This is a genomic window from Aquirufa sp. OSTEICH-129A (assembly GCF_054558355.1).
Window position 1 is genome coordinate 57,672 of record NZ_JBPXKC010000003.1, and the last position, 57,671, is coordinate 115,342.

The following is a 57,671-nucleotide window of genomic DNA, read 5'->3' on the forward strand; positions in this document are numbered from 1 at the left end:
ATTACAAGCTTATTTGGCCACATCTCCTAATGCCAATTCGCTGGCATTCCAAGATGTCATATGGAGGTCAAGAACTGAAATAGCTTTATCCTATATTTTTAATGAATTAAAAAGCAATCAGGATTTATCTCAAAAACTTCGCTATTTCAGAGCACTCGATTTTATTCCAAGCGATAAAAAATCAGGCATGCTGATTGATTTAATTGCTAAAAACTTTCAGGGACAAACAGAGGCTCAGCTAGTTGGCTTAAGGCATATCAACCCGTCTTTCATAGCTTCCAACGCTGATGCCAAAAAGGTATTACGTGATTTACTTCCTAAGACCTCAGAAAATGAGTACTTGGAATTAGTAGAAAAATATGAGCTGCAGGAAGAGAAAGGAAAAGTCCTTCAAATGATTTTGGCTGGCAAACAAAGCAGAAAAGCGGGCTCCATCATGTATAAATTAGCAGGTGGTGCTGAGCTAATTACCCAAACATTCCAAAAAGGTAATGAAGACCAACAAAAAGCCATCATTGAATCCATTCGTTGGATTGGACAACCAAGTACTTTATCGCTATTATTTGATGCCATGAATCAGAAAAACCTGCCTATGAGCATTAGAAAAGAAGCCGCAAGGAGTTTAGGCAATTCTGCCAATGGGGAGAATTTTGTGCTGGATATCTTAAAAAATAAAAAAGTAAGTGCTGAATTCATTCCATCCGTGGTGGAAAGCGTAAGTAGAACCTGGAAAAAAGCGGTTCGGATGGAAGCTAATTCTTACCTAGGTGGAAGTAGTACAAATACCAAAACCAAACATCCTGATTTAAATACCTTATTGAGTCAAAAAGGAAATGCGCAAGCAGGAATTAAGGTCTTTGTAAACCAATGCTCGATGTGTCACCAAGTATACCAAGAAGGTATTGATTTTGGCCCTAAACTGACTGAGATTGGTTCAAAATTATCTCGCGATGGCATGTATGTTTCGATTTTACATCCAAATGCAGGAATAAACTTTGGCTATGAAACCTATGAAATTTTAACCAAATCAGGAGAAAGCCATCAAGGAATAATCAGTTCAAAAAATGAAACAGATATCATTTTAAAATTACCAGGAGGTACCATTCAGAATTTCAAAACCTCCGCTTTGAAATCAGTCAAACAATTACCTAATTCCATGATGCCAGAAGGATTAGCTGATGCTATGAGCACCACAGATTTAGTCAACCTTGTCGAATATTTAACTACCTTAAAAAAGAAATAAACATGGATCGTCGTTCCTTTGCCCAAATGATGGGCGGAAGCTTATTAGGAGCAGGTATTACAAGTAGCCAGCCTACTTTAGCTGCTTCATCGAGTCAATTACACAGCCTAGCTGCAGAACCTCCTTTTAGTTTAAAGTATGCCCCCCATTTTGGCATGTTTAAAAATCATGCTGGAAATGATGAAATAGACCAATTAAAATTCATGCATGAAATGGGATTTCGTGCCTTGGAAGACAATGATATGATGGCTAAAAGCCCTGAGCTTCAAGCGAAAATCGGTGATACATTGACTAAACTAGGTATGACCATGGGTGTTTTTGTGGTTAAATTTGATGGCTTTTTTGATACCCAACACATGACCACTGGCAAAAAAGAAGCTACGGAAATGTTTTTGAAAGCATGTAAAACGGCGGTTGAAACAGCCAAACGCTGTAATGCCAAATGGATGACTGTTGTCCCAGGAAATTTCAGCCGTAAACTACCACTAGGTATTCAAACTGGCCATGTGATTGATAACCTAAAACGTGGAGCCGAAATTTTTGAACCCCATAATTTAACAATGGTTTTAGAGCCATTAAGTGATAATCCCGATTTATTCTTACGCTATTCAGATCAAACGTATATGATTTGCAGAGCTGTAGGCAGTCCTGCTTGTAAGATTTTATTTGACATGTATCACATGCAGCGCAATGAAGGAAACATGATTGCAAATATGGATTTATGCTGGGAAGAAATCGCCTACATGCAGATTGGGGATAATCCAGGCAGAAAAGAACCTACCACAGGTGAGGTAAACCATGCCAACATTTTTAAGCACCTAAGAAAGAAAGGTTATACTGGTGTATTGGGAATGGAACACGGAAATTTCTATCCTGGTAAGGACGGTGAGGTAAAATTAATTGAGGCTTATCGAAAGGAAGACAAAGGATAATTCCATCGAAAATTTGGAATACTACCTTTATATTTAAATATTTGTTTAATTATTTAAAATATTATGGATATTGTATTCAAGGCAATCAATGATCCAACTCGAAGAGAAATACTTCGCTTTTTGACCCATGGCCCTCAAAATGCAGGGACAATTGCGCAGCAATTCAACATGACGAAGCCTAGTATTTCTCATCATTTGGATTTATTGAAACAAGCTCAGCTTATCGATTTCAGTAAGAATGGACAATTCCTTGTCTATACTCTTAATAAATCTGGCTTTGAAACCATACATGCTTGGTTTCAGCCATTTACTATGTTTTTCGAATTACCTAAGCCGAAAATCCGACTTTAATTTAGGTTTGACAAAAGCCAATCTTTCTTTAATTTCGTTTTCAAATTGCCATACCTATGAACCATTCTCTTCCTACATCTTTATCTTTTCTTCGTTCAGAACTTCCTTCCCATTGGGTTGGTATAGGAGTGATTCAATTACCTAAGCGTAATATTTTTCAATCCATTGGTGATTACTTTGCCGAGAAATCAGGAAAACAGCGTATTTCATTTGTCGTGGTGAATGAGGGGTCACTCAAAACATTACATTACCAAGGAGCTCAATTAATTTCAACCGAATTGATTGATATACATAATTTAGATCATTTTTATTTCTCGGAAGGAAACACATCTGACGGCCTAGTTTCTCTCTTCAATTGCGAAGCGAGTTTGATAGTTTCCAAAAGCAAAAAAGGTGATTTAAAATTAAAGGACTATTTTCTCAAAATCATGCCTGCTTTATTGGGCGAAAATGCGGAACCCATTCGTAAAATTGAAGACATTCAATGGGCACAGAACAGCAAAAAACAAATTGCAGAAGTATTAAAGCATTGGCCAGAGCAAATCAAAGCTAGAAAAGATAAAGAGGAAGCTGAAGAAAAAGCTAGATTAGCCCAAGAAGCCCATATAAGCTAATCCTCAGATTCTATCTTTTTAGCCACTTTCAATTTCAGTAAGTCTTTGGAATTGATGGCCACCAAGCTGACTATTACTAGCGTAGCTGTAGCACCAAGCAAGACAGAAGGAACTGTACCCAATAATTTAGCCATCAAACCGGATTCAAAAGCACCCAATTCATTGGAAGAGCTTACAAATATTCCGTTAACCGAGGAAACTCTTCCCCGCATTTCATCAGGAGTATAAAAACGTAGCACGGTTTGTCGGATGACGACACTCACCGAATCAAATGCGCCGGTAAAAAACAAAGCCAAAACAGATAACCAAAAATTGGTGGAAATGCCAAACACAAGGGTGGCCACCCCAAATCCGGCAATAGCTATCAGTAAATTACGCCAAGCTTTTTCCAGCGGAGGATAATAAATCATAAAAGCCATGGATAATAAGGCACCTATGGAGGGGGCGGCTCTCAAAATACCTAATCCCTCCGCTCCCACTTTCAAAATATCCTCTGCAAAAATGGGTAATATGGCAATCACTCCTCCAAATAGAACGGAGAACAAATCTAAGGAAATGGCATACAGGATAATCTTTGTTTTAAATACATAAACGATACCCTCTTTTAAACTTTGCCAAATAGATTCATGCGTTTTTGCCTTGGGAGGAACGGGCCTTTTCTTGATAAAAAACAAACAAGTCATTACCCCCAATAAAAATACAATCACTGTTTCCAAAGAACCGGCTAAACCTAAATAAGCATAAAGAAAACCAGCCATACCAGGCCCTAAAATTGCCCCCAATTGCCAAAAAGAACTATTCCAAGTTGCCGCGTTAGCAAATACTTCTTTGGGAACCAAAAAGGGATTTAAGGAAGAAGCCGCTGGACTAAAAAATCCTTTTGAAAGTCCAATCAGAAAAATCACAAAATAAATAGTATAGATATGAACATCAGGACTTTGAGAGTCTAATTGAAGGCTAGAATACAACAAAAGAAATGAGCCTAAGATGATGACCGATAAGGAAATTTGCATAATCTTTCGCTTATCTCGGTTATCCGCATAATGGCCCCCAAAAAGTGCTAAAGAAATGTAAGGTATCACTTCTGCTAGACCTATTAAACCCAGGGCCAAAGGGTTGTGGGTAATCTTGTATATTTCATACGATACAATAACCTCCTGCATTAACAGGGCCATCGTAAATAAGGTATTGCCCACAATAAAGGCACGAAACTCAGGAAACTTTAATGCGCTGTAAGCGTCCTTATTTTGAAAAAAACTCATAGGCGAAATACAAAATGGGGCTACAATAAGCTAGTTCTCCCCACATACGGGAACCTTGCTTGTCTTTTGAAAAATAATGAATCCAAGTTTGTATGGCAAATGTAATGGCAAATGGCAAAAAAGCGATTTTTTTATCTCCATAAAATAACACAACTAGTAATAGTACTAAAAAAAGCACCTCCACTCCTATTAAAGTTCTTTTCCATGAAAATACGCTGGCCAAAGCTTGATTATTTTGACTAAGTTCCCACATCGTAAACATCGCTAAATTTTGAAATACGAGCAGAAATAAGCCCAGCCCAAGGAAAAGTGCCCACATAGTGCCTGGTATCCTATAAAACGTACTTGCACCCACTCCCAAGGTATAGAGGAAAGCTGTAGCCAGCTCTTTACTGCCCAAAATCCTATTCCATACCCCATAATACCACAAAAGCCAATAAATCAACATGGCTAAGCACAAACATATTCCAAAATAAATCAACCCAACAGGTAATTCTCGAAGGCTAAAAACACCCAACAGTCCTAAAAACAACAATATAATTTTAATCATGGGAATATGTTGAGTTTGAAAAACATGCCTTTCATCAGATGAAGCTTCTTTTTTACGATCGATCATTCGATCAATGAGGTAAATTCCCCAAACAGAACAAGCCAAAGAAATTTGTTCTGCCCAGGTAGGCATTTCTCCCAATAAAATTTGATGCAAAAGTGCTTGAAAAGCAAGACTGCCCAAAACAACATCTAAACTTAAAAAGTGAACAAGTTTAATAAGCCGCATCTTGATAGGTAAGGACTTGAATATGTTCTCCCACTGCGATTTTCCCTAAACTTTCAGGAACAAATTGCTGACCAAAATATACCTTATTGCCTATTTTTCGAATTTGAGAAAGTGCCCCCATGACCTCTTTTTGAATTGTGCCCTTTTTCGGATCTACTGTGATCAATTGACATCTTGCACAGGGCTTAGCTCCGAATAATTGAATATCTTGAATGCGTATTTGTCTCCAAGTATCTTCCTCAAATGCAGCAGCTCCTTTTACAATGATATTCGCTCGAAAACGCAATCGGTCTACAGATTGCCCCATTTTCTTCTCTAATGCCTCAAATGAGGCTTCGGAGCAAAGTAAAATGGGTAAAGCATCAGCAAATGAACTATCCTTCGCTAAGCTTGTTTGGTATTTCTCCTTCATCAGGCGAGGAGAGTCATGGCTTAAATGAACTAAATAGACTTTCTCTTGCAGTAGTTGACTAAACCATTCTGACCAATCTTCCAAAACAATTCTTGCCTCCAATTGATCCTCCCAAATTTCCACCAACATTGAATTTCCAAGTTCAACGCTTGGATGTAATAATTTACTTATACCCGTCAGCTTGTCCTCAACTAAAAAACCTTCATCCCGAAGTCTCAACTGAAAGCGAGTTAAATCTGGACGTGTGCGTTGGGTGATAAACTTTCCATCGGCAGAAACCAACATAAATCGGCGATCTCCTACTAAGCCTTGAATTTCTACCTGGGCCTCCCTTAGGGATATGGCTCCCAAGGATTTAATGGGATAAATATAGATTTGAGATATTTCGAGTGTAGGCATAAAACAAAAATAGGGAAAAACAGAGCAAAATAGCTATGGGTACTTGTGTGGTATAAGTATCGGAAAATGCGTCAAAATCACTATGTTTGTTAATTATATATGCCAAATAGATTACCTATGAAGATATCAGGCCTAAGCTTTAGCCTCCTTTTTGTACTTTCCGTGAGTATTTTTCCAACCCAAGCTCAAAAAAACTTGAGTTTGGAAGATGCCATTCAACAAGGATTACAGAACCACTTTTCGATACAAGTTGCCAAGAAAAGAGAAAAACAAGCTCTTAACGACAATACCCTCGGTAATGCTGGATTTTTACCAACCATAACCGGTAACTTCAATAAAAACTATACGGTTTCGGGCCTAAATCAGGAATTTTTTGGTGGAATTCGACCTCCTTTGGTTCAATCAGGTGTTAATTCAAATTCATCCAATACAGGTCTTGCAATGGTTTGGACCTTATATGATGGAAAAGGCATGTTCATCCTGAGAGATCGATTCAAGGAATTACAAAACTTGGGTGCCAAACAAACTGAAGCCACTATTGAAAATTTAATCGCCTTAATAAGCTCTTCATATTATGACATCATTCGTCAAGATTTACGAGTAAACAATTTCAAAAAAGGATTAGAAATATCGAATGACCGACTTAAACTTGCAAAGGATCGTTTTGAGGTTGGTCAAGGTTCAAAAGTAGATTTTTACTCAGCTCAGGTAGATTTCAATGAAGATAAAGCTCTTTTATTAGCTCAGGAGCAATCATTCCTAAGTACTAAAATTAATTTCAATACGCTTTTAGTGAGGGATCACCTAGCTGATTTCAATGTTATTCCGGCGATAGATTTACTACCTAAATTGAAATTAGAAGAATTGAAAAATCAAGCTCTTCAACAAAACCCTAGTTTGATTTCTGCTTTGCTCAACAAAAAAGTAGCGGAATTAGACATCAAAAGCCTACAAAGCCAACAACAACCCGTGGTAGATTTATTAGCAGGCTACAACTACAATACGGTTAATAACGGAGCTGGATTTGGGGTTGCGAAAGGAAGTAGTGATGTCATGAATTACGGTATTCGTGCCACCATCAACATATTTGATGGTAGTAACCAAAAGCGTCGAATTCAAAATGCCAAAATCAATGCCGAAATCGCAGATTTGCAAATTGCTGATTTAAAAAACAACTTGATTTCGAATATTGAGAGAGCCTATGGGAATTATGAAAATGCTTTGAATTTAATTAACCTAGAAACAGAAAATTACAGCATTGCTAAGCAAAACATCGATATTGCCTTTGACCGTTTTAAAGTAGGTATAGCTACTTCCTATGAATTAAGAGAAGTGCAAAGAAATGCAGTTGCGGCTGAAACCCGATTAATTGAAGCTAAATTTGCTGCAAAAACTGCTGAAATTGAATTAATTCGATTGAGTGGTAACTTGCTCTAATTCCTGCTTTTTCTGATTTAATTGTTGCTGGTATAATTCGTAATAACTACCCTTCTTCTTCATTAAAGTTGTGTGGGTTCCTTGTTCTACGATTTGTCCATCATGCAAAACAAAAACCCTTTTCGCTAATTTGGCAGAAGACACCCGGTGTGAAATAATCACGCACGTTTTACCTTCCATGATGTGTTTCAGGTGATTTAATATTTTATGCTCTGTTTGCGTGTCTACGGCCGATAAGCAATCATCTAGCACCAGCATTCCTGGATTTTTGGCCAAAGCCCTAGCCAAAGATACCCGTTGTTTTTGTCCACCCGATAAAGTCACTCCCCTTTCTCCCAAAACCGTTTCAAAACGATCAGGAAATTCCATGATGTTTTCATAGACATCAGCATATTTGGCGGCTTGCTCCAATTGATCTTGACTTAAATCCGACTTCCCAAAACGAATATTCTCGGCAATGCTTGTGGAGAACAAAAAGACATCTTGAGGCACAAAACCTAAGTCAGTTCGAACCCATTCCATATCCCAATCTTTCAAATCGATACCATCCAACAAGATTCGACCCGCCGAAGGATCATAAAACCGAGCCATTAATGCGGCTATCGTACTTTTTCCTGATCCAGTGGTACCCAATAAAGCTACCGACTCCCCTGGTTCAATTTCAAGATGAATGTCTTTCAAAACAAGTCGATCTGTACCGGGATACATAAAATCTACATGCTCAAAGGTCCAACGACCTTGAATTTTTTGGCGAATTTGTTTACCTGTTACCAATTCTGATTTAACCTGTAAAAATTCATTGATCCGAGCCTGTGAAGCAGCAGCTCGCTGAATTTGAGAACTAGTCCAGCCCAAGGCTGTCACGGGCCAAGTCAGCATAAATACGTACATGATAAACTCGGTAATATTCCCCACTGAAATTCTGCCTGCCATCACTTCTTGTGAGCCCACATAAACCACTAACAGCGTGGAAAAACCCACCAATAAAGAGATTAATGGGGTAAATAATGAATCAACTTGAACTAGGTCCAAAGACTTCTTGCGGTAATTGGCTGATGCCTCAGCAAATGCTTGAACCGACTCCTTTTCTCGAACAAATGACTTCAAAACCCGAATCCCTGAAAAGGCCTCCTGGGCAAAGGTTGATATCGTGGACAAGCCTGCTTGAATTTCTTCTGATTTTCTTAAGACCAAGGAATTGACATAATATATACTCAAAGAAAGTATCGGTAGAGGTAATAACACGTACCACATCAAGGTTTGATTGACATGCCACATATAATAAATTACCAAAACAAACACACAAATAAGGTTCAAACCATACATCACACTGGGACCTACGTACATACGTACTTTACTGACATCCTCAGAGATACGGGCCATTAAATCTCCTGTGTTCTGCTTTCTATAAAAGGACAAAGGTAAGGTTTGATAATGGGCGTAAATTTCATTCTTCATATCGTATTCGATATGTCGAGACATCACAATGAGTGTTTGGCGGACCATGAACAAAAAGACCCCTTTGATAAAGGCCATTAAGATAATAAGTCCACCATAAAAGAATAAAGTAGCTGCAAAAACCTCATAAAAGGCGCCTTGAAGGGAGAATTGTTTAAATAGAAAATAAACGTCTATGGTCTCTGTCACTAAATCCAATGCATAGCGAACCAATTGTGCTGGAACTACCCCGAAAAAATTGGAACAAAAAGTAAACAGGATACCAAGGAATAGCAGCCATTTATACTTCCAAAAATATTGATTGAGGTGACTTAGTGCGCCCATGCTTAATATACTTCTAACAAAGATAGAATCTTTATCAATTAAAATCCTTAATTTTGTGTTTCAAACAACAAGAACGCTCTTTATTTTCGGATGGTAAACAGGAGATTACTTCGGGTGAAAGCATTTCAGCAACTGTATGCTTACAACACGCAAGAACGTGCCCAATATCAATTGGCTTTTGACGAATTAGCTGTAATTTTTCAGCCAGATTTATCACTTATGGTCGCAAAGGAAGAACAAGCTCCCCGACTAGAAGGCCTAAAAAAATTGGCTGAGATCCAATTAAACGAGTTTTTCCAAGAAATCCCCAGCGAAGAAAGCATCCCACCTGAATCCATGGCCGCGGCGAAGTCGGTTTATAAGACCTACCTCAACAATACTAAGAAAATTGCTGAGAAGTTAAAAAAGGACATGGTAAAGGAGGTCGAGTCCATCTACAAACAATACTTAAAAATCCTTTTTTATCTCCAACATTTGTCTGACATAGCCGTTTGGGATGAAAACCGACGTTTATTAGAGAATCCAATCAAGACCTCACAGTTAAGTAAAAATAAGGTTTTAGCCATCATGCCAAAATGGAAAGCTCTACAACAAGCTTTTGAAGACCAACATATTGGATGGTCCGAAGATGAAGAAAATAGAATCAAGAAATTATTTTTGGATGTCATTTTATTGGATCAAACATTTGTTGACTACCTACCCAATGCCGGTAAAAGCTTTGATGATGACATCGAAATGATTCGCTATATTTTAAAAACATTTATTCTAAAACACTCGAGTATGACCGAGTATTTTGAAGAAAAAGATTTAAATTGGCATCTTAATAAGGATGTAGTTAAAAGCTTATCGACTAAAACTTTCAAAGTGGATGCTTTAGAAGATTTAAGTTTACAGCCCTTAGCTCTTCAGTGGGAAGATGATAAAATTTTCTTCGAAGAGTTGTTTGAAAGTACAATCCAAAACGACAAAGATTTGGTTCATTGGATTGGGGATCAAACAAAAAATTGGGAGTCTGATCGTCTTGCCATGGCTGATTTCATTTTATTGAAAATGGCCTTAACTGAGATGATTAAATTTTCCAGCATACCCGTTAAAGTAAGTATTAACGAGTACATTGAATTAGCTAAAAATTACTCAACCCCTAAATCAGGTCAATTCATCAATGGTATATTAGATGTAATTTCACTGAGGTTGATCAACGAGAAAATAATTACTAAATCAGGTCGAGGATTAATCGACATAGCTAGCAAATAATATGAGTAGATCATCAAAATCCTTTTGGGCATTTGTCGTAGGAGCTGCCACAGGTGCTATTATCGGAATTTTATATGCCCCTGATAAAGGTGAGAATACAAGAAACAAATTATATTTTCAGCTTAACAAATACAGAGAGCAATTGAGACAATTGATCAATGATATTGTGGAAGGGAAAGAAGTTCCTGAAACATTAGCTAAATCTGAAGGCAAAAAGGTTGTTAATGACACCAAAGTAAAAGCCGAAAAATTGTTGGAGGATGTGGAGAAAATGATGAGTCAGATTAAAGCAAAGCCTTAAGATGAAGTATTTCATTGCCCTGTGCTTATGTAGCCTCCTAGCTTGTACTAATAAGCAAAAAGAGGCTAGAAATTCAACGGAGGAATCTATTCCAATGGAATTAAGACCATCCATTGAAAAGCACCCTGTTATGAAATTTGACCAGCCTATGGTTTACTTAGGAAAAATAACCGAAGGCGATAGTATATCTTATACCTTTCATTTTAAAAATGAGGGAAATATGCCCTTGAAAATTTTGACAGTTAATGCTTCTTGTGGCTGTACAACCCCCAAGTGGAGCAAAGAATTAGTCATGCCGGGCAAAAAAGGATTTATCAAAGTAAGTTTTGATTCCAAAGGGAAGGAAGGTAAAGTTCAAAAAACGGTGACTGCCTATTGCAACACCATGCCATCAGATAATATGGTGGCATTTAAAGTAGAAATTCAGAGAAAAAAATAATTAATAAACTAATAACTATGGCTAACAATCCTCAAATCATGCAAATCTTCCTTTTTGGTGGAATCTTTGTCGTGTTTTATTTTTTCATGATTCGCCCACAACAAAAAAAGGCGAAAGAAGCAAAAAAATTCATTGATGAATTAAAAACAGGTGATAAAGTAGTAACCATTGGTGGAGTACATGGAACCGTCGTTTCCATCCGCGAAAAAACTTTGGTAGTAGAAATTGACTCAAGCAAAGGAGTACGCGTGGTTTTTGAAAAATCAGCTATTTCAAAAGATGCTTCTTCTCGCTTAACAGAAGAATAAACTCATGAATAAAAGCCTACGACCTTTATTAGGGATCACAGGCGGAATGGGATCCGGCAAATCAATCATTTGTCGGATTTTTTCATGTCTAGGCATTCCCATATTCGAAGCCGACAAAGTTGCTCATCACTTAATAGAAACAAATCCGGCCATTCAACAAAAAATCATCGGTATTTTTGGCCCAAAAAGTTTTGATCCTCAAGGAAACTATAACCGAGACCATATTCGTAGCCAAGTAAAATCAAATAATGATTTATTGGCGGCTTTAAACCATATTATTCACCCCGCCGTTCGTGAAGCATTACAAGTTTGGGCTCAAGAACCCAGTGCGGCTCCTTTTAAATTATACGAGGCTGCTTTGTTGACGAATAAAAATAAACCTTCCTATATTTCAAAAATAATAGCTGTTGATTGCCCTTTAGAAGAGCGCATGGAACGACTACAAAAACGAAACCAATTAACTTTTGAAGACAATATGAAATTAGTAAAAAACCAACCTAGTCAAGAACAATACCTTGAAGGAGCCGATTTAATAATCAAAAATGGGAAAAACGACCGTGTATGGCCTCAAGTAGCGTCTATTTTCAAAAAGCTTTCTATTGTGTTAATTACTTTGGCACTTTTTAGTCAGAGTAGTTTAGGACAAATCAAAGCCATGACCTTTAATATACGGATGGATACCAAGTCAGATGGTGTCAATCAATGGGCTAATCGCAAAGATCATTGTGCGGAACTTGTTAGCTATCACCAAGCCGATATTATTGGCATGCAAGAAGCTTTTATTCATCAAATCAAGGATTTTGCCGAAAGGTTACCTGGTTTTGCTTGGTTTGGCCGTGGGCGTGATGATGGCAAGGAAGAAGGTGAATTTTCTCCTTTATTCTATAATACCAAGAAATTTAAAGTATTAGAACAAAAGACTTTTTGGTTATCTGATTCCTGCGATAAAGTAGGTTTTGGTTGGGATGCAGCATGTCGACGGGTGGTTACTTGGGGACATTTTCAGGACTTAAAAACAAAAAAGAAATTCTACGTTTTTAATACGCATTTTGACCATTTAGGAAAAGTAGCACGCCGAGAAAGTGCCAAATTGGTCTTAGCCAAAATCAAAGAAATAGCACAGAATAGCCCCGTTATTTTATTGGGAGACTTCATTGCCAAACCCGATGATGAACCTATCCAAATTCTTCTGGATGCGAAGAACCCAGATAGATTAACGAATTCGGAAAGTATCAGTAAGCTAGGTCATTATGGGCCCAAGAATACCTTCAATGCTTTCAAAGAGGAAAGAGAGAATAGCCAAATTGATTATATTTTTGTAAAGAATGGCGTGACATGCGAGCAACATGCAACGCATTCAGAGACCTGGGCTAACCGTTTTCCAACTGACCATTTCCCGGTAAGTGCTACCCTCCGAATCCCTTAAATCGATTTGGGTTTTATGACCTCAAATTGTAACTTGCAGTATGGAAAATTTTATTGTTTCTGCGCGAAAATACCGTCCCACCCTGTTTGATTCAGTGGTTGGTCAGAACCATATTACCACTACATTAAAGAATGCGATAAAGTCTAATCACTTAGCCCAAGCTTTCTTATTTTGTGGCCCAAGGGGCGTTGGTAAAACTACCTGTGCTCGTATTTTAGCCAAAACAATCAATTGCGAAAATCAAACTCCTGAGGGTGAAGCTTGCGGAACCTGTTCTTCTTGCCAATCATTTCAGGAAAATACTTCGTTGACCATTCATGAATTAGATGCGGCTTCCAATAACTCGGTAGATGACATACGCAGCTTGATTGATCAAGTACGCTATCCTCCTCAAAGTGGCCGGTATAAGGTCTATATCATAGATGAGGTACATATGCTTTCTGCTCAAGCATTTAATGCCTTTCTAAAAACCTTAGAAGAACCTCCCTCCTATGCTATTTTCATCTTGGCTACGACGGAAAAGCATAAAATCTTGCCAACTATTTTATCGCGTTGTCAAATCTTTGATTTCAACCGCATCAAATGGCAAGATATGGCTTTGCACTTAGCATCTATTGCCGAAAAAGAGCAAATCACGGCGGAACCAGCCGCCTTGGAATTGATTTCCATCAAGGCAGATGGAGGTTTGCGTGACGCCTTGTCCATGTTTGATCTCAATGTCACCTTTTCAACGGACAATACCTTACGTCATAAAGCTGTTTTAGAAAATTTACATATTCTCGATAGCGACTATTATTTCAGCCTAACAGATCATTTATTAGAGCAAAATCATACTGCCGTGCTTCTTCTGATAGAAGAGATTATGCGCAAAGGATTTGATGGATTACAATTCATTTCAGGACTGATGGAACACTTGCGTTTACTACTTTACGCTAAGGACCCGAAGACTTTGACTTTGATGGAAATGAGTGAGGAAAGTAAGGCAAAGTTCAAAAAACAAGCCGAATTGACAAGCACCTCATTTTTACTTTCAGCCATGAATATCTGTGCACAATGTGAAGTAAATTACAAAGGGGCCAAGAATCCAAGATTGCATTTGGATTTAAGTTTGTTGAAAATCAACTACTTAAATTCCGTATTCAAGCCTAAGCAAACACCTGTGGTGGAGGACAGTGCTGGAAAAAAGCTTGAGGCTTCGGCCAATCCCCCCATTGAGAATGCCACTAAATTAACCGAGGAGCCCATTTCACAGGAGGAAAATATGGTTCCTGTCAAAGAGGAGCTTATTCAACAAGAAATACCCCAAAAAACCGCAGAAGTAAGCGAGAGCAGCCATGCAGGACCTTCTACAAATCCATCCCGACTAAGCATACAAGCGACCGGATTACGTAGTGCCAAAAAGCTAGTTGAAACAAAGCAAACGGAACAAAAAGAAGCTACCTTATTGACTGCTAGTACCACAGGAGCAGAAAACAAAGCATTTGAATTAGCTGATATCAGTCGCGAATGGATGCGCATTGCCAAAGCGTATGAGACTAATCAAGATATCAATAAGTTTGTGATGATGAATCGCCCGATTGAATTGATTGGCACGGTATTGCATCTAAAAGTTGAAAATGAATTACAAATTCAACAGTTTAATGAATCCATCCGCATGGAAGTTCTAAATCAATTACGGACTTCTTTACAAAACTTTGAAATTGACATTGTCTTAGATATCCTGATTCAAGAAAAAAGTGATAAAAAAGTATTGTACACCCAATCAGACAAATACGAATACCTTTCTGAGAAACATCCTATATTAGTTGAGATGAAACAAAGAATGGGATTGGATTACGAATTTTAAATGTCAATGGAAATGTGAAGACGGCCTCCTAAGCCTATTTCCACAATCTTTTTCAAGGTAGATAACCGTACCTCTTTTACGTCGTTTTCAATTTTTGAAATATAGGATTTTGTTGTACCAACTTTCAGCGCTAATTCTTCTTGGGTTAAACCTTGTTGCTTTCTAGCCTCATGCAGTAAAAACCCAAGTTTAAAATCCTGATATCCTACCTCAAATTCATCTCTACTAGCCTGACCCGACTTTCCATATTCAGTTTCGACCAAGTGATCTAGGCTGATAAATTCACTCTTTTTCGTTTTCATAAATTCCTTTTATTTTAATTGCTTTCATTATTTCCTTTCGATGAATTTTTTGAGATTTCTTTTGAATGGCATGTGTCACCACAATGAAAAAACCATCTTGAAAACAAAATATTCTAAAAATATCAGAGCCAACTTGAATCCTGATTTCATAAATCCCATCAGATGTAACTAATTTTTTAAAATACTCAATTGGTATCCACTCCAATTCTTCTATTAATCTAAAAGTCCATAAAATCTTTTTTTTTACTTCATCAGATTGATTTTGAAAAAAAATTGAAATTCAATGGAGAAAATTTTAACACTCCGATATTTCTTCATTGATTCGTCACAAATTTAGACAAAAAGTTTCACTAAAGTGAAACTTTTTTTGATGTTAAAAATTATTTGAATTCAAAAAAATAAATAAAGGGAGACAAAAACCTGCATGGATAAGCAGGAAGGGAATATTATCAAGAAACTGATAATTGCTACATTAATAACAAGCCATAAATTAGATCGAGTTAAATCATGTTAGCCAAGGCCAACATGGTCCTCCAATTCCTTGTCGTGATAGGTACTTTCAATTTACTTTCTAAAAAATTATTATTCAATTTGGCTTTACCATAGCCATTAGGAACGTATAAATAAAGGGTTTGATCTATGAGCTGATACCTTTCCTCCTGAAAAACAAAGCTGGCGAGTTTTTCAATATTCTCTACCATTGGTTCAGAGGCTAATAAACTGACATATAACTGGCTTTCATCCATTTCTTGGCCAATAAATGGATTATTGGAGACTATCCGTTTCCATGCAGAGGCACTAAATACTTGTACATCCACTTCAAAACCAAAGGTTTCGAATAGCTTAGATTGAATCTGTTCAACTAATTCTGAAGTTGAATATCGGTCAACTTGAAATACCACATTACCACTTTGGATATACGTCTGAACTGCGTCCAAGCCCAAGGATTCCAACATCGCCTTCAAATCAAGCATCTTGATCATTTTTTGACCAGAAACATTGATTCCCCTAAATAAAGCGATGTATGAAGGCATTAAAAATTATCATAATAGGTAAAATCCTCTACGATTTTTCCATTTTCTAGACGGAAAATGACGACGATCGGCAATTCAAATTTCTTTTGATCAGCACCTGTTCCCGTAGAAATAAACTCAACTACCACATGATGCTCACCCGATGGATAAACATTCACTACCTGATCATGTACATCCGGAAATTGCTCTTGTAAACCTGAATATTCCTCGATGAATTGAGCCTTGGATTTCTTGATGACTTTCATCCCTGAAGTAGGGTCTTTAAACTCAGCTGAATCAGCATACATCTCCGACAAGGCCTTCCAATCATGCTGATTAAATAAGCTGAAATACTGGTTGATCAGTTCCTTATTCGCCTGTTCTACTTGGGATGTTTCACTTTGGCATGATAGAAAAAACAGACTAGATATCAATAAAACAAGTAAGGTCTTCACGGACATATATTTTAGTGAATAGAAATCAAAAAATGACTTGGTCGTGTTTACCTCACCTGACCATTTCCCACTAATACCCACTTTTCTGTAACTAATTTCTCCAACGCAAACGGGCCACGGGCATGTAATTTTTGAGTAGAAATACCAATCTCAGCTCCCAATTCAAAAACTCCACCGTCCGTAAATCGAGTGGATGCATTCCAATAGACAGCTGCGGCATCAATGGCCTGCAAAAAGTAATTGGCCTCTTTCGCATCTTCTGAAATAATGGCCTCAGAATGTCGAGATGAAAAAGTAGAAATATGTAAAATGGCCTCCTCCATGCTATCCACCACTTTTATGGAACAGGCAAAATCCAAAAACTCACGACCAAAATCCTCATCCGTAGCTTCGAATAAATAAGGATAAGCCTGGGCTTTTAATAAGGCATAGGAACGAGCATCGGCATGAATTTTAACCTGATAGCGAATGAAATCATCTTGAATCAAACTTAAAAAACGGGTCAATTTACTCGCATGAATCACAATGGTATCCAAAGAATTACAAACCGAAGGTCTAGTGACTTTGGCATTAATGACCACGGGTACAGCCTTCGCTAAATCAGCTGATTCGGCTACGTAGGTATGACACACACCAGCCCCGGTTTCAATCGTGGGTACCAAAGACTCTCTGCGCACCCGCTGAATTAGGGCATCAGAACCTCTTGGGATAATTACATCAATGTATTTAGTGGCCGTTAACAAAGTACTTACATGAGCACGATCTGTTGGCAATAAGCGAACTAAATCTGTGGAAAAACCATTTTTTTCCAGTGCTTGGTGAATCAAGGAAACTAAAAAGGAATTACTGTGCCAGGCATCTGTTCCTCCCCTCAACACAGCCGCATTACCCGAGCGAATACACAGAGCGGCCACATCAATCGTGACATTAGGCCTAGATTCATAAATCACCCCCACTACACCTAAAGGCACAGCTAACTTACGTAAATGCAAACCGTTTTTTAACTGCTTTTCTAGAATAACCTGACCTGATGGATCAGGCAATAACATGATATCACGTAAGCTATCCGCCAAGGATTGAATTCGCTCCTCAGTCAATAAAAGACGATCACGCATGGGATTGTTGGCATCATAATTTGCCAAATCCTGCGCATTGGCTTGTATGACACCCAATTTATTTTCTTCCAATAAAAGAGCTAAATCTGATAAAATAGTATTTTTTTGTTCACTGCTTGACATGGCCAAAGAGATGGCAGCATGACGGGTAGCAGCTAAGGAAGCCAATAGTTCACTCGAATTTTCCATGAATTAAGATCTACTAAAAATCGTAACCAAATGATAAATAGGTTACTGGTGCTTTTATTTCTTTATTATCCATACCAAAGGCATAATCCAGTTTGATGAAATAGCCTAATAAATAAGCCCTAGCGCCTAATCCATATCCCATCAAGAATGGGTTTCTAAAATCAGTTACCGTGGCTAAAAACGGATTGGTATTACCTCCATACGTATTGGTATTAAATCCATTTGTTCTGGCAAAAGGATTAGATCCTGTCCAAGCGCTTCCAATATCCGTAAAACCAGCAAATTGGAATGAATTCATAAATCTTGACTTAGAAAAATCAGGACCCATCAAGGATTTCAATGGTACACGCAATTCTAAATTTAATAAGATATGGCTTTGGCCAGATAATTTATTGACATTGAAGCCCCTTAATGGACTAGCTACATCACTCATAAACACATCGCGCTCAGCAATCCCGGCAGTACCCATAGGGTTCTCTTTGTTTCTTCCTTCCCTTTGAATAAATAACCAATTATCCACCCCCCCCAGCATGGTTTGTGGGGCTGCAGTACCAAGTGCATTGGAGGCAGAAAGACGGGCAGCTAAAATGAAACTATTGGTCAACTTCACATAACGACGCATATCCAAACGAATCCGACTAAAATTCTGTGGTAAAGCTAGGCCTGCTTGGTACTCAGCGGAGAGATTCATCCTAAAACCGGTACGAAGATTTTCATCTAAATGAACCGTATTATCAAAGGTATATTCCAATTTAGCTCCAGCGTAGGTCGCCAAATTTTCCGGTGTACTTAAGCTGAATTGGTCAATTGCCCGATTGGACGTAAATGATCCTGTAAAGCTTAATTTACTCAATAAATTAAATGGATAAACACCTTTTACCTCGATACGATTATAACGTACCTTCTGAGATAAACTTTCATTTTCTTGGTCTAATACCTTTCGATCAAAACGCACAAACCAATCAACTTTATTGGCTAAATAACCATATTCAGCCCATAAATCTGCATTTCTTAAATTTGATGTAACAAAAATCCCGGTTCGAACTAAATGGTTTTCCAACAGATCATTCATCTTCACCTCAAATGAATATCCCAATCCCCGAATGGGATCTACCATAAAACTCCCTTCTGATTTGTTAACCACAAAAGAATTTTGATAATTCACGGGACCGGTCAACTTACCCGGATCTCTTCTCAAGCGTTGATTTTGTTGACGCAGTTCAATTCTTGCCCGACGCTGGTCTGCCCGACGAAGTAAAGGTTTGTCTATACTATCTTTAGCCGCCTGATTGGCCGCATCTAGATTGGATATTTCATTTAATTGGGGATACCACCGGCTCTGTCCTGAACTTTGTAAACTACCGATCGGATAGCTACTGATCATTTGGGTAAGCATTTCGTTTTGACGAATAATGACCTGCTCTTTCGCCCATTCAGCTGACCTCCATGGGCCAGAACGGGCAGAATTTTGATAGAAAGTAGTATCTGCCCAGCGTAAACTAATCAGATTGGTTCCAGAGGTTTCTTCACTGAGGAAATTCCAAACAGAATCTGATACTTGCCTTAGATTATGAATGTATCCACGATGAGCAAAAATACGGCTCGGATTAGATGGTTCATCAGCCTTCCAATGATACAAGGAATATATCCCTTCTTTGGAAGCGCTTGCCTTCCAGGTGGTATCAACATATTTCTCCGTAATGTAGGCTACATCATTGCCATTATTCCACCAATGAGCCTCAATCTCATCATTGGCATCCTGCGTTACAGCCGTATATCGATTCCTTCTTAAATCATATATTCCCACATCTACCTGCCCGTTTCGAAGCGCCCTCACCAACATCCGCTGGCCGTTTGCCGCCATCTCAAAATCCAAGCAATTTAAATCCACCAATTTCTTTTTGGACTCTACTCGCAGATTAAATTTATTAGCAGTTAAAGCTGAAAACGTCTGTAGATATGAATTACCTTCCGCACTGTAAAGTATGGATAAACCATTGGCTTTTGACCAAGACAATAATGGTCCACGATCCGTTGAAATTCGCTCTGAATCCTTTAAACCTGTTTGAAAGATATTCTGTGATTTCTGATTACTCAAATTCATCAAAGTCACTTGAAATTTACCTGATTCCCCTACCACATAAGCCAGCCATTTCCCATCCGGACTAATTTTAAAATCACCTAAAGTTTGATCCTTCAACATATCAACAGATGTCAAATTTTTCAAACCATTCAATGCCACCGTATTTACTTCTTCTTGCTTAGATTGGTTCAAATAATACTCAAACCACTCCCTCAAAAACTTACTGAATGGCTTTTTGATGGTACTTGAAATACTTGATTGTTCGTTTCGAATGATGCGGGTCAAGTTTAAAATATTACTTACAGGTTGTTTTCCATAGGTTTTAACCAAATAAGCCCAAATGGAATGACCTAACCAAATGGATTCTTTTCCTTGTGCTAAATTGGGTTTACGCACTCGGTTGTTAAGTACCACCTGATACATAAATTGATTCATCTCAGGAGAATCTCCCTCAGCGATATAAGATGCGATCCCCTCTGAAAACCATTCTGGAACTGAAAGCAATAGGGAATTTTGCAGCGCATCTTTAATACTTCCACCAAAGAGCATATCATTTACATACACCTTGGTAACTTCTCGAACCAATTCCTTTTTGTACTCCGAGGTGTTATTTTGAAAAGCAATCTCAACTTTAAATTTGGCAAAGTTTTCTGCCTTGGCTTCCTCAGCATTATCTAAACTAATGCCGGTATTCGATTGAATCCAATCTTGATGAGAAGGATAAACAAAGAGTTTGATTTTATTGAATGGACTATAGCCTAAAATGTCTGTAATCCTTGGGAACTCAGATTCCAAAATTTGAATGGTGTTTCGGGCTAATGCTTCATTCTTGCCGAAATAGTATACCTCAAAATTTTGACTGGTAAAGAATTTCCAAACAAATTTTTGATATTGAATACGCGTTTTATCGAATTTCTTTTGACTTGGATAGAAGTCTTGCCCTGGCAGCATGAAGGAAAAAAGCAGCAAAATCAATAGCAATATTCTTTTCATTCAATTTTAAGATTAATAGGCAAATTCAATAAAACCAAATTTAATGATTTATGTGGAAAATAAATGGTAAAATCTACGAATTGATGCTTCTGAATTTATCTCTCCCTCTCCTTTCCATTCCCTTAGCCACTCTTGCGAGAAATAAGGACTCAAAGAAACACCTTTGGAACCAAAACCATTGAATATGGCCAAGGGTAAATGCGGATGAAATCCAACCAATGGCCGACGATCTTGTGTAGCCGGTCTTACACCGGTAGACATATTTAATTCCTCAAAATGTTGAATTCCAAACGTTTCTAGCTTAGCCCTAAGGTCTATTTGAGCTGAAATACTCGCTTGGTTGGAGAAATCATCCCAACGGTAGGTGGCCCCAACTTTAAATTCTTGATTTCCCAAAGGCAGGAGAAAACCATTTTTATTCAAAATGTAATCCTCAGAAGGCTCTGTAGATTTTATTTTCATTAATTCCCCCTTGGCAGGCAAAAAATTTAAATGACCAAAGTATGGATTATGTTGCTGGGCATGAAAACCCTCGCAAAAAATGACACAAGCAAAGGTTTGACCCTGAAAAAATACTCCCTCGGAGGTAAATTCCAGATCATTTACCGGATCTAATGTGATTTCTTGAATGACATTTTTAGACTGAAAATATTGCTTAGAACAGATTAATAAACTTTCTACATCTAACCAACCCGCTTTTTCCACCCAAACACCCGCTTCTTCCCAGCGTAAATACGCATTATGAATTTGCTCTTTTCTATCCAAGAGCCAAGTTTTCATTTCTTTGTTTGCGAATGGACGAAACAAAGGCATAGGATGAAAAAAAGAAACACCTAGTTTTTTTTCTAATGCCGAATAAAAAGGAAACAGGTAGCCAAAAAGCTCATCTACCAACCAAGATTTCTCTAATTTTCGACCAGTTACAGGATTGAAAATGCCGCCTGCAGCATAAGATGAGGTAAAATAAGCTTGGGGCGCATCAATCACCCAATAATTTACCGAAGCTTGGTCTAGGGTATGAGCTAAAATGGTGCCGGCTAGACCTTGACCAACAATTAAAACAGGAAGATTTTGCCTATTTTCCTGCATGCTGAACACGTCGAACCTGCTCCAAAACAAATGCTACTTGCTCATCCATGGATTTAAAGGAAGTATCTAAATCAATGGCATCATCGGCCCGTTTTAAAGGACCCTCACTCCGATTGGAATCGATTTCATCCCGTATTTTCAAGTTTTCGATTATTTGTTCAATGGGTAAATCCTCTCCTTTTTGCATCAATTCCAATTTACGTCTTTGTGCCCGAATCTTTGGATCAGCTGTCATAAAAATTTTCACCTCCGCATCAGGAAATACAACGGTACCTACATCCCTGCCATCCATCACTACCCCTTTTTTCTTCCCCATTTTTTGTTGCTGAGCCACCATGGCATGTCGAACTGCCGGAATGGCACTTACCTGGCTTACAATATCAGAAATGTACATTTTACGAATCTCATTTTCCACATTTTCCCCATTCAAATAGGTATCTGACGCTTGTCGCTCTGGATTAAATTCAAATGTGATATGCACCTCATCTAAGGCTTTTGCAACAGCATTTAAATCCGCACAATCTACTTGATTTCGGTGAAAATAGAGTGCAACTGCTCGATACATAGCACCAGTATCCACAAATGCATAATGCAATTGGGCAGCTACACGCTTAGCAGTAGTACTTTTTCCACAAGAAGAAAAGCCATCAAGGGCAATGATAATTTTAGACATGAATGGAGTTAATAAACGATACAATAGCCAAATGTACTAAATCTGGAGCTTCATAGGCTGCTTGATGCCCAGCATGGGGTATGCGAACTAAATGATGAATGGAAGATAGATTTACGGCTTGCTCCACATCCACCAAAGGAACTAAACCATCCTGGTCACCATGAATGAATAAAAATGGAATCGAGGTAGAAGCCAAAAGGTCCAAACCAGCCTGGCGGTCACGCATGGCTTCAGAAGCTGACACGAGACCTGAGGTAGGTATATCTTGGTAGCGTGCTATTAAACTTTGAATCAAAAGGGGATTATCCTTGGCAAAATCCGCTGAAAATAAATTGGGAACAAAAGGCCCAATGAAGGCTTTTGTTCCCATTCTATTTAAAAAGTCAATGGTTTTATTTCGGTTTATTTTTTTCTCCATGGAATCATTCATAGCTGTGGAATTAAGCATAACCACAGCTTTTACTTGATTGGGAAATAAATCTGCCAAGGCTAAAGCTATGTAGCCTCCCATGGAATGACCTATTAAAAACCAAGATTGATTCTTGGGTAATCCTAAGGCGATTTTTTGAGCATAATCGGCCATACTTTGACAATCGCTCCATCCTGCATAAGCAGGTGTTATCAAATCAAATGGCCACGAATAAGAAGGCATGAAATCATCCCAAACACGTTGATCTTCACCAAAACCGTGTAAACAGACGATGATTCCCTTCATATTAAAACGTATGCAAAAGACCTAACAGGACAAATATCAATCCAATGAAAGCTGAAACAGCCCCAATTGTGCCCAATCCAAAAATGGAAAGTATGATACCTATAATCAATAATATAACCCCAATCTTCACTTTGGAATCCCAAGATGATGGACTAGAGGCTTGCTTTTGTTTCTTCGCTTGAGCTTTATACGCTTTAATTTGAGCCTTAAGCTGCGCTTTGAACGCTTTTTTATGTTGAACCAACTCTTTTTTCTCCATGTGCTTCATGGATTTCACTTCCTGATTCAAAGAATTTAATTCAGTCACTAGCTTTGCTTCTTCAGAAGTATTTGCTGTAACTGGTACAATTTCTTCTGAAAGTTGATTGGATTGGCTAACCAACAAAGTTGGTTCTTCTGTTTGAACAGGGTTAACAATGGCCTTATTCGAGGGCTGGACTTGCTGATATACAGCAAAATACGCGCCTTTATGGGAACAAGAGGCAATGAATAAAGTTAAGGTGAGAACGATTAGACTTCTTTTCATAATTAGGCTACTACTTTCATTTGATGGAACACCGTTTTTTCGAATTTCAATTTTGCATATGCCAAATCCACTTCAAAACTTGAAATGTTTGTTTGAGAAGGAATATCAAACATGGCATCTGTCATGATAGCTTCCATAATGGATCTCAAACCACGCGCACCCAATTTATACTGCATGGCTTGTTCAACCATGTATGTCAATGCTTCATCGGTGAAATGTAACTTCACTCCCTCCATATCAAACAATTTTTCATATTGTTTAACTAGGGCATTTTTTGGCTTTGTCAAAATTGCCAATAAGGCTGTTTGATCCAGTGGGTTAAGGTAAGTAATCACTGGCAGACGACCTAATAGTTCGGGTATTAAGCCAAATGATTTTAAATCTTGAGCTGTCACATATTTCATGATTTGATCCTTCTCAAAGGAATCATGGAAAGTGTCATCCCCAGAAAAACCGATAGGCCGCGCATTCAAACGCTTGGAGATATGTCGACCGATACCATCAAAAGCCCCACCGCAAATGAAAAGAATGTTTTCTGTATTTACGGCAATCATTTTTTGATCTGGGTGTTTTCTCCCTCCTTGAGGGGGTACATTCACGATGGATCCTTCCAACAATTTCAATAATGCCTGTTGAACCCCTTCCCCTGACACATCTCGTGTGATGGAGGGATTGTCTGATTTACGGGCAATCTTATCAATTTCATCAATGAATACAATTCCACACTCAGCCTTGGCTACATCGTAATTCGCAGCTTGTAGCAAGCGGGTCAAAATAGTTTCCACGTCCTCTCCAACATAACCAGCTTCAGTAATCACGGTAGCATCAGCTATACAAAAAGGAACTTGAAGTTTTTGGGCTAAGGTTCGGGCCAAATAGGTTTTACCCGTACCGGTTTCACCTACCATCAAAATATTTGACTTTTCGATTTTTACATCTTCCTCATTACTTGGCTGCATTAAACGTTTGTAGTGATTATAAACCGCTACGGAAAGGTGCTTTTTAGCCTCTTCTTGACCAATCACATAAAGGTCCAAGTGTTCCTTTAAATCCTTGGGTTTAACCAACTCAAACTGCTGATTAGCCTTCTTTTTATTAGCAACAGGAGCACCTAATTCCTCTTTAATTACCTCATAGCCTTGTTGCAAACATTGGTCGCATATTTGTCCGTCGATTCCCGACAACAAAATACCCACCTCCGCTTTATTTCGGCCACAAAATGAACAATTATTATTCTTTTTGGGATTTGCCATCCTTACACGTTACGAGTTAAAATTTCATCAATCAAACCATACTCCTTCGCCTCATCTGCCTTCATCCAATAGTCGCGGTCAGAATCACGCTCAATCTCTTCAAATGATTTACCTGAATGCTTTGCCAAAATATCATACAATTCTTGACGGATTTTAACGATTTCACGAGCTGTAATTTCGATATCACGACTTTGACCTTGTGCTCCACCAGAAGGTTGGTGAATCATGATACGGGCATGTTCTAAGGCAGAACGTTTTCCTGCTGCTCCACCAGCCAATAAAACAGCTCCCATAGATGCTGCTAAAGAGGTACAAACAGTGGCCACTTCCGGACGGATGTAATTCATAGTATCATAGATACCTAAACCTGCATATACCGAGCCGCCTGGACTATTGATGTACATCACTATATCTTTTTTCGCATCGGTCGATTCCATAAATAATAACTGAGCCACTATGATGTTGGCCATGTAATCATCTACCGGAACACCCATGAAAATAATACGATCCATAATCAAGCGTGAAAACACGTCGATTTGAGCAAAACGCATCGGGCGCTCCTCAATGATGTATTGGGTCATGTCGTCAATACGATGATTCACTTGGCTTCCCATTTGATTCATGTATTGATCTACTGCTAAACCGTTTAAGCCTTTATGGTGTACCGCATATTTGCGAAACTCGTCTCCTGATAATTCCTTGGGATACATAATTTTTAGTTTAAGATTCAAATTTAAAATAAATGTCGGATTAATTGCGAGCAATTAGCTGGTAAACCAAATTTTGGAATGCTTAGTTCACACAAAACCCCGTAAAAACGGGGCTTTGAAAATTCCAACAAATACGCTTGACTACAAGGCTGCTGCGATTTCTTTAAATTTATCCACATCAATTTTAGAAACTTTATGTGGAATTTTTTCAACAATCACTGCGGATACCTTATCTGCAAATGCCTGGTTATATAAGTTCATGAAATTATCTGACTTTGATTTATCACTCAAATAACCCATGGCAATTTTCTCAATCATTTCTTCAATACCCGGTTGATCAGCCGATAAGTAACCGCCGAATTGCTGACGTACCATATCTTTTGCTTTTTCAACTACCTCTGCGTATTCTACTTTTACTTCAAACTTCTCAGCGATTTCGTTCTTGATTAAGTTCCAACGGATATCCTTTTTCACATTATCAAAATCTTGATCAATTTGTTCTGGAGTAAATTTACCTTCGTTGATACGTACTAACCAATTACGTAAAAAAGCCTCAGGTAAATCAATTTTCACTTGGTCTAATAATGCTTTTTCAGCGTCTATACGCAATAAATAATTTGCTTCACGCTTGTAATTATCTTGAACAATTTCAATTAACTGCTCACGGAAACTAGCTTCATCTGTAGCTTTACCTGCACCTAGAACCTTATCAAAAAATGCTTGGTCTAAATTGGCTGGAACAGAACGAGTAATGTCTTCCACTACATAGGAAACCTCACCTGTCAAATCACCTACTTCTTCTTCTTTCTTACCAGTAGCCAAAGCCAATGATTTAGCATCATTGAAAACTTTATCTATGGCAAACTTTAAGGTATCACCTACTTTAGCTCCAATGAAAATCTTTTTAGATTTATCATTGATGGAATGCAAAGGTATAGCTGATTTTTCTACCCAATCTCCTTGAGTAAAAGTTCCAAATACTAAATCACGATCTTCCACTGACTCTGGGTGAGTCTGCTCTCCAAATTGCTTCTTTAAGTTCTCAATCGTTTCTTCGATTTCCTTTTTATCGGCTTTGATTTCATAGGAGTTTACCGTTTTGATTTTTTCCAAATCAACTGAAAATTCTCCGTGGAAACCTAAATCATAATGGAAAGTAAATTCTGTATCTTTTTCCCAGTCGATCGCATCTGCTTCATCAACAGCTGGCATAGGCTCTCCAACCAGGTTTAATTTATTTTCTTTGATGTAATCACTCACGGCATGGCCAAGCAAATGATTAATTTCTTCCACTAAAATGGATTGTCCTGCCAATTTTTTAATTAATGGCATGGGCACCATACCAGGACGAAAGCCCTTGATACTCGCTTTCTTGCGGTAATCTTTTAATTTAGTTTCTACCTTATCTTGGTAATCAGCAGCTGAAACGACAACAGTCAAACGACCTTCTAAATCATTTGAATGGTTGAGCGAAATATTCATATGGAAGTATTTAAATTTTTTAATTAAAAAAAGCCCCCAATACCTTTTGGTCTTGAGGGCTTGCCGATGGTACGGGCGGAGGGACTCGAACCCCCATGCCTCGCGGCGCCAGATCCTAAGTCTGGTATGTCTACCAATTCCACCACGCCCGCTTGCATTTGGAGGTGCAAAGGTAATTAGCAAAATTAAGTATTCCAAAACACTTGGAAAATTTATATTTGGTCAAAAATTTCGTCTCAAGATTTAAATAGGAAATCGCATATTTTAACAGCTTTTAAGATAAATTGTGAGTATTGTAAGCTTTTCTGTTCTATTTTTAACAATTCAATTCATCCATGAAACAAGAAACACATCACCATCCAAGCCATTGGAAAATTTGGTATATATTACTTGGCCTATTCGTGGTTTTTATCATTCTGTTTTTCGAGATTTTTAGCGCCATATTCCAATAAATATGCATCAATTAGACTGGATAGTTTTACTATTGACCATTGGCGGAATTGTGCTCTATGGGAGTTGGAAAGGTAGGGAGGCTAAGCACTCACTAAAGGGCTTTTTGCTGGCAGATCGTGAACTGCCTTGGTACCATATATTATTGTCTGTGATGGCTACACAAGCTTCTGCTATCACATTTTTATCCGTACCGGGTCAAGCTTACACAGACGGCATGCGTTTTGTGCAATTTTATTTGGGCTTACCCATTGCCATGATTGTCTTATCTGTCACCTTTATTCCTCAGTATTATCAATTAAAAATATTCACTGCTTATCAATTCTTGGAAGAACGCTTTGATTCCAAAACTCGCATATTAACGAGTTTTCTCTTCCTTATCCCGAGAGCACTTTCTACCGGTGTCACCATTGCCGCTCCATCCATTATCCTTTCAACCCTGCTTGGCTGGGATTTAACTTGGACCAATTGTATCACAGCGGCAGTTGTGACTTTTTATTGCATTTTCGGTGGCTCAAAAACCATTTCCTACACGCAATTACTACAAATGGGAGTTGTCCTAGCCGGTATGGTCATTGCTGCCATTTACATCATTCAGGCATTACCTCAGGAAATAGGTATGAAAGAATCCTTGCAGCTAGCAGGCAAAATGGGTAAAATCAATCTAATCGATTGGAAATTTGATATCAATAATCGCTATACAATCTGGTCGGGAATCATCGGCGGGTTCTTTCTGCAACTTTCTTATTTTGGTACAGATCAAAGCCAGGTTGGACGTTATTTAACGGGGCATACTGCCAATGAGAGTAAAAAAGGATTATTACTGAATGGATTTCTGAAAATCCCCATGCAGTTTTTTATTTTATTGGTGGGCATATTGGTATTTGTGTTCTATCAATTCAACCAAGCTCCTATATTTTTCAATAAAACTACAGAACTGAATTGGAATTCCGCCAAAGGGCATGAAGCTATTGATCAAGAAAACAAGCAGATTTTCATCCAAAAAAAGCAAACAGAAAGTGCTTTGATTCAGGCCATTTCTCAAGAAGATGCTGAAAAAATCCCAGTACTGAAATCGCAAATCATGGATTTGCACGAAAAACAAAAGCAAGTCAAAGAGAAGGCGGTAGAATTACTAAAATCACAAAACTTGAAAGCCGAAAGTCAGGATACCAATTACATCTTCCTTCGTTTCATTGTAGACCACTTGCCCATTGGTTTGGTGGGTTTTCTTATTGCCATGATATTATTAGCCTCCATGGGCTCTATGGCCTCCGCCTTTGGTTCTTTAACCTCCACGGTTATGGTGGACATATACCAACGATTCATTAACCAACATGCTAGCAATGAACATTATTGGTGGTCTTCCAAAATAGTTACGCTAGCCTGGGGAATTTTCTGCCTAGTAGTTGCCCAATTTTCTGTCAATATGGGTAGCTTGATTGAAGTGGTGAATATCCTCGGGTCTTGGTTTTATGGAACCATATTAGGCGTATTTTTATGTGCCTTTTACTTACCTAAAACCCAAGGTTCTCATGTTTTTTGGGCAGCCATTATTGCTGAGGCCTTTGTAATCTATGCCTGGAAAATCGACCTCATGGCATTCTTGTGGCTGAATGTGCTTGGATGTGTAATGGTGGTAGCCTTAGCCTTCATTTTTCAAACGCTAGGGCAATGGACTAAGGCAAAACCTTGATGTCAAATTTGACAGGGATGACAGGTTTTTCATCGTAGGATTTGGCATTGAAGATGGAATCAACCACCGCCATACCTTTGGTTACTTTGCCAAATACCACGTATTTCTTATAAAACCTTGCTGCTTGTTCGGTATCAGTAACGATAAAAAATTCACTTGGTGAAGAGGCTTGCTCAGGATTTCCTTCATCATAGCGCGCCATGGCTAAACTACCACGAACGGGCTTAAGGTCATCGATGTATTCTGCAGGAACTAAATAATTCAATCGGTCACGATACTCCCCTCCTCCTTGTATACCTGTCACATACACGATACGGTAAAAATACCGATCTTCGAAATAGCCCATTTTAACCAAACGAATAAAATTCAAGCGATGTAAAGGAGTACGGGCATCGAGCTCCATTTCAAAGTCCCCCAATCGGGTTGAGACTAGTACTTTATTTTCTGTCCATTGGTCAGCCCCTTTTTGTAAAGATTCTTTGACATGAACGGGATCCAAATTCCAATTTGATTGGCAGGAAAACAGACCTACAATAAACAATAATAAAAGTAGACGCATAAAAAAAGGGGGCATAAAAGCCCCCTAATTTAATTCAAATATCTGATTTATGCAGAATGGTTTACTTTCTTTCCAAAGAAGTATAATCCCACAAAAGCTACAATTAAAATAGCTGGGAAGATCAACATATTAGAAAGAGTCGCTTGACCAGCGGCTAAATCAGCAGCATCACCCGCTAAACCTGTAGCTTCTGCTGCAATCTTATTTTCTTGAATCCAAGCTCCGATGATTGGTTGGAACATAGAAGAAGAGAACATTCCGATACCACCTAAAATAGATAATCCTAGGGCACCAGTTTGAGGCATAGTTTCACTAACATAGCCTAACATGTTTGGCCAGAAATAGCAAATACCTAATGCAAAGAATACAGCTGCTACATAAAGCATAGAACCATCCATGGTAGACATCATGTATAAACCAATTACTCCGAAGATGGCTGAACCTAAAAGTACCCCTACTGTATTTAACTTATGAATGATAGGACCTGCGAAATAACGACCAACAGCCATTAATCCAGTTACAAGTGCTAAAATTAGCATTGGGCTTGCACCAGCTTTCGCCAAGATTGGACCTACCCATTGCTGAGGACCAAATTCAGAAATAGCAGTTAATGCCATACAAGCAGCCATGAATAAATACAATGGATTTAGCATTGCTTTGAAACTATCTAAGGCATTTTCAGCACCAGCACGTGGCTTAGGGAAAGCTTGACCGTAGAATAATATCGCATAAATAGCTGTAGGTATTAAGATTACCCAGATTTGCGCCTGCCATGACATTGACGCATCTGTCATAAATTTAGAAATCAATGAACCAATCACAATACCACCTGGGAACCACATGTGGAAACGGTTCAATTTGCTATTGAAGTCCAATCCAGAATAAGAATCGGCGATCATTGGATTACAAGCGGCTTCTGTACAACCGTTTCCTAAACCAATTAAAAGAGTTGAAATTAATAAGGTATTGTAATCAACCGCATAAATAGTTAATAAAATACCAATAGCGTGAGCGATCAAAGCAATTTGCATGATCAATTTAGGACCAATGGCTGAATAGAAAACCCCACCAAGAATCATGGATATTGGGAAACCTAAGAACCACATTTGATTGATATGTCCTAATTGGACAGTATCTAAGTTTAATTCTGCTCCTAACTGAGTTAGAATACCTGCTCTAATGCTAAAAGAGAAGGCCGTTGTGATAAGCGCAAAGCAACTAGCATAGAACAAGCGATTTGCATTAATGGTTTGACTCATAGTTGTTTAGATTTAGTTAAAGGGTGAAACAACGTTTTTTCTTGAAAAATTAAAAATTAACATTAGAAAAATCATGTCAAAAAAACGAAAAGATTTTCAAAGTTTCCTATTAAATTGAAAATATTTTTAATATTTCATTAATTCTACAGCGCTATTGGCTCAAATTAGTATATTTAGAGTCAATTTTTTAAAAAAATCTAAATCAATATAAATATGATTCAGGGAGGTTCTTCTACACAGGCAAAAAACCGTCAAGGCAGAAAAATCCGCATGGGGATGATTGGCGGTAGTCTAGAAGCATTTATTGGAGCTGTGCACCGTCGTGGTTCTCAATTAGATGGAGAAATAGAATTGGTTTGTGGAGCATTCAGTTCTAGTGCTGAAAAGTCCAAAGCCACAGGTGAGGCATTATACTTAGATGCTAGTCGAGTTTATGGGTCATATGAAGAAATGATCCTCAAGGAAAAAACATTACCAGAAGGTGAACGCATGGATTTTGTATCCATCGTAACGCCCAACCACTTACATTTCCCGGCTGCTAAAATGGCCTTAGAAAATGGATTTCATGTGGTTTGTGATAAGCCTGCTACCTTAAACTTGGCAGAAGCTAAGGAGTTAAAGAAAATTATAGATGCTACTGGATTGATTTTTGCATTGACCCATAATTATACGGGATATCCGATGATTAAAGAAGCCAAGCACTTAGTCGATTCTGGGGAATTAGGAGAAATCCGCAAAGTGATTGTGGAATATCCACAAGGTTGGTTAATTGATTTGGTAGAAGCGACGGGGCAAAAACAAGCGGCTTGGAGAACTGATCCGGCTCGTTGTGGAGCTGCCGGAGCAATTGGCGACATTGGTACACATGCCGAAAATTTAGCTGAATACATTACCGGATTACATATTGAAGAATTATGTGCGGATTTAACCATTTTTGTGGAAGGCAGACAATTAGATGATGATGGAAATATCTTAATTCATTACAATAATGGTGCCCGCGGTGTTTTACATTGCAGTCAAATTTGCAATGGTGAAGAAAACGATTTAAACATTCGTGTATATGGCTCCAAAGCTGGTATCGTTTGGCATCAAATGGACCCTAATACCTTAATCATTAAGTCTAGAGATGGAGGTAGTAGAACCATAAGGACCAATGTGGGTAGTTTATCTGCACAAGCCCAAGCACATACCCGTCAGCCAGCAGGACACCCGGAGGGTTACGTAGAAACCTTTGCTAATATTTACCGGAATTTCGCTTTTGCACTTCGTGCTCATTGGGAAGGTAAAGAACAAGATCCCTTATATGATTTCCCAGGAATTGATGAGGGAATCAAGGGAATGGCATTCATAGAAAATGTAGTTAGATCGTCTAAAGACAATACAAATAAGTGGACCAAATTTGAAATTTAATATAGAATAACATGACAAAAATTAAAGTTGGAATCGTAGGAACGGGTTTTATTGGACCTGCTCATATTGAGGCATTAAGACGATTACCGAATGTGGAGGTAGCTGCGCTTTGTGAAGTTACCATTGAATTAGCTGAAGCTAAGGCAAAACAATTGGGTATTCCCCGTTGGTATACATTCGACGAATTAATGAAGCAGGATGACATAGCTTGTGTACACATTTGTACACCAAACTTCTTACACTATTCTCAGTCGAAAGCAGCCTTATTAGCTGGAAAACATGTGGTTTGTGAAAAACCTTTGGCAAAAGACCTTCATGAGGCAGAGGAGTTAGTGGAGTTAGCTACCAAGTCAGGTAAGGTGAATGCTGTTCATTTCAATTTACGTTACTATCCTTTGGTACGTCAAATGAAAACCATGCGTGAAAAAGGTGATCTTGGTGAGGTTTATTCTATCATTGGTTCTTATTTACAAGATTGGTTGTTTTATGAAACAGATTACAACTGGCGTTTGGAACCAGATAAATCAGGAGATTCTAGAGCCATTGCCGATATTGGTTCACACCTCATGGATATCATTGAGTACATTACAGGTTTGAAGACGGTAGAAGTGATGGCCGATTTTAATACGGTACATACTACACGTAAAAAACCGTTGAAAGCTATTGAAACATATTCAGGTAAGATGCTTCAGCCAGAAGATTATGCGGATGTGAATATTACTACAGAAGACCATGCCAACGTACTTTTACGTTTTGACAATGGAAATCGTGGTTCCATTACGGTTTCTCAGGTTTCGGCTGGACGTAAAAACCAATTGAAATTAGAGATCTCTGGTTCAAAGAAAACCTTTGCTTGGAATTCAGAAGCGCCCAATGAAGTTTGGTTAGGTAATAGAGACCAAGCAAATCAAGTATTAATGCGAGATCCATCCCTAGCCTATCCAGAAGCATCTGCGATTATGACTTTCCCTGGAGGACATAATGAAGGATTCCCAGATACTTCTAAGCAATTATTCAAGGAAGTTTATGCGGCTATTGAGCAAGGTAAGCAACCTGAAAAGCCTAGCTATCCAACTTTTGCGGATGGGTATCGTGAATTATTAATTTGTGAAAAAATTCTTGAAAGTACCCGCAAACAAGCGTGGGTTAAAATTTAATAACTATGCAAACCATTAAAGGACCAGCTATATTTTTAGCCCAATTCATGGGTGACCAGGCTCCATTCAATTCCTTAGACGGAATAAGCACCTGGGCTGCGGGATTAGGATATAAAGGAGTTCAAATTCCTTCTTGGGATCCACGCTGTATTGATTTACAGAAAGCAGCTGAATCAAAAACATATTGCGACGAATTGAAAGGCATGTTAGCCGCCAAGGGCTTGCAAATAACAGAACTTTCGACGCATTTACAGGGACAATTAGTAGCTGTAAATCCGGCTTATGACATCATGTTTGATGGATTTGCTCCTGATTCTGTCAAAGGTAATCCAAAAGCTAGAACGGAATGGGCCGTTCAACAATTGATGTATGCCGCTAAAGCATCTGAAAATTTAGGTTTACATGCACATGCTACTTTCTCTGGCGCATTGATGTGGCATACCGTTTATCCTTGGCCGCAGCGTCCTGCTGGATTAGTAGAGCAAGGATTTGCAGAATTGGCCCGTCGCTGGACACCTATCCTAAATAAATTTGATGAGTGTGGGGTTGATCTTTGTTACGAAATTCATCCTGGCGAAGATTTACATGACGGTGTTTCCTATGAAATGTTTTTAGAGGCAGTTAAAGGACATAAGCGTGCCAATTTATTGTATGATCCATCTCACTTTGTATTACAAGCCATGGATTATAAACAATACATTGATTTTTATCATGAACGTATCAAAATGTTCCATGTAAAGGATGCTGAGTTTAACCCAACAGGTAAACAAGGAGTTTATGGAGGATATCAGTCATGGGTAAACCGTGCAGGTAGATTCCGTTCATTAGGAGATGGCCAAGTTGATTTCAAAAGCATATTCTCTAAATTAACTCAATACGGATACGAAGGTTGGGCTGTTTTAGAATGGGAATGCTGCATCAAAGATCCAGTACAAGGCGCTACAGAAGGTGCTCCATTCATTGCTAACCACATTATCAAAGCTACTGAAAAAGTATTTGATGATTTTGCAGGTGGTGGTGCTGATGTAGAATTCAACAAGCGTGTATTAGGATTATAAGAATAATATCCATTCATGCTTTTACCAGCTTTTTTGCTTAACGCTGTCAAGGTTCCAAACCTTGACAGCGTTGTAAAAGCATGAACGATTTTAAATACAATTAAATTATCTTATTCCAAGAATTACCAACTAACTGATTTTCACAGTTAATTATCAATTCCAAGAAGTCTTTTTTGATCTAAATTCCCTAGCTTTCGGCAAGGCTGTCAGCGTTTGAAACGCTGACAGCCTTAAGGGGGAAAAGGCTATTTTTCAATAACCGTTCCCAATTCCTGGGAAATATTTTTTTGTATTTCTTTATAATGTATAAAATCCAGCAATAAGGCATTCATATCTTCAGGGTCCCCTTGAAATGATTCCATTTTAGCTAAGGTTTCATGTAAATGCTGATCATTATAAACCTTACGCAAGCGCAATACATTTTTGAAAGCTAAATCTTCCAGCATTTCATCTTCCGACTTAACCCGAATATCATGTTTGTCTTTCCAAACATCTGATAAACTATGTTTACCCGCACTGATATCGATGGCAAACTTTTGAATATCTTCATTTTGATGATGTAGGTAAAACTCAGGACCAGGGAATCTATGTTGATTAAACTCACTTTTACAAATTTCAAGTATCTCCTCAAATAAAGGGGTTTGAAAATGCGTTCCTTCCAACTCTTCTATCAAATACTGCATCAGTGTTACACCCGGTGCCTTGGTTGGACTGATCTCCAAATGACCAAAACTTACCAAGAGGCGAATGCACTCTGATTCTTGATAATAGGCTAAATTGGTTTGGGTTTCTGTAGCAACTTGACCTGTTGGCTCTATGATTTCCTGAATCTCTTGCCATTGTTGGTTGGAAATCGATTCCGATGATGAAGCTCCAGCTGCCCCCCTTTGTTTCAGATTTTTTAAATGGATTTTATTTAATTCAGCCAACAATACATCCTCATCCAAGCGCATCAATGAAGCCGTTTTCTGAACGAATAAACTGCGTTGAATGGCGTCTGGAATCTTAGAAATACTCTGAACCATTTCTTTTATTAATTCCGCACGCTTAAATGGATCATCTCCAGCTTCCTTCAAAAACAAATTGGCTTGAAAGGATATAATATCTTTAGATTCTGATTTGATATAATCCAAAAATGCCTCAAAACCCACTTTTCTCACATAACTATCTGGATCTTGGCCTTCCGGAAAAACCACTAAATTTACTTGCAATCCTTCTTCCAAAATCAAATCCATTCCTCGCAGGGCTGCTTTTATACCCGCTGCATCTCCGTCATATAAAACAGTTACATGTTGGGTAAATCGACCAATCAGTCGGATTTGTTCCACAGTCAACGAAGTACCAGAAGAAGCTACCACATTTTTAATCCCGGCTTGATGCAAAGAAATAACATCGGTATATCCTTCAACTAAATAACAAATATCTTTAGCTCGAATTTCATTTTTGGCTTGAGAAATACCATACAGTGTAGCTGATTTATGGTAAACTTCTGTCTCAGGAGAGTTTAGGTATTTGGCTTGGTTCTTGGTATCGGATTTTAAAATTCGAGCCCCAAAAGCAATCACTTTTCCGGCTACACTATGGATGGGGAATATTACTCGATTTCGAAAGCGATCATATACTTTACCCTCGTCATTTTTTTGAGTAACTAAACCCGCTTTTTCAATGATTTCTTGACTAAAGCCTTGCTTAATAGCCGTTTTATAAAATATATCCCATGATTCGGGACTATAGCCTAAATCAAATGTTTGTAAAGTTGAATCAGAAAATCCTCTTTCCTTGAAATAAGGAATAGCAATTGATTTACCTTCAGGCGTTTCGAATAACTGCTTTTTGAAAAACTCTTTGGCATATTCCAAAATAATTAAGAGACTCTCTCGCTCATTTTGACGAAGGATTTGATCATCGGTCAATTCTTCCTCCTGGATATCGATACCATATTTTTTGGCCAAATGACGTAAGGCTTCGCCATAACCTAAACCCTCAATATCCATGATGAAACGTACCGAATCACCTGCCTTACCACAACCAAAACATTTATAAATTCCTTTGCTAGGAGAAATGGAAAATGATGGAGTCTTTTCGCCATGAAATGGACAACAAGCCCAATAATTCGCACCTTTCTTTTTAACTGTCACATAATCTCCCACCACGTCCGCAACTGCGGCCGCTTGTTTGATTCGTTCGACGGTTTCCGGATCAATGCGCATCTTACTATAATAATAAACCTGCTAGGGTAGCGGACAAATAACTAGCTAGGGTTCCGGCAATCAATGCTTTAAAACCTAGTTTTGCTAAATCACTTCTGCGGGATGGAGCCAATTCACCGATTCCACCTATTTGAATTGCGACTGAGCTAAAATTTGCAAAACCACATAATGCAAAACTGGTAATCGCTATGGTTTTAGGATCCAAGGTATCTTTTACCTTCATCATATCTAAATAGGCCACAAACTCATTTACCACCATCTTCTTCCCCATTAATGCACCAGCAACTTCGATATCAGCCGAAGGTACTCCCATGGCAAAGGCAAAAACAGAAAATAATTTTCCAAGCAATAAATTCATCGACAAGGTGGGCATACCAACCCAATTCCCAATATGTCCCAATCCTAAATCCACTAGGGCAATTAATGCAATAAAACCGATTAACATGGCTATCACATTCAATCCTACTTTCAATCCTTCACTAGCTCCCGCGGCAATAGCATCCACTAAATTGGCATGGGATTTTTGTTTTTCTAATTTAACCGCTCCCTCCGTTTCAGATTTTTCTGTTTCAGGGAATATAATTTTAGAAATCACCAATGCTCCTGGGGCTGCCATTAAACTAGCAGCTAATAAATAGGCTGCAGGAACACCCAAAGAAATATATACCGCCATAACCCCACCAGCAATACAGGCAAAACTACCCGTCATGGAAGCCATAAGCTCACTATTCGTCATATTTTTCAAATAAGGCTTAATCATAATTTGTGCCTCCACTTGACCTACAAAAGTAGATGCCACGTTTGACAAAGCTTCCGCACCACTAACACCCATCAGCCAATGAACAACTTTACCTATGGCGGCTACCACGCGTTGTAAAATTCCTAAATGGTAAAACATATTGACCAACACCGCCACAAAAATGATGGTGGGAACCACTTTAAAAAAGAAGATATAATCATTTCCTGAACCAAAAGCTTTTGACATCAAATCTCGATTCACCAATGATCCAAAGACAAATTGTGCACCCTTGTCTGCTTGACCTAATAAGGTATTGATGGAATCACCTAACCATTGGAAAATGGCTTGACCAGTATCTGTCTTCAGGATAAAAACCGCTAAAAAAATCTGTAATAGTAAACCTACACCCACCGTCCGATAATTAATCGCCTTGCGGTTATTGGACATTAAAAATGAAACTCCTAGAATTAAAACAATCCCCAATAGCCCCGTAAATCTTTCCATAATGATATATTGATGTTGATGTATGCCTAAATTTTACCTTCCAATGTAACTGTAAATTGATCAAATGGCAATTGGCTCACCAAATCATCTTCTTTTATTTCATAAAACGCCTGATGGATATTAAATGGATCGTTGCTTTCCACTTTCCAATAGGATCCATCTTCCTGCATTTCATAAGAATTAACCGTATCTCTTAAATTCCAAAGTAAAATGGTAATGGCCATATTTTTAGCCCTTGGATTAACTAATTCAAATAAAGATTCAATTCGACGATCGAAACTTCGAACCATCACATCAGCCGAACCTCCATATACTTTAGGTTCGCCTGCATTATGAAAATAGTAAATACGAGTATGCTCTAGATAATTACCTACAATGGATTTAATATAAATGTTCTCTGACAATCCTTTTCTTTGAGGTCTTAAACAACAGATTCCTCGGACAATCAATAATACAGGAACTCCCACCCGGGATGCTTCATAAAGCATTTCCATGGTATGCGTATCTTGCAATGAATTGATTTTCAAACAAATACCAGAAGGTAAACCATTTTGATGGTTTTCCATTTCTGTTCGAATCATTTCCAATAAACGATTACGCATATCACGAGGAGCCGTAATTAAATGCTCGTAATGCGTTGGCATGGAATGTCCTGTAATAACATTGAAAAACTCAGAGATGTCCTGGGTAATCCGACTATCCGTAGTTAATAAACCGATATCGGTATAAAGCTTGGCGGTATCTTCATTATAATTTCCTGAGGAAAGGTGTGCATAACTCATCACGTAATTTCCCTCATTACGAATTACTTGTAAGAGTTTAGTATGCGTTTTTAACCCAGGAATACCATAGATCACAAAACAACCCGCCTTTTGTAATTTAGTCGCTTCACGAATGTTATTTTCCTCATCAAAGCGAGCTTTTACCTCAAATAAAACCGATACGTGTTTCCCTTGCTCAGCCGCGCGTAATAAGGCATGAGAAATTCTAGAATTCTTAGAAATACGATACAAGGTAATTTTGATGGCCAATACATTGGGATCATCTGCCGCTTGGTCTAGTAATTGAACCACGGGGTCAAAATTATTATACGGGTGATGAAGTAAAATATCACCACGCTTCATGGTCTCAAAAATATCATCAATCTTCACCGATTTTAAGCCTAAGGCTGGAACCACTGAAGGATTGGAAGCCATTTTACCCTTGAATTCAGGATGTTTGACTATTTGCCAAAATGCGGTAAAATCCAAAATGGATGACTTGATGAATATATCAGATTTCTCTAGGGACCATCGTTTCAACATTTCTTCAAGAAGATACTCAGAATGCTCTTTCTCTACTTCTACCCTGGTCACACGGCCCAAACGACGATCTTTTATTTTCTTTTTTATCTCATCTACAAAATCAATTTCTGCATCTTCATGCTCTACCACATCAAAATCACCATTTCTTGTGATACGAAATAAGGTAGTAGATTCAATTTCAACATTTCGGTAAAGCACCTGTAAATGATGACGAATTAATTGTTCTATCGGCAAAAAAAGCACTTTGTCATCTCGTTCAATCACATAGAATCTGGCCAAATTCAAAGGAATTTGAACGAAAGAAATCTTTTTATCTTTCTCTGACTTATGCTTTCCGAGATTTTTCTTGTCGGAATTTCCTATGGTAACTACTCCAAAAATTAAAGTTTTGGCCAATAAGCTTGGAAATGTATGCGTATGGTCAAAAACCATGGGAGTGAGCATTGGATAAATGGTCCGATGGAAATAGGTTTCCACTTCTTGCATTTCCTCCAAACTAAGGTCATCCAAATTAGCCATCAAAAGTCCATTTTCAGGAAAAAGAGGCAGTATTTCCTCAATAAATAAACGATGCTTTTCTAGACTAAATTCTTGTGCAGCTGCAATCAAGGTCTGTTTGAAAGGAATTTCCCTCAATCCAGAGTAGTCGGTTCGCTCCTTACCAAAATCAATGTAATTATATAATGAACCAATACGAATGGTAAAAAACTCATCTAAATTAGAAGCCGTAATTGCTAAGAACTTTAGTCGGTCAAATAAAGTCCTTTGATTATCCCTTGCTTGATCTAAAACTCGTTCATCAAATTTCAACCAAGATAAATCCCTCGAAATAAATTTAGATTTTGCAATAATGTCTTTCGACTTCTGCATGGCCTTCTCAACGCGGCGAGAAGAATCCCTAGGAGCCACTAAATTGATCTTCCAATTCTTAGGCTTTAGTAATGACAAAAGATTCCCTGTGGAGGAATCTTTTGTATCGCTATGTTTAGTTGCTTTATTCGAATGATCCATTATTAATTTAGGCATTTGATTGCTTAATTGCTTCATAATCTGAGCCTAATCTACCTACCTCATGAAGCAGGTATCGTTGAAGCTCGGCATTAAAAACTTTCTTTTCCTCCTCGTCCAAACTGGCATAAAAGTCCTTTAATTCTTGGTTGATGGCTTTCTTCTCAGTTTCGTCTGCCGCATTAATGGCTCTGACATGGTAAGACTTAAAATCAAACTTCATAACCTAAACGTCGACTTTGGCGTATTTAGCATTCTTTTCAATAAAATCTCTACGTGGAGCTACTTCATCGCCCATCAACATGGAGAACAATAAATCTGCTTCAATCGCTGAATCAATGGTTACTTGCTTTAAGGTTCTAGATTCTGGGTTCATGGTAGTTTCCCACAATTGTTCCGCATTCATCTCTCCTAAACCTTTATAACGTTGAACTCCGACATTATCTTCTTTACCTCCACCAGCTAATTCTTGTACTGCTTGATCACGTTGATTTTCAGTCCAGACGTAACGTACATTTTGTCCTTTTTTCACTTGGTATAAAGGAGGTTGAGCAATGTAGATATAACCATTATCCACCAATGGACGCATGTAACGGAAGAAGAATGTCAAAATCAAAGTCCTGATGTGGCTTCCGTCCACGTCGGCATCCGTCATAATGATGATTTTGTGGTAACGTAATTTATCAATATTCAGGGCTTTCTCATCCCCATCTTTACCAAAAAATACCCCAAGAGCGGTCATCATGTTTTTGATTTCCTCATTCTCATAAATACGGTATTCTTGGGCTTTTTCTACGTTCAAAATCTTTCCACGTAAAGGTAAAATAGCTTGGAAAGCACGATTACGCCCTTGCTTGGCGGTTCCACCCGCGGAGTCTCCCTCGACCAAGTATAACTCACAAATCTCAGGATCCGAGTCCGAGCAGTCAGCTAATTTACCAGGCAAAGAGTTAGATCCAAGCACGGTTTTTCTTTGAACCATTTCACGAGCTTTGCGAGCTGCATGCCTTGCTTGAGCTGCCAAAATCACCTTGGCTACAATCTGGCGAGCCTCTTTAGGATGCTCCTCCAACCAAGATTCCAACATATCTGACATGGCTGCAGAAACAGCACCAGACACCTCTCCATTACCCAGTTTTGTTTTTGTTTGACCCTCAAACTGAGGCTCTGCAACCTTCACCGAAATAACAGCTGTTAGTCCTTCTCTAAAATCGTCTCCGGCAATATCTATCTTAAGCTTTTCTAATGCGCCCGATTTATCGGCATAGTTTTTCAAGGTGCGTGTTAAAGCTCCTCTAAAACCAGCAACGTGAGTACCGCCTTCAATCGTATTAATGTTGTTCACATATGAAACCACATTTTCAGAATAAGACGTATTGTATAACATGGCTACTTGAACCGGAACACCATTTTTATCACCTTCCATGTAGATAGGCTCAGCAAATAATGGCTCACGCGTAGCATCTAAATAAGTCACAAATTCACGCAAACCGCCTTCTGAGAAAAATTCCTCAGATTTTGGCTCGCCATTTTCATCTAATTCACGTAAATCCGTTAAAAATACCCGAATTCCAGCATTTAAAAAGGACAATTCACGTAAGCGGCCAGCTACGGTTTCATATTTGTATTCAGTAACGGTAAAAATACTTGCATCCGGCTTAAACAATACAGATGTACCTGTTTTGTCCGTTGTTCCCACTTCCTTTACTGGATACTGAGGAACTCCTATCTTGTATTCTTGTTGGAAAATCTTTCCCTCTCTTTGAACTGTTACTTTTAAATCCGTAGACAAAGCATTAACACAGGATACACCAACTCCGTGGAGACCACCAGAAACTTTGTAGGTATCCTTATCAAACTTTCCTCCAGCGTGCAACACCGTCATAACCACCTCCAAAGCAGAGCGTTTCTCCTTAGTGTGCATGCCTGTAGGAATACCCCGACCATTATCTTCTACCAAGATGGAATTATCTGTATTGATCGTAACCTTGATTAAATCACAATGACCTGCCAAAGCCTCATCAATGGAGTTATCTACAACCTCCCAAATCAAGTGATGAAGACCTTTAAATCCGGTATCACCGATGTACATGGAAGGACGCTTACGAACCGCCTCTAAACCTTCTAAAACTTGGATATTATCTGCACCGTAATTTGCTCTATCTTGAGCCGCCGAATCTTGTGCTTCTGACATAATGATGTGTAAAAGGGTTAAATGAAGAACTCCCTATTTCCATAGGACAGTCCTCTAAAAATTCTTGAATTAATTTTTTAAAAATAAGGATTTTTTCCCTGAAAAACTAGCAATACTTCAGGGAAAAAATCCACATGATATTAGTGTTTGAAATGACGAATTCCCGTCATGACCATCGCCATTTGATGAGCATTACAGAAATCAATGGAATCTTGATCCTTGATAGATCCTCCTGGCTGAGTAACAGCCACCACACCTGCTTTACTAGCAATCTCCACACAGTCTGGGAATGGGAAAAAAGCATCAGATGCCATCACCGAACCCTGTAAATCAAAACCAAATTCTTTGGCTTTTTCTATGGCCTGCTTCAAAGCATCCACACGAGAGGTTTGACCCACTCCAGAGGCCAATAATTGCCCTTCTTTTGCTAAAACAATGGTATTGGATTTGGTATGCTTACAGATTTTCAAGGCAAAAGCCAAAGCTCTTTTTTGCTCCTCCGTTGGCGCTACCGTGGTAACCGTTTTAAAATCAGCTACCCCTTCCATCACTAAATCTTTATCTTGTTCCAATACCCCATTCAACAGGGTCTTAAACATTACCTTGGGAAACTCAACTTGATTTCTTTTTAAAAGAATTCGATTCTTTTTTGTTTTTAATATGGCCAAAGCCTCTTCTGTAAACGATGGAGCAATTAGTATTTCACAAAACAATGGATTGATGGATTCAGCAGCAGCCTTATCTACTTCTTGGTTAGTCGCTAAAACACCACCAAATGCCGATACCGGATCGCATGCCAAGGCTTTATCATAAGCCTCTTTGACCGAATTACCTGTTGCCACGCCACAAGCATTCATATGTTTGATGATAACAAAGGCTGTTTCTTCAAATTCATCTAATAAAGATAAACAAGCGTCTACGTCAACTAAGTTATTGTATGACAATTCTTTACCATGCAATTTGTCAAACAAAGCCGCTAAATCTCCATAAAATTTACCTTGCTGGTGAGGGTTTTCTCCATAACGCAAGGAATGGGAGGGCAAAGTAGTATAATTGGCTAAGTCAGCAGATTCTCCAGCGAAATAACGCTGAATGGCACCATCATAATGGGAGGAAACAGCAAATGCCTTTTGAGCAAAACTTCTTCTTTGTTCCAAGGTAGTGCCTGCTCCATTCACTTCAAAAATGGAAGAAACCTCAGCATATTGATCTCTTGATGACACAATTAACACATCGGCAAAATTTTTCGCCGCACCACGGATTAAGGAGATTCCTCCAATATCAATTTTCTCAATAATATCTTCATCAGAAGCTCCTGAAGCTACCGTTTCTTCAAATGGATATAAATCCACCATGACCAAATCCAAAGCAGGAATCTCGTATTGTTTAGCTACTTCCACATCAGAAGCATTATCACGACGGTATAAAATACCTCCAAAAACCTTAGGGTGTAAAGTTTTCACACGTCCTCCAAATATGGATGGATATCCGGTTAAATCCTCCACCGCAATCACGGGAATTCCCAAATCTTCAATAAAGGATTGAGTTCCTCCGGTTGAATATAAGGTCACTCCTTCTTCATGAAGCTTTTGAATGATCGGTGCTAAACCATCTTTGTAATAAACAGAAATTAAGGCTGATTGAATTTTTTTAATCGACATGGGGCTTGGAAATAAATGAAGCCACAAAGGTACGAATTAAAACAAAAACCGACTAATCTTAATGCGATTGCTTAATCGGGTTTTAGGGAGAATTGCTAACAAAAACCAAGTCTGAATGACTTTCAATAAAAAGGGAATCCAATTCTTACATTGGATTCCCTAGATTTCACTTCAAGCTGTTTATTTTCTACCTTTTTTAGTCAAGGCTTCATAACGTAAAAGACTTTCTAAAAAATAATAGTCGGCATACACCAATGGCACATCTATCTCAGAATTAAGAGACTTAGCCCCTACACAATGTTTAATTAAGAAATTATTATTCTCTCCCAAAGCCGCCCTATAAGCCGGGCTAGATAAGGCGCTTAACATGGTGACAGCATCTTGGAAATACCGTTTACCCTTGGCACCAGCATAGGTACTCAACTCGAACAATGCCGAAGCTGTAATGGCTCCTGCTGAGGCATCTCGTTCCTCGTTGGGAATATTAGGTGCATAGAAATCCCAATATGGAATTTTATCTGCAGGTAAATTGGGATGGTTCAAATAGTAATCTGCAATATTTTGAGCAAATTCCAAGTACTTCTTATTCTTCGTCTCTCGGTACATGGTGGTAAATCCGTAAATCGCCCAAGCATGTCCACGGGTCCATGTAGATTCATCTTGGTAACCTTGATGTTGCTTCTTGGCTAGTACCTTTCCCTCTTCATCATATAAAATCACGTGATAGCTGGAGTAATCCGGTCGGAAATGATGCTTGATTGTGTTTTCAGCATGGGTAATGGCTATGTCATGAAATCGCTTATCGCCTGTTTCGCGTGAAGCCCAAAAAAGCAATTCCAGGTTCATCATATTATCAATGATAACAGGGTATTTAAATCCACCTTTAAAGCTATTCCATGATTTTATCAGTCCAACTTTAGGGTCGAAACGAGTTGCCAAGGATTTAGCTGATTGAATCAAAACCTGCTTGGCCTGAGGATCCTTGGTCAAACGTAATTGATTTCCAAAGGAATCAAACATCATAAAACCTAAATCATGTGTTCCTTTATTGAATTGCTCCTTTTTAACAGCTGCCGTCCATAACCTAGCCGCTTTCTCCCATTGAGGATCTTTCGTTTTTTCATATAAAAACCAAAGGCTTCCTGGAAAGAAACCAGAACACCACCAGCTGGATGGCATATTTCGATAGGTTCCATCCGGACGGGCTGAATGAACCGTAGTACTCGTATCTGGGTGATCGGCCAACATACGTTGGTACTGTTGACCAGCCAAGGCAAACTGTTTGTTTACATCAATTTTCTGAGCCATGAGCCCAGTACTGATGAAACACAAAATTAAATAGACATATCTCATAGGTTTGTAATTTGTTTCAAGGAGTTAAAATTGAATAAGACAATTTAGCAAATACAATATAATGTTATCTTCCCATCCATCCTCCGTCTACTGTCAAAATAGTTCCATGAACATAGTTTGATGCTTCGGAGGCCAAGAATACCAAGGGGCCTTTGAAATCATCAGGGCTCCCCCATCTTCCCGCGGGAATTCGACTAAGGATGGAAGTGCTACGGTCAGGATCGTCCCTAAGAGCAGCAGTATTGTCAGTGGCAATATAGCCCGGAGCAATGGCATTCACATTAATACCTTTGGAGGCCCACTCGTTAGCTAAGGCCATGGTCAAACGGGCTATACCTCCTTTACTTGCGGCATAACCTGGCACATTGATGCCTCCCTGAAAACTTAATAAAGAAGCAGTAAAAATGATTTTTCCGGAACCTTGTTTCAGCATGATTCGACCAATTTCTCGACTTAAAATAAACTGGGAGCTTAAGTTGACTTCCAATACTTCATCCCAATATTCATCGGAATGTTCGGCAGCAGGATCACGTAAAATAGTCCCCGCATTATTAACTAAAATATCGATTCTTGGGAAGTCGAAACTGACATTTTTTATAAGTTGATACAAAGACTCACGGTTAGAAAAATCAGCTTGATAGGCTTTAAATTTACGACCTAAAGCAAGCACTTCTTTCTCTATTTCCGAGCCCTGCAATTCCAAATTGGCTGAAACACCAATGATGTCCGCACCAGCCTCAGCTAAGCCGATGGCCATAGCCTTTCCTATACCTCTTTTGCATCCCGTTACCAATGCAAGCTTTCCACTTAAATCAAACATCTATTTCTCTATTTTACTTTCAAAAGCCTAATTATAGATAAAATTACTCTTTAAGCCTAAAATACATGTTGTAAAACATGGTGGTTGGAATCTCATCAATTATTTGATAATGATTCAATTATTGATTTAACGCAAGTTTATATTAAAATAAAACGTGCAATTTTAAGACTCAAATGGATAAGCATATGACTAAAAAACCAAATCATGTAGTTCCTACTCTTTCGGGAGCTTGGTCAGTTAAAAAATTAGGATCATCCAAAGCCGTCAGAAATTTCGATAGCCGAGAAAAAGCAATTCAGTTTGGCCAAGAATTAAGTAAATCTGAAAAAAATGATTTTTATGTCCATAAAATAAATGGCATTGTAGAGAAAAAAATCTCCTATAAAACCCATTTATAGGTATGGGTTATGAAAAGAATATATTTATCAATTGTCCGTTTGACGCTGAATTTATTGATAATCTTTTAAAACCAACTTTATTTATCATTCTTAAAAATGGATTTAATCCAAGGATTTCTCTTGAATTTTTTGATTCAGGTCAATCAAGAATTTTAAAAATTACTGAAATCATCAAACAGTGCCAATACAGTATTCATGATATTTCAAAAGTAAAATCTAGAGCGATAAATGAATTTGCTCGAATGAATATGCCATTTGAACTTGGTATTGATTATGGTCTCAGGTATTCGGGAAAAAAAACATTCGAAACAAAGCAATTTTTGATTTTGGAAGCGGAAAAATACGAATACATGCCTGCATTGTCAGATATTAGTGGGTTTGACACCAAGGCTCATAAGAATGAAACAAAAGAACTCTTCAAATGCCTCTATTCATGGTTTAGTGAAACATTAAAAATAAACAAACAAGACCCACCTGGGAAAATATTTGATGAGTTCATGGAATTCAATTCAAGATTATTGGATGAAAAACTAGATCAACTACAAGATGAAACCTTAGCCTTGGATTACATCCAGCATATCACAATCCCTGAATATATTCAGGAAATAAAAGGTCAATTTGATTTTAAAAATGAAATCTGAAATCAATTAATCTTCTTAAACATCATCTTCCTATACATATTCGGACTTACTCCAATAGTCCTTTTAAATATTTTAGTAAAGTAAGATAAGGAATCAAAACCACAAGCAAAGGCAATATCTCCGATGCTAAGATCTTTAACTAACATTTTTTTTGCCTGAGTGATTCGATACTGATTGAGGTAATTCGTAAAACTCAACTGGGTTTTTGTTTTAAAATACCGACAAAATGCTTCCTTTGATAAATGGCATTGCTCAGAAATTTCCTGCAATGAAATGGGCCTCATATAATGACTTTCAACCCAATCTTTAACCAATCTCCAGCGTTGTTGGTCTCGCTGCGTGGGGTTTTCCCAGGTCGCAGTTTCATTCAAATAAACCCAACGCATTTCTTTTGCCAATACCTGAAAAACGGATAAAATCTCCATGAACTGATCAAAATGCGATTTATCTGGCAAAGCCATCAAGCGTTGACCCAATGCTTCTTTCTTGTCCCCCTCAAAAACAATCCCTGTTTTTGCCATTTCAAACAATGTTTTAATGGCGTGTAATTCTGGCACCTCTGACCAAGTCCTTCCTAAAAAGTCTTCCTTCATTTGCACCACTATTTTCCGATAAGGCACTTTTAGTCCATAATCGAAATTTAAATGAGGCACATGAGGACCAATAAATACCAAATCACTTTGTTGATATTGACTCACATGACTCCCTACCCTTCTTGGCCCCGATTCTGCCTCTATATAAAGTAATTCATATTCAGGATGAGAATGCCATAAGTAAAAATCCTGAAGATGAGGAGTCTGCAAAATTCTAAATGAACTTTCCTCCTTGATTTGAACCGCCTCGAATTGTACTTTCATTTTATCAAAATTGATATATTAAATACTATACTACTCAATAAATATCAATATTGTTATAAAATTGGTTAATTCCATTTAAAAATCAGGAAATTCATCTAACTAACTTGCCACAACAAAAGCAAACCAAAGCATGAAAACAAATTCCCAAAGCACCCAATCCATGGCCACTATGAATGCCCATTTGGACATTCCTGGAAATCCTTCCCTAGCCAAAAGCAGCATTAGTCAATTGAATGATGGAAAATCAGGTAAGCCCTTGCGCGCTTTAAGCCAAGAAGAATTTGATTTCTGGAAAAGAGAAGGATATATCGTAGTCAAAAATGCCATTTCAAAAGAACAAGCAGCACAGACAGCCCAGGCTATTTGGGAGTTTGAGGAAAAAGACCCAAATGATAAAAGTACCTGGTATACTCCACCAAGGGCAGACATGCAAATGAAGGAATTGATTGGATCCGGGATGGTGGAAATGTATAATCATCCCTTATTGTGGGCCAATCGACAAAGCCAACGTGTTTATGATGCATTTGTGGACGTTTGGGGAACGGAAGATTTGTGGGTTACCATAGATCGATGCAATCTCAATTTTCCAGTTCAGCCAGATAAACCATTTAAAGGTTTCATTCATTGGGATTATGATCCAGAAACTAAACCAGTTAACGTACAAGGGGTCTTAGCTTTAGTAGACCAAACCGATGAAGACATGGGAGGTTTTCAATGTATTCCTGAACTATACCGCACCTATGATACTTGGAAATTAAGCCAACCTGAAAATAGAGACCGTTTTAAACCAGATACTTCTGGCTTTCAAATGACCAAAGTGAAAATGGAATCAGGGGATTTACTTATTTTCAACAGTTTGTTGGCACATGGTATTAGACCTAATTTAACCCAAGATAAAGTTCGAGTAGCACAATACATTTCTATGATGCCCGCCGAACCTAGTAATCACATGTTAGTAGATTGGAGGATCAACTCTTGGAAAAATAAAATTGCTCCAGAAGGTTATGCCTTTCCTGGCGATCCGAGAGAAAAAGAAAAAACACAAGCTGTGGCAGAGTTAAGCGACCTAGGAAAAAAACTGCTGGGGTATATCTGATGCATGCATCAGATTTTCAGGCAAGCATCAGATTGTCATGCATGCATCAGATCTACCGCAAATGAATCGCTGAATCTTTGATTTCAAAAGGATGATTTTTCATCATTTCCCACATGGCTGCTCCGGCTAACAATAAAGGGCCATATCCATGCGCTGCAAAAGGAGATATAGGACGATTGAAATAAAAGGCAGGATCCCAAGCCAGTCCAGTACCAACACAAGTACCATCTACTTGACCTTGAGCATTCACTTTTGAACTAACGGCCTGCCATCCTAAAATAGCAGCTGGGCCATAGGTTCTTGGATCTAACCAACCCTGGTTGATTCCTTTTGCTATGACATAGGTATAAATAGCTGTTGCTGAAGTTTCTAAATATGAATCAGGACGATCTAATAATTGATGCCAAAAACCAGTCCCATCTTGATGAGCTAATAGGCCCTTCAAATGCTTTTTCAATTGAATTAATAAAGCTGGACGAGCCGGATGATTGGCCGGTAAGTGTTCCAACAATTCAGCGTTTGTTAATAAAGCCCAACCATTGGCCCTAGCCCAGTGAAATTCAGGGTGCTCCTCTGCTCCTTCTAAATAGCCATGCATAAACATACCTAAGTTAGGATTGAACATTCTTTTTTGATACGATTCAAACTGAAAAACAGCTTCGTTAAAGCATTTTACATTGACGGAATCTTTTCCAAATTGAAGTAAAGCCGGTATCGCCATATACAAATCATCCAACCAAATGGTATTAGGTAATGGGCGCATACGAGCTAAGGTTTTATCAGGCAAACGATGTTCTTCCTTCAAAATAAAATTCAATGCTTTTTGCGTAATTAAGGAGTCATCACCGTCAAAACCAGCACGTTTAGCTTTCAGAAATGCCATGGACATGGCTCCAATATCATCCAAAGCTTTGGGATTAATTAAGCCACTCAAAACATGTGATTTGGCAGGATTTTGCTGTGTATATTGATAAGCCTTGGGTAATGTTTCTAAAATAAATCTCAAACGCTTAAATACGTATTCCTTGAACTTAGCATCTCCACTTACCTTTTCCAAAGCTAGCATACCACTGTAAGTCACTCCGAATTCATACGAAACAGGCCTAAAGTCCCCTTTGGCAAAAGTTAATTGATCAGAATAAATCTGGTATGGATTCCAAGCCTCACCGGATGCTTTGTGTATTAAGTTAGCAGGTGTAGCCTTTTCTAAATAGGTATAAACCTTATCTACGGTTGCTTTGATTTGAGCTTCATTAGGAATAATATATGGTGTAGGGTAATCCGGTTGAAGAGCATGCAAGGGGGCGTTTGCATCCGAGGCTGCTGTAATGTTTTTTTGAGCTAAGCTAGGAAAGATGCAAAAAATGATCACTCCCCAAGTCAAGATGTATTTTTTCATAATCGGATAATTACACAAAGAATAAAGACAAAGTGCCGACAAATCTACGCATAAACTCATAAAAAAGGAGTTTTCTTGCGCTGTTAACGTATAGAAAACTCCTTTAAGTGGTATTTATTGTGAACTTATTGCTTCACTTCTATTCCAGAGATCTGAACCACAATTTGTTGTGGAGCTGTTTGAGGATTTACTGCCACAAAATAGACATCGTGTGTTCCAGAGACTGGTTGGATATCTACTTTGATTGGAGCAGGGCCTCCCATTCTTCTTTGTCCACCACCTTGTCCAGCAGGAGCACCCGCTACTGGTGCAGGGGCTGTAGTTGGAGTACCTAATGGAGCACCTTTTTGCTGTGGATTGGCAGCTGCAGGAGGAGGTCCAAATCCAGTGGCTTGTGAGACAGCAATTGGAGTAGTTTTTCCAATTAAAGTACCCGTTGGAGAATCTAAACGAATTTCAATCACACCACCAGATGCATTGGTACGTGCTTGAGCAGATGCACTTATATCCATGGATTTAATACCCGTCAAATCCAATTGCTTGTAAGCAATGTAAGGATTTTGCCCAACCATGTTGGTAGCACGGGCTGGAGTGATTAATTGCTGAATACCAAAACGTAAATCTGCCTTTTCAGGATCTAATGCAGGATGACGTAATAATAACCATTTCTCTGATTGAGCCGGAGCAATTTTATTATTTCCCTTATCTACGTAAGTAGCACGTACAACAAATACTCCTTTAGTACCCACCTGCTCCTTTGGAACTACCGCATCAATTTCACCAGCCAAAGGAATATTATTATCTGCCTTCTTGTCTCCTAAACTAAGGATGTAATTAACCATTGATTTAGCATCTGCTTTAGAAATCTGTGGGTGAGCGCTCATGGCATGTTCTCCCCAAACCCCCATTCCTCCAGAAATCACTTTAGCAGATAATTGCTCAACCACGTTTTGTCCTTTGTATTTAGCTGCCACTTCTTGGTAGCTAGGTCCTACTGAACGAACGTTAGGAAGGTGGCATGACTTACAGTCACTTTGGTTAATTAATTTCAAACCTGCAGAAGCAAATAAATCACTATCTGCCTTACGGTGACTTTGAGACATCTCAATAGGATCATAGCCCGAAGCAATATAGTCTATCGTTGCGGCCACTGATTCAGGAGCAATGCCTTTGCCTAAAACACCATCTTCTTTATCTTCAACTTGAACTTGATAAGCTAATTTTTTCCCAGGGAAATAGAATGATTTGTTACCATTCGGAACAACGATATCTATATTAGGAGACTCATTTCCCACTTGAACTTCTAAAGAAGCCGTATTGCTCAAGCCTTTGGGATCCGTTGCTTTTAATGTCACTTGATACTTACCAGCCTGATTTAAAGCTAATTCTGGTGATTCTCCAGCTAGAGTCTTAACTAACTTACCTTGTTTTTTAACTGTCCAAGTATAAGTAAGCTTGTCTCCATCATAATCTTTGGTACCTTCAGCAGATAACTTCGTTTTGAAAGGTAATGCACCGCTTAATTTACCAGCACTAACCTCTACTGATGGTTTTCTATTTCCACCTTGGTATTCAATCTTCACCAATCGAGCATTATCATTTCCTCTGAACCAAGCAGAACCATATTCTAATACATATAAATCGCCATCTGGACTAAATTTCATATCAATGGCACTACCAAAACTTTGGTTTGGCAAGAAACGCTCCATGGACTTGTAGTTTCCATTTTCATCTAAAGTAACTGACATAATCCAGCCACGCATGAACTCAACAATTAACCATTTGCCTTCATAATATGAAGGAAATGCGCGTTTTGCCGTAGTAGGAAAATCTGAACGATGATAAACTGGACCACCGGTAGCACTTCTACCAGAAGCACCTACTAAAGGAAATTCCTCAGATGTACCATATGGATACCAAATAAAGGCTTTCTGTGCTGCAGGTAATTCCTTTAAACCATCGTTATTAGGAGATTCGTTCAAAGGCTTAGCTGGATTAAAACGAGGCCCTACTGTAGAATTTTCGAAATTATAGTCAGCATAGGCTTTATTATCCCCAATAAAATAAGGCCAACCAAAAAATCCTGGGCCTTTAGCTTGGTTAAATTCATCATAACCACGTGGCCCTTTTTCAGAATCCACTGAAGCATCTGGACCAACTTCACCCCAATAAATATATCCTGTTTTTGAATCTACACTAACTCTCCAAGGGTTACGATGTCCCATGGTATAAATTTCTGGGCGAGTCTTAGGCGTTCCTACTGGAAATAAATTTCCTTTTGGAATCGTATATGTCCCATCTTTTTCTGGGTGAATTCGTAAAATTTTACCCAATAAGTTATTGGTATTAGCCGCTCCACGCTGATCATCCCAATAGGCTTGACCTGGACGCTCATCGATTGGTGCATAACCATCTGAATTACTATTACTTGTATTATTACCCACTGTCAAGAATAAATTTCCTGATTTATCAAAAGCCATACCTCCACCTGTGTGGCAGCACTCTTCACGCTGGGTAGGTACCTCTAAAATTACTTTTTGTTGGTCTATCAATAATTCCTCACCCTTTAATTCCACACGTGCTAAAATGTGCTTGCTTTCAGTTGGATGAGCATAGTATAAATACAACCAATGATTTACCTTAAAATTTGGATCAACTGCAATGCCCATTAATCCTTCTTCCGCTTCACGTACCACGCCCACACGATTCTTGTATTTGGTATTGACGATAATATGACCAATTACCTTAGTTTCCTTGGTACTAGGATTAAATTGTTTTACATCTCCTTTTCTTTCCACAAACAAGATTCGACCATCAGGTAAAAAAACCATTTCCATGGGTTCATCTAATTTTTCCGTTAAGACAGACTTAACAAATCGGTTTTCATCTGGAGCCTGAGCATTTCCTTGGATTGACCAAAGAGAAACGCAAGAGAGCATTAAAAGGCGGACTAACTTGACAGTAGTAAAGTGTTTCATATATGTAAGGTTGTTCATTTTACAAAAATGATACAATAAGTCGAATGAAAAAAATGGAAGGGTGCTTTTGCTACCAACCCGCACTATTTGTAGACAAAGGCCGAAATAGCCTAAGAAATCAAGCATAATTCTCCTAAAAATTCCTAATTTTCAAAAAAAAAACAATCAAGCTAATGGGCCGAATACTTATTCTACTTTTACTTTCATTTAGCAGTTTTGCTCAATCCAAAACGGATGAACAAGCTATCCGTGAAGTTTTAGCTACACAAAATAAACTTTGGAACCAAGGAGATATTCCGGGCTTTATGGCCTATTATAATCACTCAGAAGATTTAAAATTCATTGGGAAAAATGGCATTACTCAGGGCTGGGATGCCACCTTAGCTCGATATCATAAAAGCTATCCCAATCAAGAAGCCATGGGCCAACTAACCTTTGATATTTTAGAAGTGGATGTGACTGCCTCGAAAACCGCTTGGGTAATTGGAAAATGGCATTTATCAAGGCCGAAATTGGGTGATGTGGGTGGTCATTTTACCCTACTTCTTAAAAAAGTAAAGGGTAAGTGGGTCATTTTTAGGGACCACACTAGCTAATACATTCCAAAGCATAAAACAATTCAGATGCTATTTGCGCAGAACGCTCGTCGTATTGATAAGCTTCGTCTGGGCTATCATCATAATGCTTCGGGTCTTCATACCTCAATGGAATGCGAGCTGTAGCCCCTGGGATAAAAGGGCAATTTTCATCCGCATGCGAGCAGGTCATCACCGCCGCAAATTGCTGATGGGGATTGATGGGATTGTCAAAGATTTTGGAAAATGCCATCATGGGCTGGCTATCCTCTGAATGAAAAACAAAATAAACGGGATTCACTTGTCCTTGTTGATGTACCTGGAATCCAAATCGTTGCAATGAAGCCACTGCTCGTTCATTGAATGCCGTTTCCTCCACGCCGCCAGAATAGGCTTGTAAGGGAATACCAAAATAATCAGCAGCCGTTTGAGCCCATATCTGTGAAAATTGACTCCTCCTGGAATTATGGGTACAAATGAAATTTAATCGCAATGGCTTACCTTGATCTAGGCAATCTCTCAAATATGCCACTAAAACAGCAATCTGCTCTTTCCTCTCCTGCGATATAGGTCTTTGTCGGATTGCTTGAATGGTTGTTTCTAAGGCTGTAAACATGGGTAAAAAATAAATCACATCGCAATATTACGATTTAGCAAGGAGTTCAGCAATCTGGGATAAAAATCAAGGAACAATAACTTGAAAATGATTTGCCAAGATCCGAAACTCAAACTGATCTGATATGATTAATTCCCCATCGATTTGGGCTTTTAATTTACGATCAGCGAAAATGGAAATTTGTTTAGCTTTCTCAAAGCGTAAAAATGAAATACCCTCGTGTTTTCCTTTTTGGATCTTTGGCAGATACCAAATTCGTTTAAAAATGGATAAGGGCTCACAAAGTAAGACATCCAGTTGATTATCCCAGATCGAGGCATTGGGTACAAAATGAAAGCCTCCACCCGCTCGGGAGGAATTAAAAACCATGCATAAAAATACTTGTTTCTCTATCCATTCATGATCTAAATTCATCCGAACATGAAATGATTTAAAAAGAAACAACTGGGGTATAGCAGCTAAAAAATAACCTATCAAACCGCCTATTGCCCGAATGGTATTCATCGATTCCAGCACTTCCCCTTCCAAGCCCATCCCCACACCATTTAGAAATAATTGTTCATTGCAGGTACCCGCATCCACGGATTGAATATGTGCACCTAAAATGACCTCTAAATGCTGCTCTTTGGAAATATCGCCATATAACTTCCAGTAAAAATCATTGCCTGTACCTCCTTTAAAAAAAGCTATGGGAATTTGACAATCCGAATAGGCATTCGCGAAATAGTTATAGGTACCATCGCCCCCAAGCACCCATACTTGATCAAAACCAGCTAATTGAGCAGGCCAATCTTGGAAAAACAAAGTTAATGTAAGCGAATTTTGAGCTTTCAGATTAACTTGATCCTCTACCCAATGTGCATAAGCTTTTGTTTTTGGGGAACAAAAAGGATTAATCAAAAAGGCGACTTGCTTTATCTCCACACATCCAAGTTTTACATCTGAATATAATTTTTTAGATGCTCAATCGTATCCAAATGGTCTTGAATTGTGGCTGTGATCAAATCATTCACCGAAATGATTCCAATAAAATGTCCGCCTTCCAATACGGGTAGGTAACGAATATTTTTTTCGGAAACGATAATCATACACATTTCCAAGGTGGTTTCCCGGTTAATATGAGGTAAATCGGTCGACATAATCTCCTTGACAGATGCGTCAATGGAGCTTTTACCCAACAGAATTACCTTACGTGCATAATCCCTTTCAGTCATTATGCCCAAATACTGGTTTCCATCCATCACAACTACGGAACCAATGTTTTGGTCTTGCATTATTTTCAATGCTTCAATTACATGCGTATCAGGACCTACGGAAATCGTGTCCCTTTTTCTTTGCGATAAAATGTCATTGACCTTTTTCATAGCTTTAATTTTGTGTTGGAATAATTCAAGTTAAAACAAAAATATTACAAACAAAAAGCTTTGAACATAAAAAAGAGGCCGTAGCCTCTCATTTTTACATTTGCTAAATTATACAGCTATAAAAATGGTATGATTCAGATCATATCCGCCCGATGAATTGGCACTTACACTGGCCAATTCATTTGACAAAGAATCCTTTATGATTGAATCCGTTGTGTTTTTAGTGGAATTTTGCCCATGTAATTTGTATAAATCTGTAGCATATACGGCTGTATTAATCTCTTCAGGAAAGGCAATTTGCGTGGTTAGTTTTAACACATTATTCACATAAATTTGAGCATGAATATGGGTAACTCGCCCTTGGTACCAACCTGGGTAGATCGTTGTGAATTTAGCAATTCCATTAGCATCCGTGGTGGCTATACCCCTACAAAATGTTTTAGCTGTATTATCTTGTGTTCCGAGATATCCCGAATTTATATATCCAGAATAATATCCATCCTTATCACAATGCCAAATGTCTACTCTGGCATTAGGAAGTAATGCGCAATTAGCGTTGACATTTTTAATGGCAATTGTCATATTCAAAGGAATTCCTGTTTTCCCTTCCGTAATATCCGCATGGGTTATACTAGCGTCTCTTTTATTATACAAGGGAAATGGACCATCAGTTTCAGTATCTCCTACTTTACATGCACTGGTAGATGAACTTGAGCTGGAACTACTTGTAGAATTTGAAGAACTAGCAGGACTTAGCGTTTCTTCTGATTTACAAGCTATCATAGCTGCAGGTCCCATCAAAACAGAGGCCCCAGCTTTCCATATAAAATCTTTTCTTTTCAATGTCTTATCCATTTAAGGTGGCGGGTAACTATTCGTTGAAATAAAGAAAACATTCACAAATAAATTTCAACAATCGGTATAAGCCCAAAACAAAAAGTCGAAATCAAGAATCTTGGCGATTTGCATATCATTTCAAATCC

At 38.4% G+C, this 57,671-nt stretch carries 53 protein-coding genes and 1 tRNA gene (1 of these 54 only partly in view); 19 read left to right on the forward strand and 35 right to left on the reverse strand.

Features of this window, described 5'->3' with window-relative positions; genetic code table 11:
* From SKC36_RS06775 to SKC36_RS06790, 4 genes are all read left to right on the forward strand, one after another.
* A protein-coding gene (locus tag SKC36_RS06775; RefSeq protein ID WP_459465325.1) for a PVC-type heme-binding CxxCH protein crosses the window boundary here: on the forward strand, nt 1-1,243 show its 3' end. Its footprint begins 1,811 nt before the window's first position; 1,243 of the gene's 3,054 nt are visible here — the last part of the coding sequence; its start codon lies beyond the left edge, outside the window; it ends in the stop codon at nt 1,241-1,243.
* 2 nt (nt 1,244-1,245) lie between these two features.
* A complete protein-coding gene (locus tag SKC36_RS06780) occupies nt 1,246-2,175 on the forward strand; it encodes a hydroxypyruvate isomerase family protein (protein WP_459453597.1) in 930 nt (309 codons plus the stop codon).
* Between the two features lie 63 nt (nt 2,176-2,238).
* Nucleotides 2,239-2,526, forward strand: coding sequence for an autorepressor SdpR family transcription factor (locus SKC36_RS06785; RefSeq protein ID WP_459453596.1), 288 nt, complete (start codon nt 2,239-2,241; stop codon nt 2,524-2,526).
* 56 nt (nt 2,527-2,582) lie between these two features.
* Nucleotides 2,583-3,140: a hypothetical protein gene (locus SKC36_RS06790; RefSeq protein WP_459453595.1), complete on the forward strand. Its 558-nt coding sequence runs from the start codon at nt 2,583-2,585 to the stop codon at nt 3,138-3,140.
* Here the strand turns inward: SKC36_RS06790 and SKC36_RS06795 are convergent.
* Genes SKC36_RS06795 through SKC36_RS06805 form a run of 3 tightly spaced genes read right to left on the reverse strand, consistent with a single transcriptional unit; the run spans nt 3,137 to nt 5,991 of the window.
* Nucleotides 3,137-4,402 (reverse strand): MFS transporter, encoded by a 1,266-nt coding sequence (locus SKC36_RS06795; RefSeq protein ID WP_459453593.1) that lies wholly within the window; start codon nt 4,400-4,402, stop codon nt 3,137-3,139. The genes SKC36_RS06790 and SKC36_RS06795 overlap by 4 nt on opposite strands.
* Nucleotides 4,383-5,180, reverse strand: coding sequence for a hypothetical protein (locus SKC36_RS06800; protein ID WP_459453592.1), 798 nt, complete (start codon nt 5,178-5,180; stop codon nt 4,383-4,385). The genes SKC36_RS06795 and SKC36_RS06800 overlap by 20 nt, the downstream gene beginning before the upstream one ends.
* Nucleotides 5,167-5,991, reverse strand: coding sequence for an MOSC domain-containing protein (locus SKC36_RS06805; RefSeq protein WP_459465327.1), 825 nt, complete (start codon nt 5,989-5,991; stop codon nt 5,167-5,169). Before SKC36_RS06805 ends, SKC36_RS06800 begins: the two co-directional genes overlap by 14 nt.
* A gap of 117 nt (nt 5,992-6,108) precedes the next feature.
* On the opposite strand from SKC36_RS06805, the gene SKC36_RS06810 reads away from it, so the two are divergent.
* Complete coding sequence (locus SKC36_RS06810; protein ID WP_459453590.1) at nt 6,109-7,428, forward strand: TolC family protein; 1,320 nt, start codon at nt 6,109-6,111, stop codon at nt 7,426-7,428.
* On the opposite strand, the gene SKC36_RS06815 is transcribed toward SKC36_RS06810, so the two are convergent.
* Nucleotides 7,399-9,210 carry an ABC transporter ATP-binding protein gene (locus tag SKC36_RS06815; protein ID WP_459465329.1) on the reverse strand — a complete coding sequence of 604 codons (1,812 nt, stop codon included), beginning with the start codon at nt 9,208-9,210 and terminating at the stop codon, nt 7,399-7,401. The genes SKC36_RS06810 and SKC36_RS06815 overlap by 30 nt on opposite strands.
* A gap of 114 nt (nt 9,211-9,324) precedes the next feature.
* Between SKC36_RS06815 and nusB the strand changes: the two genes are divergently transcribed.
* The 6 genes from nusB to SKC36_RS06845 are packed head-to-tail and all read left to right on the forward strand — an operon-like array spanning nt 9,325 to nt 14,784.
* Nucleotides 9,325-10,464: a transcription antitermination factor NusB gene (gene nusB / locus SKC36_RS06820; RefSeq protein ID WP_459453587.1), complete on the forward strand. Its 1,140-nt coding sequence runs from the start codon at nt 9,325-9,327 to the stop codon at nt 10,462-10,464.
* A 1-nt stretch (nt 10,465) separates the two neighbouring features.
* The gene (locus SKC36_RS06825) at nt 10,466-10,765 is read left to right on the forward strand and encodes a YtxH domain-containing protein (RefSeq protein WP_459453586.1); all 300 of its coding nucleotides are present in this window, start codon (nt 10,466-10,468) and stop codon (nt 10,763-10,765) included.
* Nucleotide 10,766: 1 nt separating this feature from the next.
* Nucleotides 10,767-11,204, forward strand: coding sequence for a DUF1573 domain-containing protein (locus SKC36_RS06830; protein ID WP_459453584.1), 438 nt, complete (start codon nt 10,767-10,769; stop codon nt 11,202-11,204).
* Nucleotides 11,205-11,221: 17 nt separating this feature from the next.
* Complete coding sequence (gene yajC, locus SKC36_RS06835; protein WP_109323432.1) at nt 11,222-11,512, forward strand: preprotein translocase subunit YajC; 291 nt, start codon at nt 11,222-11,224, stop codon at nt 11,510-11,512.
* 4 nt (nt 11,513-11,516) lie between these two features.
* Entirely contained in the window at nt 11,517-12,938 is a 1,422-nt protein-coding gene (gene coaE, locus SKC36_RS06840; RefSeq protein WP_459465331.1) for a dephospho-CoA kinase, read from the forward strand.
* Nucleotides 12,939-12,978: 40 nt separating this feature from the next.
* Nucleotides 12,979-14,784: a DNA polymerase III subunit gamma/tau gene (locus SKC36_RS06845; protein WP_459465333.1), complete on the forward strand. Its 1,806-nt coding sequence runs from the start codon at nt 12,979-12,981 to the stop codon at nt 14,782-14,784.
* On the opposite strand, the gene SKC36_RS06850 is transcribed toward SKC36_RS06845, so the two are convergent.
* The 14 genes from SKC36_RS06850 to SKC36_RS06915 form a co-directional block, all read right to left on the reverse strand.
* Nucleotides 14,781-15,086, reverse strand: coding sequence for a helix-turn-helix domain-containing protein (locus SKC36_RS06850; protein ID WP_459465335.1), 306 nt, complete (start codon nt 15,084-15,086; stop codon nt 14,781-14,783). The two genes, SKC36_RS06845 and SKC36_RS06850, sit on opposite strands and share 4 nt — an antisense overlap.
* Nucleotides 15,067-15,366 (reverse strand): type II toxin-antitoxin system RelE/ParE family toxin, encoded by a 300-nt coding sequence (locus tag SKC36_RS06855; RefSeq protein WP_459465603.1) that lies wholly within the window; start codon nt 15,364-15,366, stop codon nt 15,067-15,069. The genes SKC36_RS06850 and SKC36_RS06855 overlap by 20 nt, the downstream gene beginning before the upstream one ends.
* A 220-nt stretch (nt 15,367-15,586) precedes the next feature.
* Nucleotides 15,587-16,120 (reverse strand): DUF1697 domain-containing protein, encoded by a 534-nt coding sequence (locus tag SKC36_RS06860; protein ID WP_459465337.1) that lies wholly within the window; start codon nt 16,118-16,120, stop codon nt 15,587-15,589.
* A complete protein-coding gene (locus tag SKC36_RS06865; RefSeq protein ID WP_459465339.1) occupies nt 16,120-16,560 on the reverse strand; it encodes a nuclear transport factor 2 family protein in 441 nt (146 codons plus the stop codon). The genes SKC36_RS06860 and SKC36_RS06865 overlap by 1 nt, the downstream gene beginning before the upstream one ends.
* A 41-nt stretch (nt 16,561-16,601) precedes the next feature.
* Nucleotides 16,602-17,858 (reverse strand): glutamate-5-semialdehyde dehydrogenase, encoded by a 1,257-nt coding sequence (locus SKC36_RS06870; RefSeq protein WP_459465341.1) that lies wholly within the window; start codon nt 17,856-17,858, stop codon nt 16,602-16,604.
* A gap of 13 nt (nt 17,859-17,871) precedes the next feature.
* Nucleotides 17,872-20,934 (reverse strand): hypothetical protein, encoded by a 3,063-nt coding sequence (locus SKC36_RS06875; protein ID WP_459465343.1) that lies wholly within the window; start codon nt 20,932-20,934, stop codon nt 17,872-17,874.
* A 48-nt stretch (nt 20,935-20,982) separates the two neighbouring features.
* Nucleotides 20,983-22,023, reverse strand: coding sequence for an NAD(P)/FAD-dependent oxidoreductase (locus SKC36_RS06880; RefSeq protein WP_459465345.1), 1,041 nt, complete (start codon nt 22,021-22,023; stop codon nt 20,983-20,985).
* Complete coding sequence (gene cmk / locus SKC36_RS06885; RefSeq protein ID WP_459453573.1) at nt 22,010-22,696, reverse strand: (d)CMP kinase; 687 nt, start codon at nt 22,694-22,696, stop codon at nt 22,010-22,012. Before cmk ends, SKC36_RS06880 begins: the two co-directional genes overlap by 14 nt.
* Nucleotides 22,689-23,411, reverse strand: a complete 723-nt coding sequence (locus tag SKC36_RS06890) for an alpha/beta fold hydrolase (RefSeq protein ID WP_459465347.1) — start codon at nt 23,409-23,411, stop codon at nt 22,689-22,691. Before SKC36_RS06890 ends, cmk begins: the two co-directional genes overlap by 8 nt.
* A gap of 1 nt (nt 23,412) precedes the next feature.
* On the reverse strand, nt 23,413-23,937 hold the full coding sequence (locus SKC36_RS06895) for a hypothetical protein (protein ID WP_459465349.1): 525 nt from the start codon (nt 23,935-23,937) through the stop codon (nt 23,413-23,415).
* Between the two features lie 2 nt (nt 23,938-23,939).
* Nucleotides 23,940-25,190 (reverse strand): ATP-dependent Clp protease ATP-binding subunit ClpX, encoded by a 1,251-nt coding sequence (gene clpX / locus SKC36_RS06900; protein ID WP_459465351.1) that lies wholly within the window; start codon nt 25,188-25,190, stop codon nt 23,940-23,942.
* 2 nt (nt 25,191-25,192) lie between these two features.
* Nucleotides 25,193-25,900, reverse strand: a complete 708-nt coding sequence (locus tag SKC36_RS06905) for a ClpP family protease (protein WP_459465353.1) — start codon at nt 25,898-25,900, stop codon at nt 25,193-25,195.
* A 141-nt stretch (nt 25,901-26,041) separates the two neighbouring features.
* On the reverse strand, nt 26,042-27,382 hold the full coding sequence (locus SKC36_RS06910; protein ID WP_459453565.1) for a trigger factor: 1,341 nt from the start codon (nt 27,380-27,382) through the stop codon (nt 26,042-26,044).
* A gap of 67 nt (nt 27,383-27,449) precedes the next feature.
* A tRNA-Leu gene (locus tag SKC36_RS06915) sits at nt 27,450-27,534 on the reverse strand.
* Nucleotides 27,535-27,836: 302 nt separating this feature from the next.
* On the opposite strand from SKC36_RS06915, the gene SKC36_RS06920 reads away from it, so the two are divergent.
* A complete protein-coding gene (locus SKC36_RS06920; RefSeq protein ID WP_459465355.1) occupies nt 27,837-29,528 on the forward strand; it encodes a sodium:solute symporter family protein in 1,692 nt (563 codons plus the stop codon).
* On the opposite strand, the gene SKC36_RS06925 is transcribed toward SKC36_RS06920, so the two are convergent.
* Together SKC36_RS06925 and SKC36_RS06930 are read right to left on the reverse strand one after the other, a co-directional pair.
* A complete protein-coding gene (locus tag SKC36_RS06925; RefSeq protein ID WP_459465357.1) occupies nt 29,512-30,087 on the reverse strand; it encodes a peptidylprolyl isomerase in 576 nt (191 codons plus the stop codon). The genes SKC36_RS06920 and SKC36_RS06925 overlap by 17 nt on opposite strands.
* A 47-nt stretch (nt 30,088-30,134) precedes the next feature.
* Nucleotides 30,135-31,346: an MFS transporter gene (locus SKC36_RS06930; protein ID WP_459453561.1), complete on the reverse strand. Its 1,212-nt coding sequence runs from the start codon at nt 31,344-31,346 to the stop codon at nt 30,135-30,137.
* A gap of 270 nt (nt 31,347-31,616) precedes the next feature.
* On the opposite strand from SKC36_RS06930, the gene SKC36_RS06935 reads away from it, so the two are divergent.
* Genes SKC36_RS06935 through SKC36_RS06945 form a run of 3 tightly spaced genes read left to right on the forward strand, consistent with a single transcriptional unit; the run spans nt 31,617 to nt 34,971 of the window.
* Nucleotides 31,617-32,756 carry a Gfo/Idh/MocA family protein gene (locus tag SKC36_RS06935; RefSeq protein WP_459453647.1) on the forward strand — a complete coding sequence of 380 codons (1,140 nt, stop codon included), beginning with the start codon at nt 31,617-31,619 and terminating at the stop codon, nt 32,754-32,756.
* An 11-nt stretch (nt 32,757-32,767) separates the two neighbouring features.
* Nucleotides 32,768-33,913, forward strand: coding sequence for a Gfo/Idh/MocA family protein (locus SKC36_RS06940; RefSeq protein ID WP_459465359.1), 1,146 nt, complete (start codon nt 32,768-32,770; stop codon nt 33,911-33,913).
* Between the two features lie 5 nt (nt 33,914-33,918).
* Nucleotides 33,919-34,971, forward strand: coding sequence for a sugar phosphate isomerase/epimerase family protein (locus SKC36_RS06945; RefSeq protein ID WP_459453557.1), 1,053 nt, complete (start codon nt 33,919-33,921; stop codon nt 34,969-34,971).
* A gap of 245 nt (nt 34,972-35,216) precedes the next feature.
* Here SKC36_RS06945 and dnaG read toward each other — a convergent pair whose 3' ends face one another.
* The 8 genes from dnaG to kduD form a co-directional block, all read right to left on the reverse strand.
* Complete coding sequence (gene dnaG / locus SKC36_RS06950) at nt 35,217-37,181, reverse strand: DNA primase (protein ID WP_459453556.1); 1,965 nt, start codon at nt 37,179-37,181, stop codon at nt 35,217-35,219.
* 4 nt (nt 37,182-37,185) lie between these two features.
* On the reverse strand, nt 37,186-38,424 hold the full coding sequence (locus SKC36_RS06955; protein ID WP_459453555.1) for a NupC/NupG family nucleoside CNT transporter: 1,239 nt from the start codon (nt 38,422-38,424) through the stop codon (nt 37,186-37,188).
* A 26-nt stretch (nt 38,425-38,450) separates the two neighbouring features.
* Nucleotides 38,451-40,739: a polyphosphate kinase 1 gene (gene ppk1 / locus SKC36_RS06960; protein WP_459465361.1), complete on the reverse strand. Its 2,289-nt coding sequence runs from the start codon at nt 40,737-40,739 to the stop codon at nt 38,451-38,453.
* Between the two features lie 7 nt (nt 40,740-40,746).
* Nucleotides 40,747-40,959 carry a hypothetical protein gene (locus SKC36_RS06965; RefSeq protein ID WP_459453552.1) on the reverse strand — a complete coding sequence of 71 codons (213 nt, stop codon included), beginning with the start codon at nt 40,957-40,959 and terminating at the stop codon, nt 40,747-40,749.
* 3 nt (nt 40,960-40,962) lie between these two features.
* Nucleotides 40,963-42,930, reverse strand: coding sequence for a DNA topoisomerase (ATP-hydrolyzing) subunit B (gene gyrB, locus SKC36_RS06970; protein WP_459453551.1), 1,968 nt, complete (start codon nt 42,928-42,930; stop codon nt 40,963-40,965).
* Between the two features lie 140 nt (nt 42,931-43,070).
* On the reverse strand, nt 43,071-44,591 hold the full coding sequence (gene purH, locus SKC36_RS06975) for a bifunctional phosphoribosylaminoimidazolecarboxamide formyltransferase/IMP cyclohydrolase (RefSeq protein WP_459465363.1): 1,521 nt from the start codon (nt 44,589-44,591) through the stop codon (nt 43,071-43,073).
* 180 nt (nt 44,592-44,771) lie between these two features.
* Nucleotides 44,772-45,899, reverse strand: a complete 1,128-nt coding sequence (locus SKC36_RS06980) for a glycoside hydrolase family 88 protein (RefSeq protein ID WP_459453548.1) — start codon at nt 45,897-45,899, stop codon at nt 44,772-44,774.
* 109 nt (nt 45,900-46,008) lie between these two features.
* A complete protein-coding gene (gene kduD / locus SKC36_RS06985) occupies nt 46,009-46,764 on the reverse strand; it encodes a 2-dehydro-3-deoxy-D-gluconate 5-dehydrogenase KduD (RefSeq protein WP_459453547.1) in 756 nt (251 codons plus the stop codon).
* 185 nt (nt 46,765-46,949) lie between these two features.
* Here kduD and SKC36_RS06990 point away from each other — a divergent pair, with 185 nt between their 5' ends.
* Entirely contained in the window at nt 46,950-47,162 is a 213-nt protein-coding gene (locus SKC36_RS06990) for a DUF2188 domain-containing protein (protein ID WP_459453546.1), read from the forward strand.
* Between the two features lie 2 nt (nt 47,163-47,164).
* A complete protein-coding gene (locus SKC36_RS06995) occupies nt 47,165-47,803 on the forward strand; it encodes a hypothetical protein (RefSeq protein ID WP_459465365.1) in 639 nt (212 codons plus the stop codon).
* Nucleotides 47,804-47,805: 2 nt separating this feature from the next.
* On the opposite strand, the gene SKC36_RS07000 is transcribed toward SKC36_RS06995, so the two are convergent.
* Nucleotides 47,806-48,660 carry a helix-turn-helix transcriptional regulator gene (locus SKC36_RS07000; RefSeq protein ID WP_459453543.1) on the reverse strand — a complete coding sequence of 285 codons (855 nt, stop codon included), beginning with the start codon at nt 48,658-48,660 and terminating at the stop codon, nt 47,806-47,808.
* Between the two features lie 130 nt (nt 48,661-48,790).
* Between SKC36_RS07000 and SKC36_RS07005 the strand changes: the two genes are divergently transcribed.
* Entirely contained in the window at nt 48,791-49,756 is a 966-nt protein-coding gene (locus SKC36_RS07005; protein WP_459465367.1) for a phytanoyl-CoA dioxygenase family protein, read from the forward strand.
* Between the two features lie 52 nt (nt 49,757-49,808).
* Here SKC36_RS07005 and SKC36_RS07010 read toward each other — a convergent pair whose 3' ends face one another.
* Together SKC36_RS07010 and SKC36_RS07015 are read right to left on the reverse strand one after the other, a co-directional pair.
* The gene (locus SKC36_RS07010; RefSeq protein WP_459453540.1) at nt 49,809-51,155 is read right to left on the reverse strand and encodes a glycoside hydrolase family 88/105 protein; all 1,347 of its coding nucleotides are present in this window, start codon (nt 51,153-51,155) and stop codon (nt 49,809-49,811) included.
* Between the two features lie 125 nt (nt 51,156-51,280).
* Nucleotides 51,281-54,133, reverse strand: a complete 2,853-nt coding sequence (locus SKC36_RS07015) for a PQQ-dependent sugar dehydrogenase (protein ID WP_459465369.1) — start codon at nt 54,131-54,133, stop codon at nt 51,281-51,283.
* Between the two features lie 173 nt (nt 54,134-54,306).
* Between SKC36_RS07015 and SKC36_RS07020 the strand changes: the two genes are divergently transcribed.
* Nucleotides 54,307-54,729 (forward strand): YybH family protein, encoded by a 423-nt coding sequence (locus SKC36_RS07020; RefSeq protein WP_459453538.1) that lies wholly within the window; start codon nt 54,307-54,309, stop codon nt 54,727-54,729.
* On the opposite strand, the gene SKC36_RS07025 is transcribed toward SKC36_RS07020, so the two are convergent.
* The 4 genes from SKC36_RS07025 to SKC36_RS07040 form a co-directional block, all read right to left on the reverse strand.
* Nucleotides 54,722-55,324 (reverse strand): low molecular weight phosphatase family protein, encoded by a 603-nt coding sequence (locus SKC36_RS07025; protein ID WP_459453537.1) that lies wholly within the window; start codon nt 55,322-55,324, stop codon nt 54,722-54,724. The two genes, SKC36_RS07020 and SKC36_RS07025, sit on opposite strands and share 8 nt — an antisense overlap.
* A 66-nt stretch (nt 55,325-55,390) precedes the next feature.
* Entirely contained in the window at nt 55,391-56,248 is an 858-nt protein-coding gene (locus SKC36_RS07030; RefSeq protein WP_459465371.1) for a diacylglycerol/lipid kinase family protein, read from the reverse strand.
* 11 nt (nt 56,249-56,259) lie between these two features.
* The gene (locus tag SKC36_RS07035; protein WP_459465373.1) at nt 56,260-56,688 is read right to left on the reverse strand and encodes a CBS domain-containing protein; all 429 of its coding nucleotides are present in this window, start codon (nt 56,686-56,688) and stop codon (nt 56,260-56,262) included.
* A 108-nt stretch (nt 56,689-56,796) separates the two neighbouring features.
* Nucleotides 56,797-57,531 carry a dioxygenase family protein gene (locus tag SKC36_RS07040; protein ID WP_459465375.1) on the reverse strand — a complete coding sequence of 245 codons (735 nt, stop codon included), beginning with the start codon at nt 57,529-57,531 and terminating at the stop codon, nt 56,797-56,799.
* Nucleotides 57,532-57,671 lie beyond the last annotated feature (140 nt).

What these genes read in the sequence shown, in the direction of transcription:
- SKC36_RS06780 (WP_459453597.1), top strand. Translation starts at nt 1,246, where the DNA reads ATGGATCGTCGTTCCTTTGCCCAAATGATGGGCGGAAGCTTATTAGGA.
- SKC36_RS06785 (WP_459453596.1), top strand. Translation starts at nt 2,239, where the DNA reads ATGGATATTGTATTCAAGGCAATCAATGATCCAACTCGAAGAGAAATA.
- SKC36_RS06790 (WP_459453595.1), top strand. Translation starts at nt 2,583, where the DNA reads ATGAACCATTCTCTTCCTACATCTTTATCTTTTCTTCGTTCAGAACTT.
- SKC36_RS06795 (WP_459453593.1), bottom strand. Translation starts at nt 4,402, where the DNA reads ATGAGTTTTTTTCAAAATAAGGACGCTTACAGCGCATTAAAGTTTCCT.
- SKC36_RS06800 (WP_459453592.1), bottom strand. Translation starts at nt 5,180, where the DNA reads ATGCGGCTTATTAAACTTGTTCACTTTTTAAGTTTAGATGTTGTTTTG.
- SKC36_RS06805 (WP_459465327.1), bottom strand. Translation starts at nt 5,991, where the DNA reads ATGCCTACACTCGAAATATCTCAAATCTATATTTATCCCATTAAATCC.
- SKC36_RS06810 (WP_459453590.1), top strand. Translation starts at nt 6,109, where the DNA reads ATGAAGATATCAGGCCTAAGCTTTAGCCTCCTTTTTGTACTTTCCGTG.
- SKC36_RS06815 (WP_459465329.1), bottom strand. Translation starts at nt 9,210, where the DNA reads ATGGGCGCACTAAGTCACCTCAATCAATATTTTTGGAAGTATAAATGG.
- SKC36_RS06825 (WP_459453586.1), top strand. Translation starts at nt 10,466, where the DNA reads ATGAGTAGATCATCAAAATCCTTTTGGGCATTTGTCGTAGGAGCTGCC.
- SKC36_RS06830 (WP_459453584.1), top strand. Translation starts at nt 10,767, where the DNA reads ATGAAGTATTTCATTGCCCTGTGCTTATGTAGCCTCCTAGCTTGTACT.
- yajC (WP_109323432.1), top strand. Translation starts at nt 11,222, where the DNA reads ATGGCTAACAATCCTCAAATCATGCAAATCTTCCTTTTTGGTGGAATC.
- coaE (WP_459465331.1), top strand. Translation starts at nt 11,517, where the DNA reads ATGAATAAAAGCCTACGACCTTTATTAGGGATCACAGGCGGAATGGGA.
- SKC36_RS06845 (WP_459465333.1), top strand. Translation starts at nt 12,979, where the DNA reads ATGGAAAATTTTATTGTTTCTGCGCGAAAATACCGTCCCACCCTGTTT.
- SKC36_RS06850 (WP_459465335.1), bottom strand. Translation starts at nt 15,086, where the DNA reads ATGAAAACGAAAAAGAGTGAATTTATCAGCCTAGATCACTTGGTCGAA.
- SKC36_RS06860 (WP_459465337.1), bottom strand. Translation starts at nt 16,120, where the DNA reads ATGCCTTCATACATCGCTTTATTTAGGGGAATCAATGTTTCTGGTCAA.
- SKC36_RS06865 (WP_459465339.1), bottom strand. Translation starts at nt 16,560, where the DNA reads ATGTCCGTGAAGACCTTACTTGTTTTATTGATATCTAGTCTGTTTTTT.
- SKC36_RS06870 (WP_459465341.1), bottom strand. Translation starts at nt 17,858, where the DNA reads ATGGAAAATTCGAGTGAACTATTGGCTTCCTTAGCTGCTACCCGTCAT.
- SKC36_RS06875 (WP_459465343.1), bottom strand. Translation starts at nt 20,934, where the DNA reads ATGAAAAGAATATTGCTATTGATTTTGCTGCTTTTTTCCTTCATGCTG.
- SKC36_RS06880 (WP_459465345.1), bottom strand. Translation starts at nt 22,023, where the DNA reads ATGCAGGAAAATAGGCAAAATCTTCCTGTTTTAATTGTTGGTCAAGGT.
- cmk (WP_459453573.1), bottom strand. Translation starts at nt 22,696, where the DNA reads ATGTCTAAAATTATCATTGCCCTTGATGGCTTTTCTTCTTGTGGAAAA.
- SKC36_RS06890 (WP_459465347.1), bottom strand. Translation starts at nt 23,411, where the DNA reads ATGAAGGGAATCATCGTCTGTTTACACGGTTTTGGTGAAGATCAACGT.
- SKC36_RS06895 (WP_459465349.1), bottom strand. Translation starts at nt 23,937, where the DNA reads ATGAAAAGAAGTCTAATCGTTCTCACCTTAACTTTATTCATTGCCTCT.
- clpX (WP_459465351.1), bottom strand. Translation starts at nt 25,190, where the DNA reads ATGGCAAATCCCAAAAAGAATAATAATTGTTCATTTTGTGGCCGAAAT.
- SKC36_RS06905 (WP_459465353.1), bottom strand. Translation starts at nt 25,900, where the DNA reads ATGTATCCCAAGGAATTATCAGGAGACGAGTTTCGCAAATATGCGGTA.
- SKC36_RS06910 (WP_459453565.1), bottom strand. Translation starts at nt 27,382, where the DNA reads ATGAATATTTCGCTCAACCATTCAAATGATTTAGAAGGTCGTTTGACT.
- SKC36_RS06920 (WP_459465355.1), top strand. Translation starts at nt 27,837, where the DNA reads ATGCATCAATTAGACTGGATAGTTTTACTATTGACCATTGGCGGAATT.
- SKC36_RS06925 (WP_459465357.1), bottom strand. Translation starts at nt 30,087, where the DNA reads ATGCGTCTACTTTTATTATTGTTTATTGTAGGTCTGTTTTCCTGCCAA.
- SKC36_RS06930 (WP_459453561.1), bottom strand. Translation starts at nt 31,346, where the DNA reads ATGAGTCAAACCATTAATGCAAATCGCTTGTTCTATGCTAGTTGCTTT.
- SKC36_RS06935 (WP_459453647.1), top strand. Translation starts at nt 31,617, where the DNA reads ATGGGGATGATTGGCGGTAGTCTAGAAGCATTTATTGGAGCTGTGCAC.
- SKC36_RS06940 (WP_459465359.1), top strand. Translation starts at nt 32,768, where the DNA reads ATGACAAAAATTAAAGTTGGAATCGTAGGAACGGGTTTTATTGGACCT.
- SKC36_RS06945 (WP_459453557.1), top strand. Translation starts at nt 33,919, where the DNA reads ATGCAAACCATTAAAGGACCAGCTATATTTTTAGCCCAATTCATGGGT.
- dnaG (WP_459453556.1), bottom strand. Translation starts at nt 37,181, where the DNA reads ATGCGCATTGATCCGGAAACCGTCGAACGAATCAAACAAGCGGCCGCA.
- SKC36_RS06955 (WP_459453555.1), bottom strand. Translation starts at nt 38,424, where the DNA reads ATGGAAAGATTTACGGGGCTATTGGGGATTGTTTTAATTCTAGGAGTT.
- ppk1 (WP_459465361.1), bottom strand. Translation starts at nt 40,739, where the DNA reads ATGGATCATTCGAATAAAGCAACTAAACATAGCGATACAAAAGATTCC.
- SKC36_RS06965 (WP_459453552.1), bottom strand. Translation starts at nt 40,959, where the DNA reads ATGAAGTTTGATTTTAAGTCTTACCATGTCAGAGCCATTAATGCGGCA.
- gyrB (WP_459453551.1), bottom strand. Translation starts at nt 42,930, where the DNA reads ATGTCAGAAGCACAAGATTCGGCGGCTCAAGATAGAGCAAATTACGGT.
- purH (WP_459465363.1), bottom strand. Translation starts at nt 44,591, where the DNA reads ATGTCGATTAAAAAAATTCAATCAGCCTTAATTTCTGTTTATTACAAA.
- SKC36_RS06980 (WP_459453548.1), bottom strand. Translation starts at nt 45,899, where the DNA reads ATGGCTCAGAAAATTGATGTAAACAAACAGTTTGCCTTGGCTGGTCAA.
- kduD (WP_459453547.1), bottom strand. Translation starts at nt 46,764, where the DNA reads ATGTTTGATTTAAGTGGAAAGCTTGCATTGGTAACGGGATGCAAAAGA.
- SKC36_RS06990 (WP_459453546.1), top strand. Translation starts at nt 46,950, where the DNA reads ATGACTAAAAAACCAAATCATGTAGTTCCTACTCTTTCGGGAGCTTGG.
- SKC36_RS06995 (WP_459465365.1), top strand. Translation starts at nt 47,165, where the DNA reads ATGGGTTATGAAAAGAATATATTTATCAATTGTCCGTTTGACGCTGAA.
- SKC36_RS07000 (WP_459453543.1), bottom strand. Translation starts at nt 48,660, where the DNA reads ATGAAAGTACAATTCGAGGCGGTTCAAATCAAGGAGGAAAGTTCATTT.
- SKC36_RS07005 (WP_459465367.1), top strand. Translation starts at nt 48,791, where the DNA reads ATGAAAACAAATTCCCAAAGCACCCAATCCATGGCCACTATGAATGCC.
- SKC36_RS07010 (WP_459453540.1), bottom strand. Translation starts at nt 51,155, where the DNA reads ATGAAAAAATACATCTTGACTTGGGGAGTGATCATTTTTTGCATCTTT.
- SKC36_RS07015 (WP_459465369.1), bottom strand. Translation starts at nt 54,133, where the DNA reads ATGAAACACTTTACTACTGTCAAGTTAGTCCGCCTTTTAATGCTCTCT.
- SKC36_RS07020 (WP_459453538.1), top strand. Translation starts at nt 54,307, where the DNA reads ATGGGCCGAATACTTATTCTACTTTTACTTTCATTTAGCAGTTTTGCT.
- SKC36_RS07025 (WP_459453537.1), bottom strand. Translation starts at nt 55,324, where the DNA reads ATGTTTACAGCCTTAGAAACAACCATTCAAGCAATCCGACAAAGACCT.
- SKC36_RS07035 (WP_459465373.1), bottom strand. Translation starts at nt 56,688, where the DNA reads ATGAAAAAGGTCAATGACATTTTATCGCAAAGAAAAAGGGACACGATT.